This is a genomic window from Desulfitobacterium sp. PCE1, from assembly GCF_000384015.1.
In the GTDB taxonomy this organism is placed as follows: domain Bacteria; phylum Bacillota; class Desulfitobacteriia; order Desulfitobacteriales; family Desulfitobacteriaceae; genus Desulfitobacterium; species Desulfitobacterium dehalogenans.
Genome location: NZ_KB913023.1, coordinates 4,124,159 through 4,181,107, shown reverse-complemented (window position 1 = coordinate 4,181,107; position 56,949 = coordinate 4,124,159). Strand labels below are relative to the sequence as shown.

The 56,949-nt window shown below is 46.0% G+C and carries 57 protein-coding genes, 1 pseudogene and 2 riboswitches (1 of these 60 running past the window's edge); of the genes and pseudogenes, 47 read left to right on the top strand and 11 right to left on the bottom strand.

Features of this window, described 5'->3' with window-relative positions; all coding sequences use genetic code 11:
* Positions 1-516 precede the first annotated feature (516 nt).
* Complete coding sequence (locus DESPCE1_RS0120655) at positions 517-1,707, bottom strand: coenzyme F420-0:L-glutamate ligase (RefSeq protein WP_019851577.1); 1,191 nt, start codon at positions 1,705-1,707, stop codon at positions 517-519.
* A gap of 131 nt (positions 1,708-1,838) precedes the next feature.
* Between DESPCE1_RS0120655 and DESPCE1_RS0120650 the strand changes: the two genes are divergently transcribed.
* Positions 1,839-2,729, top strand: a complete 891-nt coding sequence (locus DESPCE1_RS0120650) for a LysR family transcriptional regulator (protein WP_014795937.1) — start codon at positions 1,839-1,841, stop codon at positions 2,727-2,729.
* Between the two features lie 67 nt (positions 2,730-2,796).
* On the opposite strand, the gene DESPCE1_RS0120645 is transcribed toward DESPCE1_RS0120650, so the two are convergent.
* The 3 genes from DESPCE1_RS0120645 to DESPCE1_RS0120635 all read right to left on the bottom strand — a co-directional run bounded on the left by DESPCE1_RS0120645 (position 2,797) and on the right by DESPCE1_RS0120635 (position 5,172).
* Positions 2,797-3,063 carry a hypothetical protein gene (locus tag DESPCE1_RS0120645; RefSeq protein WP_014795936.1) on the bottom strand — a complete coding sequence of 89 codons (267 nt, stop codon included), beginning with the start codon at positions 3,061-3,063 and terminating at the stop codon, positions 2,797-2,799.
* Positions 3,064-3,073: 10 nt separating this feature from the next.
* Positions 3,074-4,069, bottom strand: a complete 996-nt coding sequence (locus DESPCE1_RS0120640; RefSeq protein ID WP_019851576.1) for a DMT family transporter — start codon at positions 4,067-4,069, stop codon at positions 3,074-3,076.
* Positions 4,070-4,260: 191 nt separating this feature from the next.
* The gene (locus DESPCE1_RS0120635; protein ID WP_019851575.1) at positions 4,261-5,172 is read right to left on the bottom strand and encodes a LysR family transcriptional regulator; all 912 of its coding nucleotides are present in this window, start codon (positions 5,170-5,172) and stop codon (positions 4,261-4,263) included.
* Between the two features lie 279 nt (positions 5,173-5,451).
* Here DESPCE1_RS0120635 and DESPCE1_RS0120630 point away from each other — a divergent pair, with 279 nt between their 5' ends.
* The 24 genes from DESPCE1_RS0120630 (at position 5,452) to DESPCE1_RS0120510 (ending at position 28,190) form a co-directional block, all read left to right on the top strand.
* Entirely contained in the window at positions 5,452-5,697 is a 246-nt protein-coding gene (locus tag DESPCE1_RS0120630; protein WP_019851574.1) for a hypothetical protein, read from the top strand.
* Between the two features lie 216 nt (positions 5,698-5,913).
* Positions 5,914-7,962: an alkaline phosphatase family protein gene (locus DESPCE1_RS0120625; RefSeq protein ID WP_014795932.1), complete on the top strand. Its 2,049-nt coding sequence runs from the start codon at positions 5,914-5,916 to the stop codon at positions 7,960-7,962.
* Between the two features lie 126 nt (positions 7,963-8,088).
* Entirely contained in the window at positions 8,089-9,474 is a 1,386-nt protein-coding gene (locus tag DESPCE1_RS0120620; protein ID WP_014795931.1) for an MFS transporter, read from the top strand.
* Positions 9,475-9,693: 219 nt separating this feature from the next.
* Positions 9,694-9,990 (top strand): BMC domain-containing protein, encoded by a 297-nt coding sequence (locus DESPCE1_RS0120615; protein WP_005815246.1) that lies wholly within the window; start codon positions 9,694-9,696, stop codon positions 9,988-9,990.
* A 26-nt stretch (positions 9,991-10,016) separates the two neighbouring features.
* Positions 10,017-10,307: a BMC domain-containing protein gene (locus DESPCE1_RS0120610; RefSeq protein WP_014795930.1), complete on the top strand. Its 291-nt coding sequence runs from the start codon at positions 10,017-10,019 to the stop codon at positions 10,305-10,307.
* Between the two features lie 51 nt (positions 10,308-10,358).
* Complete coding sequence (locus DESPCE1_RS0120605) at positions 10,359-11,891, top strand: acetaldehyde dehydrogenase (acetylating) (protein ID WP_019851573.1); 1,533 nt, start codon at positions 10,359-10,361, stop codon at positions 11,889-11,891.
* 29 nt (positions 11,892-11,920) lie between these two features.
* Positions 11,921-14,467, top strand: coding sequence for a choline trimethylamine-lyase (cutC, locus tag DESPCE1_RS0120600; RefSeq protein WP_019851572.1), 2,547 nt, complete (start codon positions 11,921-11,923; stop codon positions 14,465-14,467).
* Positions 14,468-14,512: 45 nt separating this feature from the next.
* Complete coding sequence (gene cutD / locus DESPCE1_RS0120595; protein ID WP_019851571.1) at positions 14,513-15,496, top strand: choline TMA-lyase-activating enzyme; 984 nt, start codon at positions 14,513-14,515, stop codon at positions 15,494-15,496.
* 540 nt (positions 15,497-16,036) lie between these two features.
* Positions 16,037-16,390 (top strand): ethanolamine utilization microcompartment protein EutS, encoded by a 354-nt coding sequence (gene eutS / locus DESPCE1_RS0120585; RefSeq protein ID WP_014795926.1) that lies wholly within the window; start codon positions 16,037-16,039, stop codon positions 16,388-16,390.
* A complete protein-coding gene (locus DESPCE1_RS0120580) occupies positions 16,387-16,857 on the top strand; it encodes a EutP/PduV family microcompartment system protein (RefSeq protein ID WP_019851569.1) in 471 nt (156 codons plus the stop codon). The genes eutS and DESPCE1_RS0120580 overlap by 4 nt, the downstream gene beginning before the upstream one ends.
* Before the next feature lie 42 nt (positions 16,858-16,899).
* Positions 16,900-17,571 (top strand): ethanolamine utilization cobalamin adenosyltransferase, encoded by a 672-nt coding sequence (locus tag DESPCE1_RS0120575; RefSeq protein ID WP_019851568.1) that lies wholly within the window; start codon positions 16,900-16,902, stop codon positions 17,569-17,571.
* Positions 17,559-18,401, top strand: a complete 843-nt coding sequence (gene eutJ / locus DESPCE1_RS0120570; RefSeq protein WP_019851567.1) for an ethanolamine utilization protein EutJ — start codon at positions 17,559-17,561, stop codon at positions 18,399-18,401. The genes DESPCE1_RS0120575 and eutJ overlap by 13 nt, the downstream gene beginning before the upstream one ends.
* A gap of 19 nt (positions 18,402-18,420) precedes the next feature.
* A complete protein-coding gene (locus tag DESPCE1_RS0120565) occupies positions 18,421-18,732 on the top strand; it encodes a BMC domain-containing protein (RefSeq protein ID WP_019851566.1) in 312 nt (103 codons plus the stop codon).
* On the top strand, positions 18,729-18,989 hold the full coding sequence (locus DESPCE1_RS0120560) for a EutN/CcmL family microcompartment protein (protein ID WP_014795921.1): 261 nt from the start codon (positions 18,729-18,731) through the stop codon (positions 18,987-18,989). Before DESPCE1_RS0120565 ends, DESPCE1_RS0120560 begins: the two co-directional genes overlap by 4 nt.
* Positions 18,990-19,009: 20 nt before the next feature.
* Positions 19,010-20,338, top strand: a complete 1,329-nt coding sequence (locus DESPCE1_RS0120555) for a 4Fe-4S dicluster domain-containing protein (RefSeq protein WP_019851565.1) — start codon at positions 19,010-19,012, stop codon at positions 20,336-20,338.
* Between the two features lies 1 nt (position 20,339).
* Entirely contained in the window at positions 20,340-20,888 is a 549-nt protein-coding gene (locus DESPCE1_RS0120550) for a BMC domain-containing protein (protein ID WP_014795919.1), read from the top strand.
* 51 nt (positions 20,889-20,939) lie between these two features.
* Positions 20,940-21,602, top strand: a complete 663-nt coding sequence (locus tag DESPCE1_RS0120545; RefSeq protein ID WP_019851564.1) for a cupin domain-containing protein — start codon at positions 20,940-20,942, stop codon at positions 21,600-21,602.
* Positions 21,603-21,631: 29 nt separating this feature from the next.
* Positions 21,632-22,183 carry a BMC domain-containing protein gene (locus tag DESPCE1_RS0120540; RefSeq protein ID WP_019851563.1) on the top strand — a complete coding sequence of 184 codons (552 nt, stop codon included), beginning with the start codon at positions 21,632-21,634 and terminating at the stop codon, positions 22,181-22,183.
* Positions 22,184-22,204: 21 nt separating this feature from the next.
* Entirely contained in the window at positions 22,205-23,692 is a 1,488-nt protein-coding gene (locus DESPCE1_RS0120535) for an acetaldehyde dehydrogenase (acetylating) (RefSeq protein WP_019851562.1), read from the top strand.
* Between the two features lies 1 nt (position 23,693).
* Positions 23,694-24,335: a phosphate propanoyltransferase gene (locus DESPCE1_RS0120530; protein WP_019851561.1), complete on the top strand. Its 642-nt coding sequence runs from the start codon at positions 23,694-23,696 to the stop codon at positions 24,333-24,335.
* A 20-nt stretch (positions 24,336-24,355) separates the two neighbouring features.
* Entirely contained in the window at positions 24,356-24,643 is a 288-nt protein-coding gene (gene eutM / locus DESPCE1_RS0120525) for an ethanolamine utilization microcompartment protein EutM (protein WP_014795914.1), read from the top strand.
* 112 nt (positions 24,644-24,755) lie between these two features.
* Positions 24,756-25,082: a co-chaperone YbbN gene (locus tag DESPCE1_RS0120520; protein ID WP_014795913.1), complete on the top strand. Its 327-nt coding sequence runs from the start codon at positions 24,756-24,758 to the stop codon at positions 25,080-25,082.
* Between the two features lie 317 nt (positions 25,083-25,399).
* Positions 25,400-27,466 carry a methyl-accepting chemotaxis protein gene (locus tag DESPCE1_RS0120515; RefSeq protein ID WP_019851560.1) on the top strand — a complete coding sequence of 689 codons (2,067 nt, stop codon included), beginning with the start codon at positions 25,400-25,402 and terminating at the stop codon, positions 27,464-27,466.
* Between the two features lie 178 nt (positions 27,467-27,644).
* Complete coding sequence (locus DESPCE1_RS0120510) at positions 27,645-28,190, top strand: 2'-5' RNA ligase family protein (protein ID WP_019851559.1); 546 nt, start codon at positions 27,645-27,647, stop codon at positions 28,188-28,190.
* Between the two features lie 47 nt (positions 28,191-28,237).
* Here the strand turns inward: DESPCE1_RS0120510 and DESPCE1_RS0120505 are convergent, their stop codons facing one another.
* Positions 28,238-28,960 carry an MBL fold metallo-hydrolase gene (locus DESPCE1_RS0120505; protein WP_014795910.1) on the bottom strand — a complete coding sequence of 241 codons (723 nt, stop codon included), beginning with the start codon at positions 28,958-28,960 and terminating at the stop codon, positions 28,238-28,240.
* A gap of 131 nt (positions 28,961-29,091) precedes the next feature.
* On the opposite strand from DESPCE1_RS0120505, the gene DESPCE1_RS0120500 reads away from it, so the two are divergent.
* The gene (locus tag DESPCE1_RS0120500) at positions 29,092-29,475 is read left to right on the top strand and encodes a VOC family protein (RefSeq protein WP_028305651.1); all 384 of its coding nucleotides are present in this window, start codon (positions 29,092-29,094) and stop codon (positions 29,473-29,475) included.
* A gap of 56 nt (positions 29,476-29,531) precedes the next feature.
* On the opposite strand, the gene DESPCE1_RS0120495 is transcribed toward DESPCE1_RS0120500, so the two are convergent.
* Positions 29,532-30,914, bottom strand: coding sequence for a sodium:alanine symporter family protein (locus DESPCE1_RS0120495; protein WP_014795908.1), 1,383 nt, complete (start codon positions 30,912-30,914; stop codon positions 29,532-29,534).
* A gap of 152 nt (positions 30,915-31,066) precedes the next feature.
* Positions 31,067-31,162, bottom strand: a riboswitch (glycine riboswitch).
* 504 nt (positions 31,163-31,666) lie between these two features.
* On the opposite strand from DESPCE1_RS0120495, the gene rnk reads away from it, so the two are divergent.
* Both rnk and DESPCE1_RS0120485 read left to right on the top strand, forming a co-directional pair.
* Positions 31,667-32,083 (top strand): nucleoside diphosphate kinase regulator, encoded by a 417-nt coding sequence (rnk, locus tag DESPCE1_RS0120490; RefSeq protein WP_019851557.1) that lies wholly within the window; start codon positions 31,667-31,669, stop codon positions 32,081-32,083.
* A 144-nt stretch (positions 32,084-32,227) separates the two neighbouring features.
* Positions 32,228-33,886, top strand: coding sequence for a glutamine--tRNA ligase/YqeY domain fusion protein (locus tag DESPCE1_RS0120485; protein ID WP_019851556.1), 1,659 nt, complete (start codon positions 32,228-32,230; stop codon positions 33,884-33,886).
* A 60-nt stretch (positions 33,887-33,946) separates the two neighbouring features.
* On the opposite strand, the gene DESPCE1_RS23460 is transcribed toward DESPCE1_RS0120485, so the two are convergent.
* The 3 genes from DESPCE1_RS23460 to ybaK form a co-directional block, all read right to left on the bottom strand.
* Complete coding sequence (locus tag DESPCE1_RS23460) at positions 33,947-34,105, bottom strand: hypothetical protein (RefSeq protein WP_014795905.1); 159 nt, start codon at positions 34,103-34,105, stop codon at positions 33,947-33,949.
* 38 nt (positions 34,106-34,143) lie between these two features.
* Positions 34,144-35,229 (bottom strand): hypothetical protein, encoded by a 1,086-nt coding sequence (locus DESPCE1_RS0120475; RefSeq protein WP_019851555.1) that lies wholly within the window; start codon positions 35,227-35,229, stop codon positions 34,144-34,146.
* A gap of 116 nt (positions 35,230-35,345) precedes the next feature.
* The gene (ybaK, locus tag DESPCE1_RS0120470; protein WP_014795903.1) at positions 35,346-35,825 is read right to left on the bottom strand and encodes a Cys-tRNA(Pro) deacylase; all 480 of its coding nucleotides are present in this window, start codon (positions 35,823-35,825) and stop codon (positions 35,346-35,348) included.
* Positions 35,826-36,023: 198 nt separating this feature from the next.
* On the opposite strand from ybaK, the gene DESPCE1_RS0120465 reads away from it, so the two are divergent.
* The 3 genes from DESPCE1_RS0120465 to lysA all read left to right on the top strand — a co-directional run bounded on the left by DESPCE1_RS0120465 (position 36,024) and on the right by lysA (position 38,756).
* Positions 36,024-36,833, top strand: a complete 810-nt coding sequence (locus DESPCE1_RS0120465) for a sulfite exporter TauE/SafE family protein (protein WP_014795902.1) — start codon at positions 36,024-36,026, stop codon at positions 36,831-36,833.
* An 81-nt stretch (positions 36,834-36,914) separates the two neighbouring features.
* Complete coding sequence (locus DESPCE1_RS0120460; protein ID WP_019851554.1) at positions 36,915-37,127, top strand: hypothetical protein; 213 nt, start codon at positions 36,915-36,917, stop codon at positions 37,125-37,127.
* A 78-nt stretch (positions 37,128-37,205) separates the two neighbouring features.
* Positions 37,206-37,380: riboswitch (Lysine riboswitch) on the top strand.
* A gap of 125 nt (positions 37,381-37,505) precedes the next feature.
* Positions 37,506-38,756: a diaminopimelate decarboxylase gene (gene lysA / locus DESPCE1_RS0120455; RefSeq protein ID WP_019851553.1), complete on the top strand. Its 1,251-nt coding sequence runs from the start codon at positions 37,506-37,508 to the stop codon at positions 38,754-38,756.
* Positions 38,757-38,869: 113 nt separating this feature from the next.
* Here lysA and DESPCE1_RS0120450 read toward each other — a convergent pair whose 3' ends face one another.
* Positions 38,870-39,508: a hypothetical protein gene (locus tag DESPCE1_RS0120450; protein ID WP_019851552.1), complete on the bottom strand. Its 639-nt coding sequence runs from the start codon at positions 39,506-39,508 to the stop codon at positions 38,870-38,872.
* 318 nt (positions 39,509-39,826) lie between these two features.
* Between DESPCE1_RS0120450 and DESPCE1_RS0120440 the strand changes: the two are divergent.
* Positions 39,827-40,076 (top strand): annotated as a pseudogene (locus DESPCE1_RS0120440) (hypothetical protein); the annotation flags it as partial.
* An 86-nt stretch (positions 40,077-40,162) separates the two neighbouring features.
* Here the strand turns inward: DESPCE1_RS0120440 and gdhA are convergent.
* Entirely contained in the window at positions 40,163-41,497 is a 1,335-nt protein-coding gene (gene gdhA, locus DESPCE1_RS0120435) for an NADP-specific glutamate dehydrogenase (RefSeq protein WP_019851550.1), read from the bottom strand.
* A gap of 257 nt (positions 41,498-41,754) precedes the next feature.
* On the opposite strand from gdhA, the gene asnS reads away from it, so the two are divergent.
* The 15 genes from asnS to DESPCE1_RS0120365 all read left to right on the top strand — a co-directional run.
* Positions 41,755-43,146 carry an asparagine--tRNA ligase gene (gene asnS, locus DESPCE1_RS0120430; RefSeq protein WP_019851549.1) on the top strand — a complete coding sequence of 464 codons (1,392 nt, stop codon included), beginning with the start codon at positions 41,755-41,757 and terminating at the stop codon, positions 43,144-43,146.
* A gap of 102 nt (positions 43,147-43,248) precedes the next feature.
* A complete protein-coding gene (locus DESPCE1_RS0120425) occupies positions 43,249-43,536 on the top strand; it encodes a hypothetical protein (RefSeq protein ID WP_014795895.1) in 288 nt (95 codons plus the stop codon).
* Positions 43,537-43,853: 317 nt separating this feature from the next.
* On the top strand, positions 43,854-45,026 hold the full coding sequence (locus DESPCE1_RS0120420) for an alanine--glyoxylate aminotransferase family protein (protein WP_019851547.1): 1,173 nt from the start codon (positions 43,854-43,856) through the stop codon (positions 45,024-45,026).
* A gap of 186 nt (positions 45,027-45,212) precedes the next feature.
* Positions 45,213-45,899, top strand: coding sequence for a spore cortex-lytic enzyme (sleB, locus tag DESPCE1_RS0120415; protein WP_028305649.1), 687 nt, complete (start codon positions 45,213-45,215; stop codon positions 45,897-45,899).
* Between the two features lie 11 nt (positions 45,900-45,910).
* The gene (locus DESPCE1_RS0120410; protein ID WP_014795892.1) at positions 45,911-47,275 is read left to right on the top strand and encodes a PepSY1/2 domain-containing protein; all 1,365 of its coding nucleotides are present in this window, start codon (positions 45,911-45,913) and stop codon (positions 47,273-47,275) included.
* A gap of 649 nt (positions 47,276-47,924) precedes the next feature.
* Positions 47,925-48,170, top strand: a complete 246-nt coding sequence (locus tag DESPCE1_RS24230; RefSeq protein WP_014795891.1) for a hypothetical protein — start codon at positions 47,925-47,927, stop codon at positions 48,168-48,170.
* A gap of 34 nt (positions 48,171-48,204) precedes the next feature.
* Positions 48,205-48,636: a DUF1934 domain-containing protein gene (locus tag DESPCE1_RS0120405; protein ID WP_019851545.1), complete on the top strand. Its 432-nt coding sequence runs from the start codon at positions 48,205-48,207 to the stop codon at positions 48,634-48,636.
* Positions 48,633-50,318, top strand: a complete 1,686-nt coding sequence (argS, locus tag DESPCE1_RS0120400; protein ID WP_019851544.1) for an arginine--tRNA ligase — start codon at positions 48,633-48,635, stop codon at positions 50,316-50,318. Before DESPCE1_RS0120405 ends, argS begins: the two co-directional genes overlap by 4 nt.
* 94 nt (positions 50,319-50,412) lie before the next feature.
* Positions 50,413-50,853 (top strand): DNA-directed RNA polymerase subunit delta, encoded by a 441-nt coding sequence (gene rpoE / locus DESPCE1_RS0120395; RefSeq protein WP_014795888.1) that lies wholly within the window; start codon positions 50,413-50,415, stop codon positions 50,851-50,853.
* 260 nt (positions 50,854-51,113) lie between these two features.
* Positions 51,114-52,712 carry a CTP synthase gene (locus DESPCE1_RS0120390; RefSeq protein WP_014795887.1) on the top strand — a complete coding sequence of 533 codons (1,599 nt, stop codon included), beginning with the start codon at positions 51,114-51,116 and terminating at the stop codon, positions 52,710-52,712.
* 120 nt (positions 52,713-52,832) lie between these two features.
* Entirely contained in the window at positions 52,833-53,915 is a 1,083-nt protein-coding gene (locus DESPCE1_RS0120385) for a peptidoglycan bridge formation glycyltransferase FemA/FemB family protein (RefSeq protein WP_014795886.1), read from the top strand.
* A gap of 33 nt (positions 53,916-53,948) precedes the next feature.
* Entirely contained in the window at positions 53,949-55,133 is a 1,185-nt protein-coding gene (gene alr, locus DESPCE1_RS0120380; protein WP_019851543.1) for an alanine racemase, read from the top strand.
* A 41-nt stretch (positions 55,134-55,174) separates the two neighbouring features.
* The gene (locus DESPCE1_RS0120375) at positions 55,175-55,531 is read left to right on the top strand and encodes a response regulator (protein WP_014795884.1); all 357 of its coding nucleotides are present in this window, start codon (positions 55,175-55,177) and stop codon (positions 55,529-55,531) included.
* Between the two features lie 166 nt (positions 55,532-55,697).
* Positions 55,698-56,369: a hypothetical protein gene (locus tag DESPCE1_RS0120370; protein ID WP_014795883.1), complete on the top strand. Its 672-nt coding sequence runs from the start codon at positions 55,698-55,700 to the stop codon at positions 56,367-56,369.
* Between the two features lie 2 nt (positions 56,370-56,371).
* Positions 56,372-56,949, top strand: partial view of a class II fructose-1,6-bisphosphate aldolase gene (locus tag DESPCE1_RS0120365; RefSeq protein ID WP_014795882.1) — the 5' portion only. It continues 277 nt past the right edge of the window; 578 of the gene's 855 nt are visible here — the first part of the coding sequence; the start codon lies at positions 56,372-56,374; its stop codon lies beyond the right edge, outside the window.

Genomic DNA, 56,949 nt, shown 5'->3' with positions numbered 1-56,949 from the left:
AGTTTGGACGAGTCTTGAAAGGGCTTGCAATCTGAATCTCCAGGATTTTGCTTTCGGCGTTCACTCCATAAGCTGCGCGGAGCAATCTAATCGTTCAAGACCTCCGCTGCGTCGGGTCCACCTGCGCCGCTAAGCAGTCTCTGTGGCATGGCGGCTTGGGCGAAACCCTCGCCCGGGTTTCGTGCCCAAATCGCTCCTCGAAAGCACTGCTTTCGCACTTGTTCTCAATGGGTGGTTGGAAACGTCCTGTTTCCAGCCCGACTCCGCTGCAGTCTTTCGCGAAGATTGCTTACCTGCTCGCTTAGAATTCGTTCTCTGCCTTAAAGCAAAATCCTTGGGCTGTCTTTCGGGCTTGAGCGTGCGGATGTAGGAGGAACTAGCTGACCGGCCCCGGAGCTATGGAGTGAGCGATGTGCGTAAAGCTACCTGACCCGGACACATGAAAAAACGAGACTCACCAACACGAAAAACCCTGGCCACGCTAATAAGCGGCCAGGGTTCCTCTAATTGTTCTATTTATTTGGTATAATTATCAAAATAGCCTTTGATATAGACGATTGGTGTCCCTTTATCTCCGCTGCCGGAGGTTAAATCAGATAAAGAACCGATGAGATCCGTCAGCCTGCGAGGGGTGGTTCCTTGGGCTTCCATCGACCCGACCAGGTCTTCACATTTATTTTGAATATACTCTGAAATGGCTTGCTTCTGGGCTTCTCCGCAAAGATGGGAGAAATTATTGTCTGCCAAGTATTTTAATTTCACTTCGTTTGGCGTACCTTCAAGCCCTGCAGTATAAGCGGGAGATACGACCGGGTCTGCCAGTTCCCAGATCTTCCCCACGGGGTCTTTGAATGCCCCGTCGCCATAGACCATGACTTCCACTGTTTTACCCGTTTTATCTTTGATTTCCGCTTGAATACCATCAACGATGGACTGGCAGGTATTCGGAAATAGTTTCACACGATCTTCGGTTGCTTTATTCGAACCGAGGAGACCGTACTTTTCGTTAAACCCGCTGCCATTGATGGATTCTGTAAGAAAATCATCAAGGCCATAGACTTTTTCAGCGCCGCTATTTTTTAAGATGCGTTTAGTCCGGAAGCGGGAATGAATATCACAAGTCAATACCTGCTTAGTATAATTTAAGATGGTTTTCGGGTTATTGGAAAAGATGATTTGGCAAGTGGCGCCTTCCGCTTCAATTAAATTTCTGTAGTATTCGATGTAATCAACACCGGTGAATGGATGTTTGATATAACCGAAATGCTGGCGGAATTCAGCTTCTGTTAAGACATCTGTCCAGGGATTGATACCTTTTTCATCCAATTTATCCAGGTCTACAAGGTGGTTACCCACTTCATCTGAGGGATAGTTTAACATCAGGACAACATGTTTTATACCCTTTGCGATTCCTCGTAAGCAGATGGCAAATCGGTTGCGGCTGAGGATCGGAAAAATGACCCCCACTGTTTCCTCACCGAATTTAGCTTTTATATCTGCGGCAATATCGTCAATTGTGGCATAGTTTCCTTGGGCACGAGCGACAATGGATTCTGTAATAGTAACAATATCACGATCCTCGATCATAAAACCTTCAACTTTTGCTGCATTTAATACAGCATCCACTACGATCTGTTGAATATTGCACCCTTGGTTAATAATAGGTCCACGAAGTCCACGTACTACGGTTCCAACGACTCTTTCCAATGTGATCTCTCCTCTAGCAAGAGTATATTCTACATAAACTAAGTAGAAATTTTCAATCAACTCTACTATACTCTTTTATAGTGGTATAAGTAAAATTAATATTTATAATATCTGATACAAGGAGAGCTAATATGGTTGGAAAATTAGATTTATATCGCATATTTAACGCAGTGAGCAGAAATAAAAGCTTTTCCAAAGCGGCCCAGGAACTCTATATGACACAATCAGCTGTCAGCCAAGCCATTGCAAAGCTGGAGAGTGAATTGGAAATACAACTTTTCCACAGGACATCAAGAGGAGTTATATTGACCAATGAAGGAAATCTATTAAATGAGCATGTGAACTCCGCCTTAGGAATGATTAACGCTGCAGAAGATAAAATCCTGGAATTTAAAGAGCTGAAAACCGGACAATTGCGGATTGGAGTCGGAGATACAATTACCCGTTATTTTTTATTGCCTTATTTAGAGGAATTCCACATCGCCTACCATGGAATCAAACTCAATATATTAAATGGAACGACAACAGAGATCCAAGACTTTATCAAGTCAGGAAAAGCGGATGTGGGGATCTGCAATTTGCCGATTCAGGATGAAAACCTTCAGGTCATACCTTGTAGGGAGATTCAAGATATTTTTGTATGCGGGGAAAAATATAAAGAAATAACGGAAAAACCTATTAGCTTAGAGCATCTAATGGAATTACCGTTAATCTTTTTAGAGAAGAAATCAAATTCCCGAAAATATGTGGAGAGTTACCTAAAGAAGAAGGGTTTCCCTATTTCACCTGTATTTGAACTTGGGTCCTATGATCTTGTTCTGGAGTTTTCCAAAATAAACTTAGGTATTGCCTGTGTAATTAAAGAGTTTTCTAAGGACTACTTAGAAAGTGGAAGCTTGTATGAGATAAGGTTAGAAGAGGAAGTTCCCAAAAGGAGCATTGGCATATGTTATTTAAAAAATGTCCCACTGACATCTGCAGCTAAGAAGTTTGTTGAGAGTATCCATAACGGGCAATCTTAAAAGATGCTTTCCTTTGTTCCCTAAGAAAAGGTGGTTCGCAGATTTTTAATAATCTCTATAATGTGGTTTAGCTAATATATTTCATACGTTTTCTACCATATTCAGTGATGTTATAGCATTGCTGAAGTTTTCCGTCTTTATCCACAGCAACACGGGTTGGGTCAATCAGGCCAACAGCTTTTAGAGAAAGCAGGTAGCTATCAACGTTATTTTCGTTAACCCCTCTATCGAGAGGATAGTCCTCTTTGAGCATTTTTAGTATTTCTTGATCCGATATTCCTGCATTATGGAGAATAATTTCTACCACTCTGAACTTTATGGGAATTAAGCTCATGTTGAACCTCCTATCGTCTTCTTAAGTTAACAAAATCTTTTGGAGTCCCAATCGTAAGTATTGTGCCAAGGGTGATAATAATAACACCGATGATCAGGTTGGGGGTGATCTGTACAATGTTTAATAACCACCCGAAGAAGACGGACCATAAGGCAAAGGTTACATTGAGGCCCATAGCCCGGGTTACTCCGGTCATATTCATAGCGCGATACCAGGCAAATGTAGCGGATCCGCCAATTAAAGCGATACCGGCAATATACCATGCGGTATGTGAGGTAAAGCACGAGTAGAGGATGCCGTAAGCAACACTTCCAAACACCGGAAGAATTACGAAGAAATTGACCAAGAAAGATGTAAGATCTCGAATACCAATTGCAATATCCGAATCCACTAAATCCATGCCATAGGTCGACATGACTCCCTCCAGTGCCCACACAATGGCAGCAACAGCGGCCAGTCCTATGCCGAGATAAAAGTGGGGGAAAGCAGACCCTTCTGGTGGGACAAACCCAACAATAAACGCGCCGATTATGGCCAGCACTATGCCGGCTCCTACCCGTGGAGGCACCTTCTCCTTAAGAAAAATTGCTCCAAGAACAGCACCGATAGCCGGATAGGCTGCAGTAATGGCTGCAGTATATGAGGGACCGGCAAAAAATATCCCTAACATGTTACAAGACATTCCAATGGGTCCACCCAGGATAGCCGCCAAGATGATCATTTTACCCGGACGGGTTTTCAAGGTGCGTACATAATCACGCCATTTGCCTTGGACGACATTATAAATAAATACCCATAATGCCGCGAAGCCATCATGCAAGCAAGCTCCCACTAAAGGAGCAGCAAAGATGCTCATACTGTTTGTGAAGGGGGCTAAAGCAAGTACGATCCCCATTAATACTCCGTCTAAGCCCCAAGCGGCACCAGCATATAAGCCACTGCCAATCCCCTTTTGGGCAAAGCTTAGGTCCTGCTTTTGCATAAGCAATTGTGTATTCTGATCCATTTGTGCTACTCCTAGTTGACGAATTATAAAGTGTAACTCTATGGGAAATATTTAACATGATCCGGCGAGAAAGTAAAATACATTGTAAATATACCCCCTATAAGTGTAGCTTTTGATCCTATTAATTTTATAGGGGCATAAAGAAGCCAAGATAATTAATTTTATCTCAGCAGTATGAATCGCGGGCTCATTTATGGTCTGACTTCTGTTTTCCGGGAACAGGTAGCTCTAATGATTTTGATGAATTCCTTTTCGATCATGCAAAGATGGTGGCGATCCGACCAAATTAAGACAACGGATACATCCAAATGAGCATTATTGATGTATAGCTTGTTTATTCTACTGGTCTTCATATACTCATCAGCCATAAATTGAGGGACAAAAGCGATGACTTCTCCCTGAGTTAGGATTTTTTCCATCATCTCTAAATTATCAACTCGATAAGATACATTGAAAGAACCATATTTTTGCAGCAAACTGGATACACCGCACTCAGTAATATACTCTGTGTTGTACAAAAGAATGGGTAAAGATAGGGCTCTTTCCAGGGTAATAGCTGATTCTGAGGTTAATTTACGATTAATCCCCGTAATCACGACAAATTCATCGGAAAAGAGTTCTTTGTATTGAATATCCTTTGATTTACGAAACGCATCAGTACTCAAAATAATCCCAAAATCAGCCTTGCCTTTCTCAATATCTTGTAATATATTATTTGACTCGCCAACTTTAAGCAAGACATTGACTTTAGGGTGATTATGCTTGAAAGTAGTTAATATGTCCGGCATGATCGTAATATTAACGCTAGGCTCTACGGCGATGGATATATTTCCATTGAGTACAAGCGAGTTACCGTGGGCAATGGATTTAATATCATCAATCCCATTCAGCACTTCCTTGGCCTTAACGATAATGAGTTCTCCCGTTTCAGTTAAATAAGCGCCAGAATTTGTCCTTTTCAGCAGAACGACACCAAGCTCATCTTCGAGCTTACTGATAGCAGAGCTTAGAGCAGGCTGCGAAATGTGGGAACGTTCTGCGGCAAGGGAAATGGACTTAGATTCGTTGACAGCAACTAAATACATTAATTGTTCCAGACGCATTTCAATTACCCTCTTCTAATATTTACTTCTTGTGGTATATATATCCATGAATTGGATTGGGAGTTGAACACGACTAAATTATACGAATTTGTGCTTCAAATAACAATACTCGATAAGCGGTATTAACAAAATTTATGATCACTTAATTGTGTTGGTTATAGGGGGCATAATCATTAAGTATTTTACAGAAAAAATGGGATTGCTTATAATGTGGGCAAGTACAAGATATCACAAGAACAATCCGAAGATCCAATTCTTAGAACAAGGAGGGATTAAATAGTGAGGTATCAGAACCTTTTTTATTGCGGGAAGGTTCTGAATTGTAAAACTACAGAAACGCATATCTATAGTATGTTTTGTGGCGACTCTGGCGCTGAACTTGTCTATAGGGCATTGATTGGGCCCATTTTTTACCCCAGGGGCCTCTATTTTGGATTGAACCCTACTCAGCACAAGCTATGTCAGAAAAAAGTCTACCTCTATTCCAGCTATGCCTGCCGCGGTGTCATGGGGAAAGCCCTTTAAAACCAGCAAATATAATGGTGACGAAGACCTTGTTACAAGCACAGTTCAAGTGGACGGACCTCTCAGACAACAAGTATTCAAGTCGTTTTGAAATCTAACGTTCTTCACACCCATAGTGAACGATACCGCGTTCACTATGGGATGAGGAGATACCTTGCCGAAGATTCTTCAGATAGTTGGAAACGAAGCAAAATTTATAAAAGGAGGATGAAATTTATGAAGAGAACAGCACTAACCAATAAACTATTAGTGCTAGGGGTCGACGGTATGGACCCAAGGATTAGTCGCAAATTCTTGGCCGAAGGAAAAATGCCTAATTTAGAAAAATTTATTGAAAAGGGATCAGCCAGAAAGGATCTGCAGCTTCTGGGGGCTATTCCAACCATTACACCACCTTGTTGGACGACCCTTGCTACGGGCGCTTATCCAGGAACTCACGGCATCACCTGCTATTGGAGACAATCGCCGGAAAGTCTGGATGCGGTGGTTTATAATATGGACTCCCGTAATTGTACTGCGGAACAAATCTGGAATATTACATCTGAAGCCGGCATGAAGACTCTTGTTTGGCATTGGCCGGGGAGCTCCTGGCCCCCAACCTCCCACAGTGAAAATTTAAGTGTGGTCGATGGTACGCAGCCAGGTTCTGTCAACATGGGCGTTGCTCAGCTTGACTGGGAAAAAGTTATTGTCGCCTCACCGGAAATTAAAGAAGTCCGTTATGCCCCAAGAGTGGAGAAACCAGCTGGCGTGGGTTGCATTATTACTGATTTGGAAGATACTTTGGACGATGAAGTCGATGATGAAATGATGGAACTTTGGTGGGGTGACACAGCCCGCCAAGGCGGCGAAATCCGTACCTATGTCATGGATGATGAAGATACAGAAGTTGTGATCGGCAGCAAGGTAGCCTATGATATTATCAACTCTCCCCTCAAAGAGGCTACAGGTTGGAGCAATGCCCCGGAAGGAGCCAAGGAATTCACGATCCTAACCTCCGGCGGCCTGGTGAGACGTCCTGCTTTGCTTCTCAAAAATGAAACCGGCGAATATGATCGAGTGGCTATTTACAAGAATAAGAAAGCAGAAAAGCCAATCGTTACCTTGGAAAGGGATAAAATGGTAACGGGCATTATTGATGATGTGACCAAAAAAGAAGTCACTAAGCCTGCCTGCCGTTCCATGAAGATATTAGAACTTGATCCGGCTGGTAATGCAGTGAGACTTTGGATCAGCAATGCTCTTGATATCAGCAATGATCAATTATGGCATCCCAAAACCCTCTATCAGGATATCGTCAGTAAGGTTGGCGAGGTGCCGCCGGTCAGCTTAATCGGCGGAGAAGATGATGAATTGGTTCGTGAAATCTTTGAGCCTTCCTGGGCAATTTACGATAAGTGGCAAGCGGATTGTCTGAATCATTGCATTAAAGAAGAAGGGTATGAAGTCGTATTCTCTCATCTTCATAATATCGATTGTGCAGGTCACCAGTTATGGCATCTTGGCAAGACCTTGCCGCCATGGGATCATACAGATGAAGAAGTTTACAAAGGGTTCATTGAAAAATTCTATACCCAAACCGACGACTACCTGGGAGAATTCCTCTATCTCTTAGACGAGGGGTGGACGGTATTGATCGTCAGCGACCATGGCCTGATTGTCGGGGAAAACGTACCTCCTATTTTAGGGGAATACGGCGGCCTTAATACAAAGGTCATGGAAGAACTGGGTTATACAGTTCTGAAGAAAGACGAAAACGGCAATTCCCTCCGAGAAGTCGATTGGGAAAAAACAAGGGCAGTCCAGATTCGCAGCAACTACATTTATATTAATCTTAAGGGCCGGGACAAATACGGTATTGTGGATCCGAAAGATAAATATGATTTAGAGGAACAGCTCATCTCCGATTTGTATAACTACCGGGATGAGAGAACCGGCAAGCGTGTGGTCGGCATCTGCCTGAGGAACAAGGATGCTGTGTTAATCGGCACCAATGGCCCGGAGTGCGGTGATATTTTCTTCTCCATCGAAGAAGGATACAATAGATTGCACGGGGATAGTATTTCCACTTCAGAAGGATATTTTGAAACCTCCGTTTCACCAATTTTCGTGGCAGCCGGCAGTGGTATTAAATCAGGATTTACCACGGAGCGGGTCATCCGCCAAGTTGATGTAGCACCGTCAGTTTCTATGCTGCTCGGATTGCGGTACCCTGCCCAATGCGAGGGAGCCCCAATTTATCAGATTTTCTCCGAAGAGATTTAAGACTTATAAATTAACTAAGTGGCTATCAGGACTCCGCCTTGTGTAAGGTTACACGGGCGGAGGCTATTTTTGGTACAGTAAGCGCAGGGAAATGCGCACCATCCTTAAAGAAAAGGAGAGAAGGTTATGGTAGATAATAAACCAATGACGAGTACCCGATACATGGACGAAGCCACCATGAACAAATCCCACTATAAGTTTCTGATTTTATTGGCGTTCGGCTATACCTTTGAGCAAATAGACGTTTTTTCTTTTTCCTTCGTTGCACCTGCCCTCACAAAGTATTGGGGTGTATCAATGGAATGGATTGGCCTAGTCAACTCTTGCACTTTTGTTGGTATGCTTTTAGGTTGCTGGCTGGGTGGTTGGTTTGCAGACCGCATCGGCCGTAGAAAAACCTTCCTCGGCTCGATTCTTTTGTTCTCTTTATGTTCTTTGGTGAACGGTGGGGCACCCAACCAAGAAATCTTCCTAGTTGCAAGAACCCTAACGGGTATTGGTATGATGGGCATGGTGGTAGTAGCTATGGTATATATTGCCGAATTGCTGCCCGCTGCCTCCCGGGGTAAGTGGCAGGCCATCGCTCTAGCCACTGCACTTTTAAGTATCCCCCTTATTGGTCAGTTGGCCTCTCATATTATTCCTAACAACCCGGAAGGTTGGCGCTGGATTTTATACATCGGCGGTTTAGGCTTTATCGTGTTAGCATTTGGTAATAACTGGCTAAAAGAATCTCCCCGTTGGCTCATTAGCAAGGGTCGTTTTAAAGAAGCAGAAGCAGTCATTCAGTTCTACAGACCCGATGTTAAAGTGGATCTTAGTGCCGAGGCCTCTGGTAAAGTTAAGGAGGAAAAGGCTCAGGAAACAACCAAAACCCTCGAAGTGTTACGACTCTTATTTAGTAAGGAATATAGAAAAAAGACCCTTGTTCTTATCAACTTAGTTGTCTGGAACACCGTCGGTTACTTTATGTTCTTCGCTTGGATGCCGACCCTGTTGAACGAGTACGGCTTTTCCCTGGAAGACTCCCTGTGGATGGTAGCCCTAGTATCCTTCGGTAGCCCCATTGGTAACTACTTAGCGGCCTTCTTTACCGATAAAGGCGGTAGAAAAGTTCCCATCGTTATCTATGGTGCCATCATCGGGGTTCTAACCGTTATCTTTGGTACCATCAAGGCTCCTATGCTGATCGTCGGAATTGGTTTTATCATTCGAATTTTGATGGACGGTGTGTTCGTTCTAATGTGGTCTTACTTGGCCGAAGCGTACCCCACCCAATTTAGAAGCAGTGGTACCGGTATTATCTTCAGCACCGGTAGAATTCTAAACGTTGGTGCCATGGCCATGGTTCCTCTAATTTATAAGCAGTTTGGTTACAGTGTCCTGTTCGCCATTATCGGTGCCATGTACATCATGATCGCCGTCGTTACCGGTATATGGGGCGAGAGAACCGCTGGGCGTTCCTTGGAAGAAATTGCAGAGACGGACTCGAATAAAACCGTTTCTGCTTAAAAACGAATCGAGTACAATATTAAAACCTCCTGGCTTGCCAGGAGGTTTGGTCTTATGTCAGTCTCTGATTATATCCCGTATAAGTGTTTAGTATATTACAGTTATCCCAGTAGGCACTATAATAAAAGTAACATGTGCAATCATACACAACTACAAAATTCGATGAAATATGCTAAGAGATGCTATTGGGTTTGATGTTATATAAAGAGGAGTAATTCTATGGAATACTTTGGCGAAGAAGCCTTAGGACTTATTGAAACCAGGGGAATGGTTCCGGCCATCGAAGCGGCGGATGTCATGTGCAAAACTGCAGATGTGGTGCTTGTTTCCTATGAAAATATTGGCTCAGGGCTGGTCACCGTTATGGTGAAAGGGGATGTCGCCGCAGTAAGATCGGCAGTAGAAAAAGGAGCAGCAGCTGCAGCAGCGATTGGAGAACTAACGGCCGCCCACGTTATGCCGCGCCCCGTCAGCCGGGTGGGCAAGATTGTTTCAAGACATGATATCGATGCTTAACACTGAAGGTTTTGGAGGAGTATCCCGTGGAGAAAAATGATGCTTTAGGGTTTATAGAAACTTATGGACTGGTTTCGGTGCTGGAAGCTGCGGATGCTATGTGCAAGGCAGCAGAAGTGGAATTGGTGGGTTATGAGAATGTTGCTTCAGGTCTGATCTCCGTGGTGGTCCGGGGGGATGTGGGAGCAGTAAAAACAGCGGTAGAGGCCGGCATCGAAGCGGCCGGCAAGGTGGGTAAAATTTATAGCACCAATGTAATTGCCAGGCCCCATCCCGATGTAGAGAAGATTGTAGCCAAGCACCTTATTGATTGGTAAACAGTGCAGTTTTGAGCTTGTTCAATCCTCAAGTGGAAAGGGGGATAAAGAATGAATCGCATGGACAATGATTTGCTTTCAATTCAAGAAGCACGGATTCTGATCGAAAACGCCCGGGAGGCTCAAAAGACTTTGGCGGCCTTTCCCCAGGAAAAGCTGGACCGGATTGTGGAGCGTATAGCTGCCGAAGTGGCGAAATACGCCCGGGAACTGGCGATTATGTCCTATGAAGAAACGGGATTCGGAAAATGGCAGGACAAATATATAAAGAATATTTTTGCCAGTAATTTTCTCTACAAGAAAATCAGTAAGATGAAAGTCGTCGGCATTATCGCTGAAGATAAAGAGAATCAAACCATAGATGTCGGCGTACCTGTGGGAGTCATTGTCGCTTTGCTGCCATCCACCAACCCCGTATCCACTACCATCTATAAAACCTTAATCGCCATAAAATCAGGCAATGCCATTGTTTTTTCCCCTCACCCCAAGGCGAAGAAAACTATCAGAAAAGTGCTGGAGATACTGGTGCGGACCGCTGAAGCCAGCGGGCTGCCCTGCGGGGCCATCGGCTATCAGAGGACCCAGGCTGTTGAAGGGACACTGGGGCTGATGAACCACAAGGATACAGCCCTGATCATGGTGACAGGAGTGCCCAAGATGGTCAAGGCCGCCTATGCCTCCGGGAAACCGACGATCTATGGCGGACCCGGGAATGGCCCGGCTTTTACAGAGCGTTCGGCCGACATAAAACAGGCAGTAGCGGATATCATTACCAGCAGAACCTTTGACAATGGCATAGTGTCCGCCTCAGAGCAATCCATTGTGGCTGAGGAATGCATTGCCGACGAGGTAAGGGAAGAGCTGAAAAGAAATGGTGCATACTTCCTCTCGGCAGAAGAATCAGCACAACTTGGTCAACTCTTTCTGCGGTCTGACGGCAGCGCCAATCCGGACATCGTCGGTAACACGGCTGTAGAGCTGGCACGGAAAACTGGCGTCTCTGTCCTGGAAAATACTAAAGTCCTCATTTCTGAACAAAGATTTGTTGCTCCGACCAACCCCTATGCTAAAGAAAAGCTCTGTCCGGTGTTGGCCTTTTATGTGGAAAAGGACTGGCTCAACGCCTGTGAAAAATGTATCGAGCTGCTGCTCAACGATGGCCGGGGGCATACCCTCGTCATTCATTCCCGGAATGAGCAGGTGATCAGGGAGTTTGCCCTGAAAAAGCCCGTCTCAAGAGTACTCGTGAATACGCCCGCCACTCTGGGGGGAATTGGAGGAACAACCAATCTCTTCCCGGCCTTAACTCTCGGTTGCGGTGCCGCCGGCGGCGGGTTCACTTCAGATAATATTTCACCACTGAATTTAATCAATATCCGCAAGGTAGGCTATGGGGTACGAAAACTGGAGGACATAACCTGTGGTCTGCAGGCAGAATCGGTAGAATCGGCAGGATTAACGGAGCTAACAGGACTAAACGGAAGTTTTTGCTCCGGCACAGGTTACCCTAAGGAAAGAACCCAGGACCTCAACGAGCTGTTGGAAACATTGCTGGAACAGCTTTTACCTTATAGAAATGCTTAAAAGTCAATGAATAAAAGGGAGGGCAAAGGATGGATAGCAAAGAATTTTCGGCAAAATTTGCCGATGTAACTAAGAACTTATCCCCAGAGGAAACAGCTATTGTTATGAAACTATTTCAGGAGATCTCCAAGGAACTGGCGGCACATTCCCCATCCCCGGCGTACCAAGAGAGAAAGTCCCCTGTGTACGAAGGGGAAATCACCGGTCTTACGCCGCGTTTAAACAATCTGCGCACAGTCTATTTACAAGCCAAACCCAGTGTCAGCATCGATCGGGCCAGAGCATTCACCCAAGTAACCAGGGAAAATCCCGGCTTACCTAGGATTCTGCTCCGGGCCAAGTGTTTCAGAAGGGCCTGTGAGACGGCGCCTCTCTTCATTCAAAAAGACGAACTCATTGTGGGACATCCTTGCGGAAAACCGCGGGCCGGTGCCTTTTCACCGGATATTGCCTGGAGATGGGTTCGGGATGAACTGGATACTATGGCCACCAGAGCACAGGATCCCTTCCAAATCAGTGAAGAAGATAAGCGCATCCTCCGGGAAGAAATCTTCCCTTTCTGGGAAGGGAAAAGCGTGGACGAGATTTGTCAGAAACAATACGAAGATGCCGGGATCTGGTCCTTTTCCGGTGAGTCCTTTGTGAGTGACCTTTCCTACCATCAAATCAACGGCGGCGGCGATACCGCCCCCGGATATGATGTAATCCTGATTAAAAAAGGAATTAAAGGGGTAAGGCAGGAAGCTGAGGACAGATTGAGCAAATTGTCCATGGAGAACCCGGAAGACCTCGACAAGATCTACTTCTATAAAGCAGAGATTGAGACTTGTGACGGCATTTTGGCTTATGCCCAACGGCTTTCCAATTATGCCCGAGAATTAGCCGACCGGGAGGTGGATTCCGTACGGAAACAGGAACTGCACAAGATCTCTGATATTTTGACCTGGGTTCCCGCCCATCCGCCCCGTACCTTCTATGAAGCCCTTCAATCGATTTGGACCCTTGAATCCCTGTTTGTCGTTGAAGAGAACCAGACAGGTATTTCCCTGGGACGTTTGGATCAATATATTTACCCCATGTTCAAGGCCGATATGGAAAGCGGCCGGCTCAACAAACTGGAAGCCTTCGAATTGTTGAGCTGTTTTCTGATCAAATGCTCGGAAGTAATGTGGCTGTCCAGTGAGCAGGGAGCTAAATATTTCGCCGGCTATCAACCCTTCATCAACTGTACTGTAGGCGGCCAGAAGCGCACCGGAGGGGATGCCACCAACGAGCTGACCTATCTGATCATGGATGCCGTTCGCTTTACCAAGATGTATCAACCTTCTCTGGCCTGCCGAATCCATAATCAATCCCCCCAAAACTATCTGAAAAAGATTGTCGAAGTGGTAAAAGCCGGGTTAGGTTTCCCTGCCTGTCACTTTGATGACAGTCATATCAAGATGATGCTGGCGAAAGGCTTCAGCATTGAAGATTCCCGGGACTATTGCCTTATGGGCTGTGTTGAACCTCAGAAATCCGGCGGTATCTATCAGTGGACATCCACCGGCTATACCCAATGGCCCATCGCCATCGAATTTGTTCTGAACCGCGGCGTTATGAAATGGCGGGGCACGATGGAAGGTCTTGATACCGGCGATCTTGACGACTTCAGGACTTATGAAGAATTTGATGCCGCTTGTAAGCAACAAATTGAGCATATCATTCGTTTATCAGCGATTGGCACCATTGTGAGTCAGCGTGTCCATCAAGAACTCGTTCCTAAACCCCTGATGTCTCTGCTGGTCGAAGGCTGTATGGAAAAAGGGACGGATGTTACCAGCGGTGGAGCGCGGATCAATTTTGGTCCTGGATTGATCTTCTCCGGCCTGGGAACTTATGCAGACTCTATGGCGGCGATCAAAAAGCTGGTATTTGAAGAGAAGAAGGTCACCCTGAAACAAATCAGGGATGCCCTGAATGCCAATTTTGAGGGCTACGAAGCTTTGCGCACCGATTGCCTTAATGCGCCGAAATACGGAAATGATGATGATTATGCTGATTTAATTGCCTCCGATATCATTGTTTGGACCGAACGGGTTCACAATTCCTTTAAAATGCTCTTTTCCCATTTTACTCATGGCACCCTTTCCATTTCCAACAACACACCCATCGGTGAAATAACCGGGGCGACACCGAACGGACGGCTGGCCTGGACACCGCTGTCGGACGGAATCAGTCCGACCCAAGGTGCGGATAAATTCGGACCCACAGCCATCATCAAATCCGTCAGCAAGCTGAGCGTTGAATCCATGAATATTGGCATGGTGCATAACTTCAAACTACTGCGCGGTATTCTCGAAACTCCGGAAGGGGAAAACGGCCTGATCACCTTGCTCAGAACAGCATCCATCCTCGGCAACGGCCAGATGCAATTCAGCTATGTGGATAATGAAGTTCTGAAACGGGCTCAACTCGAACCGGATAAGTATAGGGACCTAATTATTCGCGTCGCCGGATACAGCGCCTACTTCGTGGAATTGTGCAAAGAGGTTCAGGACGAAATCATCAGCCGCACCGTTTTGGATCACTTTTAAGTTTTTAATCACCTTTAATAGGTAGTTTCTAGAGATGGAGACATTATGAGTACTGAAATTTGCAGCATTTTAGAACGGCAGGCGAGGATCTTCAATGTTCAGAAGTATTCTCTCTATGACGGGCCGGGCATAAGAACCCTGATTTTCTTTAAAGGATGTCCCCTGAGATGCCGATGGTGTTCCAACCCGGAGGGACTGGAGCGAAAATACCAGGTCATGTATATGGAAGACTCATGTATTCACTGTGGCAATTGTAGTCCGGTTTGCCCTGTCAATATCCACTTTTTTGCCAATCAGGACGTCAAACCGGCACGCACCTACTATGAACCGACTAAGCACACCATCAACTGGAGCATCGACTGTGTAGGCTGCCGCAAGTGTGAAGCAATCTGTCCGAAAAAAGCCCTCTCCATTGCCGGTACGGATCTGAAAATCTCTGATGTGCTGGAAATCATCCAACAAGACGCACTCTTCTACCTGAGCTCAGGTGGAGGAGTCACCCTTGGCGGAGGGGAAGTAACGGCCCAACCTGAATTTGCCACCAATCTACTCATGGAATGTCAACGGATGGGAATCAATACCGCCATTGAAACCTGTGGGTATGCCAAGCTGGATACTTTGCTCATGATCGCTCAGTTTACCGATTTGTTTTTGTATGATCTTAAGCACATCGACTCGGATCGGCACTACGAACTGACAGGGGTACGGAATGAACGCATTCTCGATAATCTGACCGAGCTGATTCACCGCGGATTCAATGTCAAGATCAGAATGCCCCTTATTCGAGGGATGAATGACAGCAAAGACACGATCTGCCGCACCATGGAATTCCTTCAACCCTTCAACAGCTGCAAGAACTTTCAGGGAATCGACTTGCTGCCTTATCACAAATTAGGGATCAACAAATATAAGCAGTTGGATATGAGCTACACCATTACCGAGGATTTGAGTTTTAAGGCCGAAGAGTTGGATGAGATCGCTCGAATCATTGGGGGTTACGAGCTGCAGGCCAGTATCATCAGGCATTGACTTGGCGAAGTAACCGGCTATCCGCAGTCGGTACTGGCAGGGGTGTCCGAGCGGGTCGCGTAGCTTTACGCACAACGTACCTTCGGGCGTGAGCTCCTGAAACCCTCCACTGGAGGCTTTCTTCATCGGATCTCACGTACTCCATAGCTCCAGGGCTGGTTCACTCGCTTTCTTAACTGTTACGCCAAACCCCGCTGCTTTCTGCATGTGAACCAGTGGCTCCACAGTGTTAAGAAAGCGACCTTCACCTGACCGCCCCTCTGCTAAATTCGTTCTCTTTTGTACGTAAAGCTACGCTTGCGGGTCTCTTTTCAGCACTGCTTTCAGGACTTTTACGGGACTTTGCAGGAGTCATCTTAGCAGTCGATCTGGGCAGCCGACCATGCCGCCAGCGGCCCGGCAAAAACGAAAAAGGCGACCCGAGGCAGAAAGCTCATCCTGCAACGCCCCACCCAATTCACCCTCGCAAAGCAAAATCCTGGAGACTTCCGGAGCCCCCGGAGCACCCTTTTCCAAACAGCATCCGAACGGAGGGATTTTATGAGTGTTACCGATGACTTTGACAGAAAACGAATAATTCAAGAATACGTTCCCGGCAAGCAGGTCACGCTGGCTCATGTTATCGCTTCACCGGTACAGGACTTATACGAACGTCTCGGCATTGAAGAACGGGGAGCCATTGGAATCTTAACCCTCACACCCAGTGAGACGGCGATCATCGCCGCGGATATAGCCACCAAGGCCTCCGATGTGGAGATAGGTTTTTTGGACCGCTTTACAGGTTCTTTGGTACTATCCGGTGATGTGGCAAGTGTTCAGGCAGCCATCATGGCCATCAATGACACCCTGGAAAAGCTGTTGAGCTTTACCACGGCCAGGATAACCAGTACATGAAAAAACGCATCATGATCGTCGGACCCACTCAAGCCGGTAAATCCTCTTTGGCTAATATCCTCAATGATACCTCCAGACCCTTAAAGAAAACCCAGGATGTCATTTATGGGAGGAATACCATTGACACTCCCGGCTCATATATTGAAAATCCTTCGATGTATAAATACCTGATCGCTACAGCTCAAACTGCATCCCATGTGCTTCTGCTTATCGATTCATCCAGGCCCGTCGCGGTCTATCCCCCCGGCTTTGCCAAAACCTTTACCTGTCCGGTGATCGGTGTGATGACGAAGACTGACCTGGAGCAGGAGAATGCCTTCTTGTGCAGCCAACAAATGCAGAGCATCGGGGTTTCTGAACCCTATTTCCGGATCTCATTAACAGACAACACAGGGGTAGAGGAGCTGAAGGAGTATCTCTTAGGCCCAGCCAATTGCCAGGACATTAAATTAGAAGATACTAATTAAAGGATATAATTAAGGAAGATTTCAGGAAGCGGAGGTGAAACCATGAGGTTTATTACCGAGACGGAATTGCGCGATTTATATAAAGCTGAGCCCTTTACAGCTTATACTTTGGAACCCCAGACAAAAATCACACCGGAGGCCCGTCAATTTCTCGTCGATAGGGGAGTCAAGCTGGTCGCGGCCCCAGACAACAAAAAGATAAGCATCCCCAATGGCAAGTCAGAGTCGGATCAGGAACGGGAAAGCAGGAATGTCCTGAGATTAAGGCGCCGAATGGAGAGTTTAGAATCCCTGTTCCTGATGGTGGGAGCGAACCTTCTGAGCAGTGGTGACGCTGTTCTGGCCGAAGAAGTATTCGCGCTGGGAAGATGCTTTGGCGAGGTGAAACAATCGGCATGGGAACAGAGGTTGCCGGTTAACCTGCAATTTCAGAATTGGTCTGAAGCAGAGATCAAAAACTGCTCAACCTATCTGGGCAAGCACTTTGATATCAACGAGTTTCACGTGCGGGCGGAAAATGGAGCAGCCATTGCTTCCTTAAACCACTTACGGGCAACTCTTCGTGAACTGGAATCTTCAATCCTTGAAGCCTATTGGCATGAGGAGGGTAGAGTTTGCTCACGAGAGGATCTTATTGAGAAAATTAATCTGATCATGAACATACTCTGCGTCATGATGTGGAAGTGTCTGGGAGGGCAATCATGCAAAGCGTAAATTCTGCTTTTCAATACTGCGATCAACTGGTTCAGGAGTTTGAAAAAGTTATCGATCATCCTATCGTGAGCAAATCCTCCGTCTACTACACAGGGATTGACCTGGGGACCGCCTATATTGTTCTGGCCGTCCTTGACGAGAATTATCAGCCGGTGGCCGGTGCCTATCGCTTTGCCAATGTAGTCAAAGATGGGATGGTCGTGGACTATATCGGTGCCATTCGCATCGTCAAAGAATTAAAGCAGGAGCTGGAAGAAAAACTGGGCACGGAATTGCTCTATGCCGCAGCAGCCCTGCCGCCGGGAACGATGACCCTGGATTCAGGTGTGATCAAACATGTCGTTCAGGGAGCGGGGTTTGAAATTACCACCCTCTTGGATGAGCCTACGGCAGCCAATGCCGTACTGAAAATCCAAGAGGGTGCCATCGTCGATATTGGCGGAGGAACCACTGGGATTACGATACTAAAGGACGGCGAGGTCATTTATGTGGCTGATGAACCGACCGGAGGCACCCACTTTTCGCTGGTTATAGCAGGGGCTTATAAGATGAGTTTTGATGAAGCGGAGCGCTATAAACAGAATCCCCAAAATCATCGGGAGCTGACGCCTGTGGTGGGACCGGTGATCGAAAAGGTTTCTTCCATCCTTAACCACCATTTGCGGGATTATCAAGTTGAAACAATCTACCTGGTAGGCGGGACCTGCTGTCTGAAAGGAATCGAGGATAGCATCGCCAGGCAGACAAGGATTCCCACCTATAAACCGCTGAACCCCATGTTTGTGACACCCTTGGGTATCGCCTTGAGCTGTACGCAGGACATCCTTTAGAGAGGAGTGACCCTGATTTATGGAATATCGGATGATTAAATCTCCTTCTCAAGGGACGGTGGATCTCCTTTTCCGGCGCAAAGGTTCGGCGCCAAGTGTTCCACTGGAGAACTATGATGCAGTCGGTTTGGTTCAGGGACGGATGATTGATATGGTCGTGGCTGCTGATATTGCTGAGAAAGCGGCCGGAGTTTTTGTAGAGGATATTAAAGGTCATTGCCCGCAAAACCTGATTATGATCGCTATTTTTGGGGATACGGCCTCAGTGGAAGCTGCTATAAAAGAAATTCAATATAAGATGAAAGAAATCAAAGTAGGTGAGAACCCATGATAGCGGCAAAAGTAATCGATAATATCTGGGCAACACGCAAGGCTGATTCACTCAGAGGACTGAAATTCATGCTGGTAGAGGTCCTCGGTGGCATAGATAAAGGCCGTCTCATCATTGCCGCTGATACCATCAGTGCCGGTATTGGTGAACGGGTACTTGTCTGTACCGGCAGCTCTGCCCGCAGAATGCTGGGCCAGGACGATATACCCATTGATGCTGTCATTGTAGGAATCATCGATGAAGACTGTACGTTTTGAGAAGCTGGAGGTGAGGGAAGTTGGATCTGCTGAATAGGGTTAAGGATGCCGGGGTTATTGGCGCAGGAGGAGCCGGGTTTCCGACTCATGCCAAATTATCTGCCAAGGCAGAATATATCCTGCTGAATGGGGCTGAATGCGAACCGCTGCTGCGGGTGGATCAGCAATTGATGGAACAGTTTCCTGAAGAAATCATTAAAGGACTGGAAGCGGCAGGACGTCATATAGAAGCTCGTAAAGCCGTTATCGGCATCAAAGGGAAGCATCAAGAGGTTATCAGGATACTGCGTGAAAAAATCACGGCTTTAGGGCTGGAAAATTATATGGAAGTCATGGAATTGCGGGATGTCTATCCGGCCGGAGATGAGCAGGTTCTGGTCTATGAGCTGACCAAAAGAGTTGTTCCGGAAGCCTCCATTCCCCTCAAAGTGGGTTGTGTGGTGATCAATTCGGAAACGGCTTTAAATGTTTTCCATGCTTTATCAGGAAAGCCGGTTACAGAAACCTATATCACCCTTGCCGGTGATATTCCCCACCGCTTAACGGTCAAGGTACCAGTGGGCATGGCCATCCGGGATCTGCTCCGACAATGCGGCCTGCAAAATGGGGATGACTATGCGGTGATCGACGGAGGTCCCATGATGGGTTCCCTCATGGACGGGATCGACGGCTATGTCACTAAGAAAAGCAAGGGCTTTATATTGCTTAAAAAGGATCATTTTCTCATCCGCAAAAAATCAGTCAATCTGAACCAAGGACGGGTCATCAGCAAAACAGCCTGTGAACAATGTCGGATGTGTACCGATCTATGCCCCCGCTATCTTTTGGGGCATGATATGCAGCCTCATAAGGTTATGCGGGCTTTAAGCTATGATCTCAAGGATGTGAAGGAACTGCAGATTGCTCAGTTATGCTGTGAATGCAATGCCTGCGAGCTCTTCTCCTGTCCGGCGAATCTCCATCCGAAAACGGTGAATATTTTTTATAAACAAAAACTGGCGGAACAAGGGATTCGCTACCAGCCCACCCAAGTGGAATTCCAACCCCGAGCGGCGAGAAACTATCGTCTGATCCCAAGTAAGCGCCTGGTGGCTAAAATCGGGTTAACCCCTTTTGATCTACCAGCACCTATGGCCCGGATTGAGTTTAAGCCCGCAACGATAGAAATTGGGCTGCGCCAACATATCGGGGCGCCATCCCTTCCCATCGTCAACCTGGGTCAACATGTAGAAGCAGGGCAGATGATCGGCAAAATACCGGAAAACAGTCTCGGAGCCCCGGTCCATGCCAGCCTGGCCGGCACCGTTACTGAGATTAAAGACAATTCTATTGTGATAAAGGTGGGTTAGTATGTATAGAGCAATAGGTATGATTGAGCTTACCAGTGTGGCCAGAGGAATCTATGCGACGGATCAGATGCTCAAAACAGCTTACGTTGATGTGGTCAGTGCAACCCCCGTCTGCCCAGGCAAATACATTGCCATCGTTCAAGGAGATGTGGCGGCCGTCGAGAGTTCGATCAGCACAGGAATAGCTATTTCCGGGGAATATTTAGTGGACAGCTTTGTGCTGCCCAATGTCCATGAAGGAATTTTCCCGGCCATCACGGCTACCACCATGCCGGACGGGACCGGGGCATTGGGAATTATGGAGTCCTTTTCCATGGCCTCTATGATCACAGCCGCCGATGCGGCACTGAAGGCCGCCGATGTCCAGGCTCTGGAGCTGCGCTTAGGAAGCGGGCTGGGCGGCAAAGCCTACTTTACGTTTACTGGGGATGTAGCCGCTGTCGAAGCGGGTGTCGAAGCAGGGAAGGCTGTCGCCATGGAGAAAGGCCTGCTTGTCGATATCGAAGTTATTCCTTCCCCGTCGGATAGATTGTGGATGTCCCTCTACTAATAGTTCAGGGATGGGCTTTTAGCCCCAGCAAGATGGAAAGGAGGTGGGATTTTGAAGAAACTCATTTGTGCTGACGACATTAAGTCAGCAGCAGAAAAGGGGCAAAAAAGTTTCTACGTCGAAGGGGGAACGATTGTTACTCCTTCAGCCAGAGATCTGGCTAAAGAATTGGGTGTGGAATTGGCCTGCGCTGCAGCTGCTGCCGGGAATCAAGGGTGCCAACTTAGTGATCCGCAGAAAACAGGGCAGCGGGCAACCGAGTTTAACAGGGATATGATCTATCAAACCATAAAAATGGTCTTGACCAATCACCTTTTAACGGGAGCCGTTGCCCCCGCTGCTCAACCGCCATTTATGGCCGAGGGTGAACCACAAAGCGGATTGAAAATTGTCCGTGGCAGAACAGTGAATTATGTGGACTTTGACACCGGGAAACCGGGTGCTAATGCTGCCTATCGTGAGGTAGTCGACCAAGACGAGTCTCAAATGAGTGCAGGTTTTTTGACTATTGAAAAATCCAGCTTTGACCGTAAATTGAACTGCGAAGAAATTCAGATCGTTTTGGAAGGAAGCTTGGCAGTTACTATCAATGGTAAGACTTTTGAAGCCTGCCAGGGAGATGTGCTTCACGTACCGAAAGGCTCCCAAGTGACCTGGAGCTCTTCCGGGTATGTCAAAATCTTCTGCGTCACCTACCCAGCAAACCGGGCCTGAATTCAGGTTCAACAAGAGGAGGATAGACTATGCAAGCTCTTGGCCTTATTGAGACACGAGGACTCCTTCCTGCCATTGAATGTGCAGATGTCATGCTCAAAACGGCGCAAGTTGAACTTGTGAGTAGGGCTTTTGTCGGCGGCGGTCTGGTGACCCTATCTGTAACCGGTGATGTGGGAGCGGTGAAAGCTGCCGTAGAGGCGGGAGCCAGCGCGGTTGCCAAGCTGAACCCTTTGCTGCTGGTCTCACAGCATGTTATTCCCAGACCTCATCAGGAGATCGCAGGGATAATCGGCCCCAACCCCGCTGAAAAGCAGGCGCTTCCTGTGCTGCAACAAGAAAAAGTAAATTTGCTTCCGAGTTTTGATCAAACAACCACTAAAAAGGAAATTGATCAGGTTGTGCAAGAATTTGGCCTTGAACAATGCGTGGATGCCCTGAAATCTCTCCCCGTCTTAAAGCTCCGCAATCTGGCCAGAGAATACAAAGGACTTGCCATAGCAGGAAGAGCCATATCCAAAGCCAATAAAGATGACCTTATCCAGCAATTAAAAAGGTATTACGACCAAAAACAGGAATGACGGCGGAGGGAGGAAGAGTAAGTGCTTAACTTTGATTATGATTTACAATCTGTGCAAGAGACCAGACATCTTGCCCGTCAGGCCAAACAAGCCCAGACTGAACTGGCACAATTCAATAGCGAGCAGATTGATCAAATCATTCGTAATATGGTGAAAACAGCGGAGGAAAATGCAGTTTCTCTGGCCAAGTTAGCGGTGGAAGAAACAGGGTTTGGCAAAGTAGAGGATAAGATCTTTAAAAATCGCTTTGCCTCCACGGAACTCTATCAATTTATCAAGCCGATGCAAACCATCGGGGTCATTAAGGAAGACAAGATCAATAAAGTCCTGGAGATTGCTGAACCGGTGGGGCTGCTTATGGGGATCGTCCCCTCAACCAATCCCACCTCCACTACCATCTATAAATCGATTATTGCCATTAAATCCCGCAACGGAATTGTGTTCTCGCCCCATCCTTCGGCCTTGCAATGCACTCTGCAAGCCGCCAAATTGATGAATGATGCGGCAGTGGCGGCCGGAGCTCCGGCGAATATCATCGGCTGTATTGCCAAGCCGTCCATGAATGCAACCAATGAACTTATGAAATGCGATGAAGTCGCAATGATCATTGCCACAGGCGGTTCAGCTATGGTCAAGGCGGCCTATAGTGCGGGAAAACCGGCACTGGGTGTAGGCCCGGGAAATGTTCCCGCTTATATAGAAAGAACGGCCGATATTCCCAAAGCAGTCAGAAATATTATCGCCAGCAAAACCTTTGATAATGGTACTATCTGTGCTTCCGAGCAATCGGTAGTGGTTGAAGAATGCATTCGCAACCAGGTTATGGAAGAGTTCAGACGCCAAGGCGGCTACTTTATGAACCCTGAGGAAACAGAGAAAGTGGGCCGAAAACTGTTTACCAGAGGCCATGCTATGAACGCCAAAATGGTGGGGAGATCCGCCGCAGATATCGCAGCCGGTGCCGGAATTTCCATTCCCCCGGGTACAAAAGTGCTGCTGGGAGAGCAACAGGGAGTCGGTGAGGGATATCCACTCTCCTATGAAAAACTGACTACGGTGCTGGCCTTTTACACTGTCCAAGATTGGCATGAAGCATGTGATCTATGCATGAAATTACTCAATAATGGAGGGGTGGGCCACAGCCTTTCCATTCATACGGAAACCCCGGAAATGGCCATCAAATTTGCAGAAAAGCCCGTCTTCAGGATTTTGGTCAATACCTCATCCAGCCAAGGTGGTGTAGGAGCAAGCACAGGGCTGGCACCCTCCTTTACTTTAGGCTGCGGTACTTGGGGAGGAAGTGCAACCTCAGATAATGTAACTCCTATGCACTTGATTAATATTAAACGTGTAGCCTATGGAATCAAAGACTTTACAGGCAACGCAGGTGCTCCCCATTCAACCTGGGAGGCGCACCAGGGAGGTTCTGGCGGCACTGTCAGTGAAGAGCGGATTCAGGCTCTTGTCAATGAAGTCATGTCGCTGTTGAAACAAAGAGGTGATTGCTAAAGTGGGAAAGTATGACGCTTTAGTGGAACTTCTGCTGGAAGTGGTCAAAGAAGGGGGGGATATAAAACAGGAGGACTATTCCATACCTGTGGGAATATCTAACCGGCATATTCATCTATCCAGAAACGATGTGAACGCCCTGTTTGGCGAGGGATACCCATTGACAAAGATCAAGGATTTGTCCCAACCCGGGCAATATGCCTGCAAGGAAACTCTGACCATTTGCGGGCCCAAAGGGGCGATTGAAAATGTTCGTATTCTTGGACCGGAGCGCCAGGAGTCCCAGGTGGAGATACTCAAAACAGACTGTTTCAAGCTTGGTCTTAAGGCACCTGTAAAACTGTCCGGGGAGCTGCAGGGAACACCGGGAATCACTCTCGTAGGTCCTAAAGGAAGTATTCTTCTTGGCCAAGGTGTGATCATTGCCCAGCGGCATATTCATATGTCTCTGGAGGATGCCCAACATTTCGGCGTAAGGGATGGAGAACTGGTAACGATTCAAATAAGCGGGCTGCGTGGAGGAACTTACTCCAATGTAGCCGTAAGAGCCAACACTACCTCGCAGCTTGAATGTCATATCGACACAGATGAAGCCAATGCGATGGAGCTTGCCCCCACTTCAAAAATAACAATAGTAAAATGAAATTTTAGGAGGAAACAATCATGAGTAAAACAGAAGCTTTAGGATTAATTGAGACCAAAGGTTTAGTAGGAGCTATCGAAGCCGCCGATGCTATGGTTAAAGCCGCTAATGTCTATCTTATCGGCCGCGAATTTGTCGGCGGTGGTTTAGTAACCGTTATGGTAAGAGGGGATGTCGGTGCTGTCAAGGCAGCAACCGATGCCGGAGCTGCTGCTGCTCAGCGGGTTGGCGAGCTCATCTCCGTCCATGTCATCCCCCGTCCCCACAGTGACGTGGAAATGATTCTCCCTGCCAAAAAAGAAGGTTAAGACGTATTAGAAACTCAATAAGACGAAGGTCGGCTCTCTCTTGGGGAGACCTTGGCCTTCGTCTGTTTTGAATCAAGGTGACTGCAGAATTAAAGTATGAGGAGTGTAAAAAATGTCTTTAAAAAAACTGGATACCAATATGTTTGAGCAGCTTATTTACGATGAAGGAAGAGCTTGCTTGGTGATGTTTTCCAGGAAGAACTGTCATGTCTGTCAAAAAGTTATTCCGGTATTAGAAGAGTTGCGTCTAAATTATGAAGAAAGTTTTGGCTTTTATTATGTGGATGTGGAAGAGGACAAAGCATTATTCCAACGATTCTCATTAAAGGGCGTTCCCCAGATTCTTTACTTTAAAGATGGAGAATATAAAGGCAAAATGGCCGGCGATGTGGAAGATGACGAAGTCGAACAGATGATCGCCGATGTGCTTGAGGACTAATTAAAAATTCTTTAGGATTAGCTGAACATAGGCACTCAGTCCCGCGAATAGAGTCCGGTTATAACCAGATCTTGACCAATCAGTAGCGTGCCTCCCTTCCTTGAAGGATATTGAGGCACATTTTTACATATCTTCGTTTATTCCAGAGGCCTTAATTCAATCATTCTCAGGATAGGAAAATCCGTACCACAGCTACTGAAAGTGTTCACATGGACTTGCTCTATTAACCGACATAATGTCTAAGCTGTCAGAATAGTTCGCGTGTCGCCTTAACTTAGCCAACAACCAGTGGAATTTTTAATATGGAGGATTAGATGATGCAGTTCAAGAGTATTCGAACCCAATTTTTAACCATTTCGATCATGATTGTCTTAAGTGCCTTAGTTATTGTTGGTGGTATTACTTGTTATAAGGTAATTCAGCAATCGAAAGATGACTACCTTAATTACTCCAACGAACAAATGAAAATAGCTGAGCAATCTATTAAGATATTTTATGATCAGATTGATAAAAACATCAATATGATGGCCACCCATCCCCTGGTCATGGCAGCGGCAGAAAGCAATATTACGTCTTACACCAACAGTATGGAAAAGGTGCAAATGACGCCTTCCCAAAATGGCGGGGTGGAACAAGAAATTTACGAAATCTTCGAGCACTATGCCGCCAGCCATCCAGGGACAATGTATGTTTATTTCGGTACGGAAGAGGGCGCTTACCTGCAGTGGCCGGAAGCCCCCATACCTGTTGAGAAATTTTATCCTCCCGAGAAAGGCTGGTACAGAACCGGTCTAGGCGGCAATGGAGCCATTGTGAGAACTGAGCCCTATCTTGATCCTATGTCCAATACAATGATTACGAGCAATGTGCGCTCGTTTACGGATGCCAACGGTAAGCTGGTCGGAACTCTGGGAATTGATGTGCAACAGTCGGTCATAAGCGATATGCTAAATTCAATGAAGACTGGAAAAACCGGATATTCGATGATTGTTCACACCACGGGAGTTATTTTAGCCGATGGCAGTAACCCCGAAAATAACTTTAAAAAATTAGATGAGATTAACATCCCAGGACTGGAGAAGCTGGGATCTGATGATTTAGCTCCTTTTGATGTAACGATTGACGGAGTAAAATACATAGTTAATCCTCATAAAGTCGACGGAACAGATTGGATTTTAGCGTCCTTAATGTCCGAGAAAGAGTTGACCCAGGGGGCGAACGGGGTGGCCTTAATGATGCTGGGGGTCTCCGTACTTATGCTGTTCATCACTATTGCCTTGATTACCATAACAGCCAATAAAATCACGACTCCCATCAAAAAGTCGGCTCAGTATTTGGACCTTGTGGCAAGCGGGGACTTTTCCCAGGAAATCGACCCCCGATTTCTGGCCAGAAAAGATGAGGTGGGGTCAATTACCAACGCCATTAACGATATGAAGAATTCGATTAAACAGTTGGTCAACAGTATCAAGAATGAATCGGTTGCTATTGAAGAAGAAGTGTATGCTGTCATGGATAATGTGGTGGATCTCAGCAAGAGCCTGGAAGAGATTTCTTCTACTACCGGAGATGTGGCGGCAAGTACGGAAGAAACATCGGCAGCATCGGAAGAAATGTCGGCGACGACCCAGGAAATTGAAAAAGCAGTGCAGTTAATCGCCGGCAAATCTCAGCAAGGGGCAATCTCGTCCAAGGAAATCACCCAGAGAGCGGAAGATACTAAGAAAAATGTCAATGCGGCACAGAAGAAAGCCGCCGATATATTTGTTGATACCCAAGTAAAATTGGAAAAGGCAATTGTTGAATCCAAGGTTGTCAGTCAAATTGATTTATTGACGGATGCCATCATGCAGATCACCGAGCAAACCAACTTACTGGCCCTAAATGCCGCGATTGAAGCGGCAAGAGCCGGTGAAGCCGGAAGAGGATTCTCGGTTGTCTCAGAGGAAATCAGAAAACTTGCCGAACAATCAAAAGGAGCGGTTATGCAAATACAGGAAGTTACCACCAAGGTAACCAGTGCTGTCGATAATCTCTCACAAAGTTCGAACGGCCTGCTTTCTTTCATGTCTGTAGATGTCAATAATGACTATCAAGTTATGCTGAATGTAGCAGAGCAATACAGCCAAGATGCCAATTTCGTAGACGAGCTGGTAGCCGATTTTAGCGCTACCACGGAGCAGCTTCTGGTGTCTATCCAAAACATTTCCGATGCCATCGGCGGGGTAGCCCAAGCTGCCAACAGTGGTGCCATCGGCACGGCGGATATTGCCAATCAGTCGGCAGAAGTAAGCATCAAATCCAATGAAGTTGAAGATCAGATTCTCAGAGCTAAGGAAAGCGTCAATAAATTGCAAGAAGAAATCAAGCGGTTCAAAGTGTAGTTTACAGACTGCAAGAGATATACGTCCGTTACTCTTATACAGCAAGTTAAACTTAAATCTAAAAATTTTAAGCCAGATATTCATATAGGCTGTGAATGTCTGGCTTTTTGTTTGGGCTTGCAATTATTATTGGTGCGTTTTAAAGTAGAAGGAGCAATAATCTATGGAGAGGTATTGAATGAGCTATGCAATTAATCTCTACTTCAATGAAGAAGCAGAACAATCCATAATGAGAATATGGGAGTCATTAGCTCTCTTGAATATTGGCAAATGCATGTCCTGCACCAACGGCAGGCCCCATATCACCTTAGCTATATATAATGATCTGGACTTGACCAAGGCCAAAGAAATGATCAATGCTCTGGCTCAAGCAGTTCATTCCTTTAAGTTGGCATTTCTTCAAATCGGGATTTTTCCACTTCATAAGGGAACCATCTTTTTGACCCCTAACCTAACCGGCGATCTGTTTCAAGTTCATAGAATGCTCCATGATGCCTTCTCAGCTTGGGAAGAGGAAGGCTGGGACTATTACAAACCCCAGATTTGGCATCCCCATTGCACCCTTTCCATGGAGACTCCAGTGGAGGAGATACCCAAGATGCTGGAAGAGATCTTAAAGGATTTTCAATCCATCGAGGTGACTATTGAATCCATAGGGATGGCTTCGTTGGATCCAATTGAGTATTTATGTGAATTTCCCCTGAATAAACATGAGGAACAGTAAGAAATTCATAGATACTGTATAAACCTTAAACGGCCCTAATAGGGCGATCAGATGGCAAAGTGCTGATTGCTTTGGGTGATTCCTAAAATTTCAGTGGAGGAAGAGGCCATTTTTTCCACAAAGGATTGAATGGATTTATAATCCTCTCCGAAATGCATGGGAACAAGGACTTGAGGATTGATCTCCTGAATAAAATACTCCGCTCCTATAGAATAATACTGTTCAAGTCGGGGATCCACAGGGAAGAAGGCAATATCAATCCTTTCTTCTTTTATTTTGGCGATTTCTTCTTTGAACATTTTTTCTGCCCAAAGGATATCTTCTTGGGGTTCTCCCCACCAGTGCCACCAGTTGAGGTCTCCGGCATGGAAGAGATGAATCCCTTCCTTTACGTCCAGTTCCACAAGAAAAGAGATTCCCACATCGGTAGATCCATAGGTCCTAATCTTCAGGTCATCCCTATGAACTTCTTCATAAGGGGATAAGAAAATAAGATTCTCTTGGACTTGAGGCAGTTGAGGATGGCCTTGAATATCCGAGCTGAGAATATAATGAATGTCGGGGTATTGGCTTTGCCACTGGAAGATTTCAGGATTATAATGATCCGGGTGGACATGGGAGGAAAAAACAGTGATCCTTTTATTGCTTGGAAATTGGACTTGACCCTGATAATAGTCAAAGACCAGGAAGTCCCGATCGGTTTCCACTGTGAAACCGCTGTGATGGATATACTCAATACGAAGTTCTAGCTTTTCTAGCGGAGCGTTCATTAAATCACCTCATACTAAAATGATCTGCAGGTTTGTGTTCTCTATAAAAAATTACTATAATATGGATAGATATGCAAGACAAAGGGAAGAGTCTAGTCGTTAATTCTATGAAAAGTAAAGAAAAAAAGGGGATGATTCTGATGAAATTTATATTTACTCACAATAATATCAATGTGCTGAACCTGGAAAAAAGCCTTAAGTTTTATGATGAGGCATTGGGGTTAAAAGAAGTCAAACGTATAGCTCCGGAGAGCGGGGAATTTATTCTTGTCTATCTGGGTGATGGGGTAACCGCCCATACTTTAGAACTTACATGGTTAAGGGATCGAACGGAACCCTATAATCTGGGCGAGAATGAATTTCATCTGGCTTTAACGGTGGATGATTTCCAAGCAGCTCATGAACATCATAAAAAAATGGGATGCATCTGCTATGAAAATGAAGCTATGGGTATCTATTTTATCAATGATCCGGACAACTACTGGGTGGAGATTCTTCCTAGTTCAATGGGATAAAGTATGCAAAAGCACCTCTCCGTACCGGAGAGGTGTCTTGCAATCTGTTTATTGACTTACTTATTCTGAATCACAGGAATGGGCTCTTCAGAAGCTTCATCCAGACGATCTTCCCATAAGTACTTCTTGGTTTCGGAGACAATAACTCCGCTTAAGAGGAGGAGTGCCACCAGGTTTGGAATAGCCATCATAGCATTCATCGCGTCCGCTAAATCCCAGACGAATTGAAGGGTTACCAAAGAACCGGCTAAAACGGCGAGAACCCAGAGGAGGCGGTAAGGAAGGATTCCTTTTTTACCGAAGAGATATTCTACAGCTCTTTCACCATAATAAGACCAACCAAGGATAGTGGAGAAAACGAAAGTCAGAAGACCAAAAGTTAAAACGATGGGACCAATTACCGGAATTTGATTAAAAGCCATGGAAGTCAAATCGCCGCCTTTTAACCCTTCGGCAGCAGTCGGGTTGCTAATGACACTGCTAACGACGACAAGACCGGTCATTAAGCAGACAACAACGGTATCCCAGAAGGTTCCCGTAGCGGATACGAGAGCTTGACGGACAGGGTTCCTGGTTTGAGCAGCCGCAGCTACGATGGGAGCAGAACCTAAACCGGACTCATTGGAGAAAAGCCCTCGGGCAATCCCGTAACGGGCAGCCATGATAATGCTGGCACCGATGAATCCGCCGCCGGCAGCCGTTGGGGTGAAAGCTGATTTACAGATCAAGACAACGGCTGGCCAGACATATTGAGAATTCATAATCAGGATAATGATACAACCAAGGACATAAGCAATCGCCATAAAGGGAACAAATTTTTCACAGACCCGAGCGATCCATTTTACGCCGCCGATAATAACAACCCCTGTGAGGGCAGCTAAGATAACGCCTGTCAAGATAGGGTTGATATTGAATTGAGTATCCAGCATAACGGAAATAGAGTTAGCTTGAGTCATATTACCAATACCAAAGGCGGCAATGGAAGTAAAGATACAGAAGAGTACAGCCAGCCACTTCTGTCCCAGGCCTCTTTCCAAAGCATACATAGGACCACCCAGCATGGTGCCGTCAGCGGTTTTAACCCGATATTTCACCGCCAATAAGGCTTCGCCATATTTTGTGGCAATCCCGAAGACCCCGGTAAGCCAGCACCAAAGTACTGCACCGGGACCTCCCAAAGCCACGGCCGTAGCTACTCCGACGATATTACCGGTTCCGATGGTAGCGGCGAGAGCGGTAGTTAGAGCTCCGAATTGACTCACATCACCGGTAGCATCAGGATCCTTAGTAAGTGATAATTTAATCCCTTTAAAAATGTACCTTTGAATACCACGAGTACGGAAAGTAAGGAATAAGTGCGTACCAAAAAGTAAAACAAGAATAGGTGGACCCCAGAGATAGCCGTTCAACCAGACAATAAAACTGTGCAAGGCCTCCATTGTGTTTTTCCTCCTTTAATCTCTTTCTCTGTATACTGCAATCTCCAGAATAAAATTGCTTTATATATAAAAAGAGTCAATCCTTAAGATTGACTCTGAATATTCGGACAATTTCCACAAAAGCAAGAGATTGCTCCATAGCAGGCAGTCCCTATTGCTTCTCTGTCCTTTTGCCTGAGAGATTTAACAACACATCATTGTATTGCCCCTTCGGCGCCCTAAATTAGAGTCTCTCCAGAGTGCTGTCAATTAACGGTCCCTAACTCATTCTAGTCACCTGAAAGTTTCAACTTCTTCGGCGGGCCTAAGCCCTTCTCCCGTAAATTTCATCCAGCATTCCCTATGCAATTTTCATAGATTCGAAATATCTCACAGGAGATTCTCGAATTTATTTATAATTATAAGTATCGCTCCCATTTTATTCAAGAATTATTTTGGGAATAATACTCGAATAACAGGTGATTAATGTAGTATTTTTACAGAATTTTGGTTTGTAAATCAGGGAGCTTCAGACTTGGAACAGGCTAAGGCAGGTGATGTATAGGCATTCATATCCTATCGACTAACATTTACTTATTATAGAAAATAGGTTATAATTAAAATGATTTAGCGATTTCTCCCTTATTGAATTACATAAATTTTTAAAAGCGGCTATCTGGCGATAGTCGCTCTATGTTTAGCATGTCAAAAGGTGTGTATTTGCTGGGGCCAGCACAATTTGTTCATCATTAGAAAAGGAAGGTTCAGGAGAAATGAGTAGAAAGATCAGTATTACAGCTGTGGATCGTGAGCGTCTGCTAAAACTTATCAATAAAGAAAGAGAGTTTGGCACCGCCAAAAACAAGGATTACTTAAAAGATCTTGAGCATGAGTTAAATGGGGCAGATGTGGTGCCCTCGGAAGGAATTCCTTCGAATGCCATAACTATGAATTCGAAGATATTACTGAAGGATCTGGAGACGGGTGAAGAAACCATCTATACCTTAGTATATCCTGAAGATGCGGATCTTTTAGAGGATAAGATTTCGATTCTTGCCCCTGTGGGGACGGCTATTCTTGGCTATCGGGAAGGAGATATCATCGACTGGAAAGTTCCCGGCGGTGTTGTCCGGCTTAAGGTGGAAAAGCTCCTTTATCAGCCTGAGGCTGCAGGAGACTACGATCTCTAAGAATGAAGTGGGTGAAGGACAGAGATTCGGGTAACACTACTGGAGAGGTCTTTACCTTGCGGTGCTCCTTCATGGACATCTGATTATAGAATAGTGGTATAGATTAATATAGGATAAGACATTCCGTAGGAAAGGTTGATATTCGTGGATAATGAGAATAAGTCTTCCAATTTTTTACGCAGCATTATCCTTGAGGATTTACGAGAGGGAAAAGTAGAAGGAGTCACTACACGGTTTCCCCCCGAGCCCAATGGTTATTTGCATATTGGACATGCCAAATCTATTTGTTTGAACTTTAGCTTAGCTGGTGAATTCAAAGGAAAAACCAATTTAAGGTTTGACGATACGAACCCGGTCAAGGAAGATACAGAATATGTAGAGTCTATCAAAGAAGATGTCAAGTGGCTGGGGTTTGAATGGGATAACCTCTTTTTTGCCTCGGATTATTTTGATGAGATGCACAAGCGAGCCCTTCTTCTCATTAAAAAAGGCAAAGCTTATGTCTGTGACTTATCTGCCGAGGAGATTAGAAAAAGCCGCGGCACTCTGACAGAGGCCGGTAAGGAAAGTCCTTATCGCGATCGCAGCGCGGAAGAGAACCTGGAGCTCTTTGAGAGAATGCGTCAAGGTGAATTTAAGGACGGAGAGAAGGTTCTCCGGGCTAAAATTGACATGTCCTCTCCCAACATCAATATGCGGGATCCCGTTCTCTATCGGATCGCTCATGCCACTCATCATAATACAGGGGATACATGGTGCATCTACCCTATGTATGATTATGCCCACCCTTTAGAGGATGCTATAGAGGGTATAACCCACTCTATATGTACTTTAGAATTCGAAGATCATCGCCCTTTATATGATTGGGTCGTTCGGGAATGCGAGATGGAGCATGTCCCGCATCAATATGAATTTGCCCGCCTGAATATGACTAATACGGTAATGAGCAAGCGTAAACTAAAGCAGCTGGTGGATGAAAAGGTGGTGGACGGCTGGGATGATCCCAGAATGCCGACCATTTCCGGGCTGCGCCGTCGGGGCTATACTCCTGAGGCCATCCGCAATTTTGCCCAAGCTATTGGTGTGGCCAGAGCGGACAGTGTGGTGGATTCCAAAATGCTGGAGCACTTTATTCGGGAAGATCTGAAGCTCAAAGTGCCCCGGCCCATGGCTGTCATCCGTCCCTTGAAAGTGGTCATTACCAACTACCCTGAAGGCCAAGTGGAAATCCTGGATGCAGATAATAATAAAGAGAATCCTGAGATGGGAAAACGCAAAATCCCTTTCTCCCGGGAAATTTATATCGAGCAGGAGGATTTCATGGAAGTCCCTCCGCCGAAGTACCACCGGCTTTACCCAGGTAATGAAGTCCGCTTGATAGATGCCTATTTTATTAAATGTAAAGAGGTCATTAAGGACGATGAGGGCAATATCTTGGAAATTCATTGCACCTATGATCCGGAAACAAAAAGTGGTACAGGATTTGCCGGCCGCAAGGTTAAGGGGACCATTCATTGGGTAGAAGCCACCCAGGCAGTGCCGGCAGAATTTCGCCTCTATGATGTGTTAATTCAGGATGATGTGGTGGAGGAAGAAGGCAAGACCTTTCTGGATTATATTAATCCCAACTCTTTGGAAGTATGGCAAGGGTTTGTGGAGCCCCATATGAAAGAGGCCAAACCTCAAGATAAATTCCAGTTCCCCCGTCACGGATACTTTAATGTGGATCCGAAATATACTACCCCGGAAAACTTAGTTTTTAACTTGATTGTTTCCTTAAAGAGCTCCTTTGTCATAAAATAACTGTGAATAGAAAAATAGTCACGATTCAGTGTTCGTGACTATTTTTTATTCACTATCAGGTTATTTTTTCTCTTTGTAAAGGATCATCACATAATGCTCTAAAAAAGCTTTCCATTGGATTTCGATGATTTCGATTTTACCTTCATTCTCTTGCAAGAAGGCATTCATTTTTTTCTCCAGCCCTTCTTGCCGAAAGGACTGGATGATTTTTACTCTCATTCTATTCTCCCCATAGGCCGTTGGCCTTATTGCCTTATTTATATAAGATTATTATTCACATTGACAAGAAAGTCCTGTACATTGGCCACGATGGTGGTTACTTCGAGTGAACCCCGATCTCTTAGCTTATTTAAGGCGAACTCTGCTACATCTACGGCGTAGATGTAGATTGGACGCAGTTGTCCATTCCGCTCAGTATAGGCGGGTGTCATATTTCCGGAAGCGATGGTATGGAGCTGGGTGGCCAGGCAAATGAGGGTGGTTGCCTTTTTGGTTTGTTTGCGCATTTCATCTTGGGCTTCGTAGACATTAGCCCAAACAGTGGGAAGGGGTCCGTCATCACGGATGGATCCTGCCAGAACCAAGGGGATATTCTTTTTTAAAGCAGCATACACTACACCCTCTGTCAGGTTCTGAGTTTTGATAAGCTTTTCCAGTGACCCGGCTTTTCGTGCCATATTGATCACATCCAAATGATTATAATGGCCATTGGGCTGAGACTCTTGGGTATATGTATTTTGACCCAAAGCAGTACCCAGGATACCGGCTTCAAGATCATGGGTGGCCATGGCATTACCGGCCAGAATAGCATGAACATAGCCTTTTTCAATCAAGGCGGCAAGAGCTATCCGGGAGTCGTAATCAAAAACCGTCGCCGGTCCTAACACCCAGACCACGTAGCCTTGATCTTTTTCGTGGCGCAGCACATCATAAAGATGATTATAATCCTTTGAATAAGCAGTCTCCCTGGAACGGCCGGATCGGAAGGCGAAAATATCTTCGTTGCTATCCTTGGAAGCAAAGCCCTCGGCATAGACATAAATGCCTTCACTAGCATCTTCTGTCCGCCCTACCACCACCTTATGGCCTTTCTTAAGATTGCGGAATTCAAGGATTTGGATCGTTCCGTCCTCCATAAGCACAGGGACACCGTCCATACGACTTTGGGAAGCAAGGACCCATTGACCATTGACTTTAAAGTACTCAGGATAAATGGACATACCATGGAAATGGTCGGGTGCGACACCATCCTGAAGGACTTCAACAAGGGTTGCATTGGGAGCGCCTGTAAAAGGCTCACCATCAAAATTAGGTGGGTTGAACTGAGGAAGCCGGAAACTCATAGAATCTCTCCTTTACCCTAATTCAAAGCGACATAAGATTAGTATTTACCTCTTGCCCATCTTCATACAAGGAAAGAGAGAGTTCATAGATTTCGAGGAGAAGATTGATCGGAGTTTTAGGAAGGATTAGCGATAGAGCCAACCTTTCCCTGGGTGATATTAAGCAGATCCTGAGGTAGAATAACGATCTGTAATCCTCGTGTTCCGGCGCTGATGGCAATTTTTCTGTGATGGAGCATATCCTCTTGAAAATAGACAGGGTATCTTTTTTTCGTTCCCAAAGGAGAGACGCCCCCCCGTATATAACCGGTTAAGGGCTGAATTTCTTTGAGAGGAACGACTTCCATTTTTTTATTGCCGCTCGTTTGAGCGAGAGCCTTAAGGTTCAGCTCATAATGGGCGGGGATGCAGGCAATGAGAACGCCTGTTTTATCTCCCCGGGTTACCAGGGTTTTATAGATAAGTTCGGGAGGCATCCCCACCTTTTGGGCGACGGTGGTGGCGGAAAGATCTGATTCATCCACCTCATAGGAGATCAATTCGTAGGATATACCGGCTTGGTCAAGGATTCGGGCGGCGTTGGTTTTTTGAGCCATAAGAATCACCTTTCTCTGGGTTCACCTGAGTATCACAGTGGCGCTTAAAAATTACTTCCTCATCCACTATAGGAAATGCAAGGGATGGCTGTCAAGCTTATAAACTTCTTAACCAGGGAAAGATTGGTGCAAAAAAAGGGAAAAGTTATGAGACCGAGAATAATACTAGATTGAATCTGGATTAAAGAGGGTGTTTGTGTGGAGATGTTATCAGGGGAATTATGGCTTGTCATGAGCGGAATCACTTTCTTTGCTACGTTTATTCAAGTCTTAACGGGTTTTGGATTCGGACTTGTGGCGGTACCCCTTCTCTTATTTGTTTTACCCAGTCAACAAGCTCTTTTGGCGGGAATGATTTTATCCATGATGGGCTCCGCCCTGCAGGGATTTAAAATGCGGCAGTTAGCCCGCTGGGATTTAATCCTCCGACTCTTGCTCTTAAGTATTCCCGGATTGGTTATGGGTGTTGCTTTAAGTGGATATATGAATGAAGTGTATATCAAAGGGGTTGTAGGAATTATTCTCATTGGTTATGTTTTCTATCAGTGGTTACAACTCAAAGGCAGCGCCTCTGAGAAGAAAATCCCTGTAGCCACAGCCCCGGTGGAAGAGGAAGGAAGCATCAATGTATCTTCAAAGGGCTTCACCTTAGTGGCCTTTTCTTCAGGTCTGCTCAATGGCTTAGCGGCCATCCCCGGTCCACCCGTCGTCGCGTTGCTTATTAAGCATCTATCCAAAGACGCCTTCCAAGCTACTACGGTCAACTTTTTCTTTTTCCAATACGCCATGACCACCGCTTCCAAAATTCTTGTATTCCGGGAGAGCTTTACTCTTTCCTTTGGAATAGTGCTTGTCAGCATGATTTTGGCCGTTATTCTTGGCTATGTGGCCGGTCAGCCCCTTAGGAAAAAAATTAATGAAGCTCAATTTAAGAAGCTGGTCTATGGATTGCTTTTGGTCATCGGTCTGACATCCATTGCTGAGCCTCTGAAGGTATTGTTTCTTTAACATGTTTTGGGCGTTTTCGGGTACTCTAAAGACAGAACCAGCAAGCAATTGATTTTGTCAGGATAAAAGGAGGAATCCCGCATGGACGACCGGAAGAATACCGCTAAAGAGATGAAACGCCAATTATGGGAACCGGCAGGTGTGATCAGTCAGACTCAAGAGTCCGGATCAAATACAATGGATTATGGCGAGAAGCCCAAAGAAAGCACAAAGGGTGGCCAGCTTAACTTAGAGGTGGAGGATGTTTTTCACAATCGGGGGATCATGGAAATTCTGCAGAATGCGAAAGAATAAAGGCAGGGGCAATGTATACGGAAGCAATGTATTGACAAGGGTAACATCTTGTTCCATAATGTATAGATAATTCATAGAGTGAATGATAGAGGCGCAGTGCATTAAGAGTAATTATCCCGAGCGCGTCAGGCTATGACGGATAAGGAAAGGAATCACTGCCGAAGCAAAGGCCAAAGACAAAGGGTCTTAGCTGGTCTTCCATTGAAAAAATGCAAGACTGTCACCGGATTTTCGGTGGAGTGCTATCTCGTGAAGTTTTGGGGCTTAGACTATATTTTCGCCTTAGAGAAACGGTTACGGGGAGACTCGTAGCCTTTTTTTGCACTATCAGACTCTAACAATTTCTATCGATTGATAGTATTAGGAGAGGAGAAGAATATGGCAGCAAAAAATTTACCCTTTAATCAAGAGCAATTGCGGAAAATTATCGCGGACTATGGCACCCCTTTTCATATTTATGATGAGGTAGCCATTCGAAAAAATGCCCAAAGACTTCAGGCGGCATTTGCCTGGGCACCGGAGTTTAAGGAGTATTTTGCCGTCAAAGCTCTCCCCAATCCCCATATTCTGAAGATCCTTCGGGAAGAAGGCTTTGGAGCAGATTGCAGCTCTTTGGCTGAGCTGATTTTGGCAGAAAAGGCGGGAATCACAGAGGAGAACATTATACTGACCTCCAACAATACCCCTGCTGACGAATTTCAAAAAGCTAAGGATTTATGGGCGATCATCAATTTAGACGATATTACCCATATTGATTATCTGGAAAAGCATGCCGGCCTGCCGGAGGTGATCTCCTTCCGTTATAATCCCGGTTTCCTGCGGGAGGGAAATGCCATTATCGGCAGCCCTGAAGAATCCAAATATGGCTTAACTAAGGAACAATTATTCCAGGCTTACGAGATCGTTCGTGATAAAGGAGTGAAACGTTTCGGGCTTCATACTATGATTATCTCCAATGAGCTGAACCCTGATTTCTTCATTGAGACAGCAGAGATGATGTTTGAGCTGGCCATAGAGCTGAAAGAAAGGCTGGGAATCCGCCTGGAATTTGTGAATTTTGGCGGAGGAATCGGCATCCCCTACCGTCCGGAACAAGAGCCGGTCAATCTGGAGACTATCGGTGAAGGAGTCCGTAAAGTTTACGAAGAGAAGATCCTTCCCAACGGCTTGGATCCTTTGCGCATTTGCTTGGAATGCGGGCGCATGGTAACGGGACCTTTTGGCTATTTGGTGACCCAGGTTATTCATCGTAAGGATATTTATAAACACTATATCGGTGTCGACGCCAGCATGGCGGATCTGATGCGCCCGGGAATATACGGAGCCTACCACCATGTGACCGTCTTGGGTAAGGAAAACCTGCCTAAGGACCATATCTATGATGTGACCGGGAGCTTATGTGAGAATAACGATAAATTTGCCGTAGACCGGGAACTGCCCCGGATCGATATCGGGGATATCCTGGTGATTCATGACACCGGGGCTCATGGGCATGCTATGGGCTTCAACTACAATGGCAAGCTGCGTCATGCTGAGTTATTGCTGCAAGGGGACGGCAGTGTGAAGCTGATCCGCCGGGCGGAAACCCTAGAGGATTATTTCGCCACCTTGGATTTCAGTGAACTATAGTTCTTAAGAGAGAAGGCAGGTCCTTCTCTCGTTTAAAAAGACTAAAGACCGAGGCTGCATGTGCCCCGGTCTTTTTAACATATGAGAAGGTATAAGTGCGTAGCAAAGAGATCCTACTCCGCTTTTTGGATAGACAAATACTGAGAACCTTCCTCGGTAAAACGAATAGTATACACTTTAGTATAGAAAACCTCTGTATAATCGAAATCGTAATAATCTACGGTCAGCTTCAGGGTATCGTCACTCAGCTGTTCTTTGGAAACTAATTTCGGGAAACGGCCTCCACCAAATCCCCCCAGACCGCCGATGACAATTTCCTTGGTCTGCGGCTGGTAACCGTCGATTTGAGCGGGGTCGAAATGGTAGCCGTCAAAATAGCGGTTTAATACGTTTTCGATGTCGGCTATCGGCACATGGTATTTGTCATCGGTTTTATTATACCATTGTTCCTGAATGTTCTCCGAACCTTCTGACGGACTGGTTATGTAGCAAAAAAATATGTACAGGGTTTCCGTCGGAATATCTTTGGCCTGAGTGAACAGCAAATTATCGGCTAGGGCGAGGTCGATGCCGCTGCAGTATTCGTAAACCAGTTCTTCATCGGATAGTTTTAAAGCCTGTGCTAAGGGTTGGGCCATGGCCGGAGCGCTGGGGATATTGGCCTCGGATACGGGTAGATCTTCTTTGGCGCATCCTGACAAGAGACTGGCTGTAACCAGCATGATTAAGAAAAGATAGCTCACTTTTCTCATTCTTTTATCCCTCCAAAAGTTTAATGGGGTGAGGTCATCATTATGCCTATCCACTCAGTAGACGAAGTTGAGGGCATGCTGTTTATATCCATTATATTCCGATTGGTCAACAAATAGCAAAGAATAGAGCAGGTCATATGCCCATTTGTATCTGTCGGAAGGGTTCCTCCCTTTAAATTGCGAAATCCCCATAGGCTTCACTCTCCCTTGCCCGTCGGCATAGTGTGTCATGAGACACTATGACGAAAGGGCGGGCATTAGAGTGAATGATTGTGTGACCGAACGGACGCCGCCGCTTCCCCAACAAACACTACTCCCTTACCGACCCACAACCTCCCAACGGAAATTGATCCCAACGCCGCTGCCAAGTATGTGGAACGCTGCGATACCTGCTGCAAGACCATCAGCGCGACCTTTTTCGAGCTGACAACAGCCCTTACCAATTTGACTCATCTTGATGGGAAGCTAAAAGAGGAAAAAAGAAAAGAGGCCCAGAAGCTGCTTGAAACCATAGCAGAGACGATTAAGGAGGCCTCCTGCCAAAAAGCCCCTTAAAGTGATTCGTTGATTGCCGGCGGAAGGAAACACCCCCAGACGGGACAGTGTTTTTACCTCACTGTCCTATCTGGGGGTAGCATATCAATCCGTGAACGATTAAACCGTTCCCTGAGCCTTCATAGCTTCGGCTACCTTAAGGAAGCCGGCGATATTAGCCCCTGCCACCAAATTTCCTTCGAAACCAAATTCTTTAGCGGCTTTGCTGGCATTGTGGTAGATATTAACCATAATTGTTTTGAGCTTGGCATCCACTTCATCAAAGGTCCATGAATAGCGCATACTGTTTTGGGACATCTCCAGAGCGGATACAGCTACACCTCCGGCGTTGGCTGCTTTTCCCGGTCCGTAGATGATTTTGTTCTGGAGGAACACATCCACAGCTTCCGGAGTAGAAGGCATATTGGCTCCTTCGCCCACAGCATAGCATCCGTTTTGAACGAGAGCCTTGGCCGCTTCCCCGTCCAATTCGTTTTGAGTAGCACAGGGGAGAGCGATATCACAGGGAATCGTCCAGATGCCTGCACAGCCTTCATGGTATTCGGCAGTGGGATGAGTCATGACATAGTCTTTAAGACGTTTCCGTTCAACTTCTTTGAGCTGACGGACCGTATCCAGCTTAATACCCTCTTTATCATAAATATAGCCGCTGGAATCGCTCATGGCCACGACTTTAGCCCCCAATTGGGTTGCTTTTTGGGTAGCGTAGATGGCGACATTGCCCGAGCCGGAAATGATGACCGTCGCTCCGGCAAAGGATTTATCAATAGCTTTAAGAGCCTCGTCGATAAAATAGACCAATCCATATCCCGTTGCTTCGGTACGTGCTAAGCTGCCACCATAGGTCAGGCCTTTTCCGGTAAAAACGCTTTCATATTTGTTGGTAATCCGCTTATATTGACCGAACATATAGCCCACTTCCCGTGCGCCAACACCGATATCCCCCGCCGGGACGTCTGTATCGGCACCAAGGTAGCGATATAGTTCTGTAATGAAGCTTTGACAGAACCTCATGATTTCCCCTTCGGATTTTCCTTTAGGATCAAAATCACTGCCCCCTTTACCACCGCCAATCGGCAAGCCTGTCAGGGAGTTTTTAAAGATCTGCTCAAAACCTAGGAACTTTATGATACCCAAATACACTGAAGGATGGAAACGTATCCCCCCTTTATAAGGTCCAATAGCGCTGTTGTATTCCACGCGGAAACCACGATTCACTTGAACCTTGCCTTGATCGTCAACCCAGGGAACCCGGAATAGGATCTGCCGCTCAGGCTCGACGATTCGCTCGAGAATTCCTGCTTCCTTAAGATCGGGACGTTTGTCCAGAACGGGTTGGAGAGATTCCAATACCTCCCTCAATGCTTGGTGAAACTCAGTTTCACCGGGATTGCGCTTAATCGCTTGCTCCAGAACTTCTTGAACGTACGTCATGTCCAATTTTCCCCCTAAACGCCTTTGTTTAAGTTTTTCAGCTTCTGTCATGGTTAATGTAACAGAAGTAACGTTGAAATATTCTCTGTTATAGGTCAAATACCTTTTTGTTTTGTGAGTGTGTATTGTATTCATGAAGATAGAGGATTATTTAACAAAAATGTAGAATTAAATTGGGTATGAGGAAGACTATACTGGTCAAAGACAGATGAAAACTACAAGCAACAAGCTAGAATATGAAGGGAGATTGTCCAGTAATGGAAAACACCTTGATCAAGTCGATTTATCGTGATACTCAGGCATACCTTAATCAAGAGATTCAGATTTCCGGATGGGTTCGTACACTGAGAGTGTCTAAAGCCTTCGGTTTTATCGAAATCAACGATGGCACCTTTTTTAAGAGCATTCAGGTGGTTTTTGAAGAAAGTTTAAACAACTTCGAAGAGATTTCCAAGGTTGCCACAGGAAGCTCATTAATCATAAAAGGCCTGCTGGTAGAGTCTCCCGGAGCAAAACAACCCTTTGAGTTAAAGGCTCAGTCCATCGTGATAGAGGGATCCTGCAGCATGGATTATCCTCTGCAGAAAAAACGTCACTCCTTTGAATATCTGCGGACCATCGCTCACCTTAGACCCCGGACCAACACCTTTTCTGCCGTGTTCCGTGTTCGCTCCCTGGTGGCCTATGCCATTCATAAGTTCTTCCAGGATAAAGGCTTTGTCTATGTTCATACCCCTATTATTACCGGAAGTGATGCTGAAGGAGCCGGGGAGATGTTTCAAGTCACCACCTTGGATTTGGATGCTCTGCCCAGGACTGAAGAAGGACAGATTGACTTTGCCAAAGATTTCTTTGGCAAAGAAACCAACCTGACGGTAAGCGGCCAGCTCAATGCAGAAACGTATTGCATGGCTTTCCGCAATGTCTATACTTTTGGTCCCACCTTCCGCGCTGAGAATTCCAATACAGCCCGCCATGCTGCAGAATTCTGGATGATTGAACCGGAGATTGCTTTTGCAGATTTACAAGATGATATGGAACTTGCCGAAGAAATGATGAAATACTTGATCACCTATGTCTTGGAACATGCTCCGGAAGAAATGGCCTTCTTCAATGAATTCGTGGATAAAACCTTATTTAGCCGCTTAGAGAATATCGTCAATTCAGACTTTGGCCGACTTACCTATACGGAAGCCATTGAAATTCTTCAAAAAGAAAAGGATCGCTTTGAATTTCCCGTGGAATGGGGAACGGATCTCCAGACTGAGCACGAGCGCTTCCTAACGGAACAGATCTTTAAGAAGCCTGTGTTTGTTATCGATTATCCCAAGGATATCAAAGCTTTCTACATGCGTTTAAATGATGACGAAAAAACTGTGGCGGCGATGGATCTTCTCGTTCCCGGAGTGGGGGAAATCATCGGTGGAAGTCAGCGGGAAGAACGTTTAGATTATTTGGAGAAGAGAATGGATGAGATGGGGCTGCATAAGGAGGATTACGGCTGGTATTTGGATCTCCGTAAATACGGAGGCACTCGTCATGCAGGCTACGGATTAGGCTTTGAGCGGGTGATTATGTATTTAACCGGAATATCCAATATTCGCGATGTAGTAGCTTTCCCGCGCACCGTTAAAAATGCGGACTTTTAATATTTGCTGAAATATATTGAATGTTTAGGCGAAATCAGTTAAATTATATTATAAAGTAGAATTTGCTCTAACGATTAAAAAGCGCAACTGAAGTAGGAGGGAATGGGCTTGAAGCTCTTAGTAACAACCGCTGCCAAGAAGTTTATCCTGGACAACGGAATGACGGCTATAGCTAAAAATGTGGGATGGCCAACTGTAGAGCTAGGTGAACCTAAAGAAGAGGAACTAGGCGAATATCAGGCGATTGACTTGGGGGAAGATATTAAGCTCTATACCCATATTAGTATATTAAGCCTGGACGATTTTAATCATTTTCGAATTGACTATGGGTGGAAACTGACCGGTAAAGGATTAACGATTAAAAGTCGTTGGTTCAAAGATAAAAAGTAGTTGGATTAAAAGTTAAAGATGTTCAATACTTCGTGGCGCTTATTGGTTTAACCTATAAGCGCTTTATCTATCTCAATAAGTTATATCCCTCGATAAGCGGAATAAGATAGTCAGTAAATAAAAACCTAAATTCCCCTAAATTGCATCTCAATTTGGGAAATAGCATTATTTTTCACCATGTATACAATGTTTTTAATGGAAGAGGCAGGAAAAATAAATCTGCTATAGAACACTTATTGATTCCTGTAAATATCATAAGATGATAATTTTCTATGGATTAGGAATAATACAGACGTAAATAAAAGGAGGATGACCCCATGCCTAATCAAGAAATGCTTCTCATACCTGGACCTACACCGGTTGTGGATGAAATATATGAAGCATTAGCTCAGGAGACCCATTCCCACACGGACCCCAGACTGGTTAAGAAATTCAAGAACAGCCTGGATATGACCAAGCGTATGTTCAATACCGATGGCGAAGTCTTTGTCGTCGCCGGTTCAGGAACTTTATCCATGGAGATGGCCATCGTCAACACAGTGGCACCTGGAGAAAAGATTTTGGTTATTAGTCATGGCTATTTTGGCGACCGTTTTATCCCTTTGGCCCAAACCCATGGTATTCAGGTTGAAGTGCTCCAGTCCGAGTGGGGCAAACATGTTGAAATCTCTGCTGTTGAGGAAAAGCTTGCCGAAGGAGGCTTCAAAGCTGTAACGGTGACCCATGCGGATACCTCAACCGGGGTAATGTCCAATCTGGAAGAGCTGGTTCCAGCAGTGAAGAAATACGGTCCTCTCTTTATCCTGGATGGAGTCTGTGCAACAGCCGCTATTGAAGAAGATATGCAAAAAGAATACGGACATCCCGACTACAGAATCGACCTCGTTCTCACCGGCTCCCAAAAAGCTATTGGAGTTCCTCCGGGCTTAGCCATCGTTGCTTTTGGACCGAAAGCTTTAAAGGCAAGAGAAGCCATGGATAAGGTAGCCGCGTACTATATGGATATCCTGCGCTGGCTGCCTACTATGCAGGATCCTGGTAAGTATTACGCCACCCATCCCGTCAATATGATTTATGCCTATGAAAAAGGAATGGAAATCGTCATGGCCGAAGGCCTGGAAGCTCGCTATAAGCGCCATGCTGCTTTAGGGAAGGCCGTTAGGGCGGGGCTCGCTCAGTACGGTATGAAGGCCTTGGCTTCTGAAGAGATCGCTGCTCCCACTCTGAGCTGCATCCTTTATCCGGAAGGAGTAAATGATGCCGAGTTCCGCTCCAAGCTGGCGGAAAAAGGTATGATCATCGCCGGTTCTCTGGCTAATCTAGCCGGGAAGGCTTTCCGTATCGGTCATATGGGTAATGCTACTGAAGAAATGTTTATTAGGGCTATGGAGCTTGTGGGCGAGACCCTTAACGAGATGGGCTTCAAGGCTGACGCGGCCAAGGCTGTGGAAACGTTTAAAGCCGTTTATCATGAAGGGTTAGGGAAGTAGTCAGGCTGCTCTCTGAACCGGTAAAAATACAATTTGGATAATTCGTTTGATCTACGCTAAGACAGTTCTCAAAGGACTGTCTTTTTACTTATTTGCCTGGCTATAAAAATTCCTTGGATTTCTGGATAATAATTCATTTCCTCAGCCACACTAAGAAAGATTAAATCTAGGTGTGAGGTGAGTATGATGATCACAAAAAAGAGAGTGTGGGTAGGGGTAATAGCTATAGGTATTGCTCTAATACTTGCCAGTGGTGCTTATGGAGCTTTAGGTGATCGAACCCTAAGCCAAGGTTCAAGAGGCCCGGAGGTCACTGAACTCCAGAAAAAGCTTGTCTCTTTGGGCTATGTGGTCGGAAAGGTTGATGGCATTTACGGCTCGAAGACCAAGGCTGCCGTGACCCGTTTTCAGAAGGAGCGGGGCTTAAAGGTTGATGGAATAGCCGGAGCTCAGACCATTAAAGAGCTCAAGCTTATGACTGGGGGCAGCACCAATGCCTCAGGAAAATCCGTCGGACCGAAAAATGTGGATGTTAACCTATTAGCACGTTGTGTCAGTGCCGAGGCCCGGGGAGAACCCTATGTAGGACAGGTAGCTGTAGCTGCTGTGCTTCTCAATCGCATAGCGGATCCGGCCTTTCCTAATACTCTAGCAGACATAATCTATCAGCCTCTCGCTTTTTCCAGTGTGGCGGATGGGCAGATCAATATGGCCCCTACAGCTTCGGCACTTAAAGCAGCCCGAGAAGCGGTAACGGGAGTGGATCCTACAGGAGGAGCCATTTATTTCTTCAACCCGGCCAAGACCAAGAATAAATTCATCTGGTCCAGGCCGCAAATAATGCAAATCGGCAATCATATTTTTACTCGTTAGGAGGGGATTGCATGAGCAGAAACTTTTGGATTGGGATTTTAGGAACCGCTTTAATCCTCTCCCTGGCTTGGGGATTTACTGAGTATCGTCAGGCGGAACAACTGGAAAAAGTCAGCACAAACCAATATCAACGTTCCTTACGGGATTTTGCCAGCCATCTGGACCAATTGGAGACAGATTTGGCTAAAGGTCGTGTAGCTTCTACTTCCAGCCAAAAAGTACTTTATTTAAGCCAGGCAGGAAGCATCAGTGAATCTGCGGTTAAAGATTTGGCACAGCTTCCGGCCGAAGAAAATGGTCTAAGTTATATTAGTGAGTTTTTAAATCGTACAGGAGATCTCACAAGAAGTCTAGCGTATCAAATCTCAGTGGGTCATACACCCACTACAGAAGATGATAAAAATCTCACTGATGTTCACGCACGTCTTTTGTCCGTTAATGAAAAGGTACAGAATCTGGTCCAAAGAGTGGATACCGAGGGGCTGGCGTGGCTGGATAATCGGACTCTGTGGAATCGTATGGTTGGCCTTCTGAAGACAGGAACAGCGGAAGCCGCGGCGGAATCGGCAGATGGCCCTTCCAGTTCAGTGCGCTCCGGACTGGACCAATTGAATGCCAGTCTGCAAAAGCTCCCACCTTTCTCCTATGTGGGAGAATACGAATCCCGTTCTGTAAAGGAACCCCTCGGTCTGCCCCGTGATGAGGTGGATAAAGAGACTGCCATGAAGGCAGCCAAGGATTTCCTTAGCAAGGTAGGATATCCAGGAAGCAATCCGGAGTTTTCCGGCGTCAGTCAGGGTGCTTTAGGAGTTTACATCTTTAAGCAGGGAGATATCTTCCTGACTGTCAGCAAACGGGGCGGCAAAGTGTTGATTTATCGTGATCAGCGGGAGTTTAACGAGCGAACCATGAGTGCTGAGCAAGCTAAGGAAAAGGTAGCCCAGACCCTTAAGTCCTTAGAATGGAATCTGGTTTTGACCTCCACTGAGGATTTTGGTGGATATCTGCAGCTGGAGTACGTCCGGGATGAAAGCGGTACACGTTATTACCCTGATAAACTCCGAGTCACGGTGGCTTTAGATAATGGACAGATTATCGGTTACGATTCGACTCCTTACTATGCCTATCACCAAAAACGCAACTTCACCAAAAAGCTGACTCTTGAGCAAGCAAGAACCAAGCTCAGACAGGGCTTCCAAATCAAAGAGACCCGGACGGCTGTGATTCCGGTCAAGGGCAACCGGGAGGTTATGGCTTACGAATTCCGTGGACTCTATCAGGATGAGGAATACCTTGTTTACATCAATGCGGAGACTGGAATTGAGGAGAAGATCCAGCGTATCATCAAAACTCCCCGAGGGGAATATCTGCAATAAGTAGGAAGAAGTAACCCTTAAATAGGGTATACTAAAGAGCAAGGTGGTAATGTATGAAGCATTGCCATCTTGCTTTTCTGTATGGTTTTGTCAGGATAGAGCTTCATGTTGGCTTCGTGCTGCATAGGCGGCACGAAAAATAGTGTCCGGGTCGTGTAGCTTTACGCACAACGCTCACTCCATAGCTCCGGGGCTGGTTCACTCGCTTTCTTAACAGCCGGGCCAAACCCCGCTACTTTCTGCATGTAAACCAGTGGCCCGTCTAAGTTAAGAAAGCCTCGTTCACCTGGCCGCCCCTCCGCTAAATCCGTTCGCTTTTGTGCGTAAAGCTACACTTGCAGGTCTTTTTTAGTTTTTTCTTGGGGGCCTGAGATTGTTTGTAAGCGAGGGCCTTTTGTGAACCGTTTATGGGGCCGTCTTTAGAGTTGTTCTTTTCTTCGGAGCCCTTCCAGGAGTAGCCGACCATGCCGCTCAAGCGGCGTCGGTAAAGACGGAAAAAGCGGCTCGGATCATGCGACTTGCACCGCATTTCCCACAACGCCCCGCTCGCTCAAACCCGAAAAGCAGCCCAAGGATTTTGCTTTACAAAAGTGAGCGAATTTAAGCGAGCGGAAACAAAACTTCGCGAAAAGCGCGCAGCGGAGTCGGGTTGGAAACAGGACGTTTCCAACCGGCCATTGAGCAGGAGCGATTTGGCCGGGTACCCGACGGAGCGGAGGGCTTGAGCGTTAGTTTTGTCCGCGCAGCTTATGGAGCGACCGGTGTAAAGCAAAATCCTGGAGATCGATTTCCAGAGACTTCACCCATAGACAACCCGCTCACAGCTCCTCTCCGGAACAGAAGCGCGCGTTTCTTTTCACTTTCCCTCACACAGAACGGAAAGGTTGATATATAATAGTACCTGCAGACAAGAGAGAAAGGAGACTCCCGTGGTCAAAGAAGTGTTAATTCAGGTCGTAAGTACCCAAAGCTATGAAGAAGGGTCTGAGGAACGCATAGAGTTCTCCACAGTGGGAAACTTACATAAACGCCAGGGCAGCTATTATATTATTTACCGTGATTCGGAAACCGCCGGGGGAGCTGGGGTAACCACCAGTCTGAAGGTGGAACCTGCTAAGGTAACCCTAAATCGTATGGGGGCCATAGATCAAAAACAGGTTTTCGAACGGGGGATTCTCCACGGTTCAGCCTATTCTACACCTCAAGGGTCACTGTTTCTTCAGGTTTTTACTGAGGATATGAAGATTGACTTGACAGAGCAGGGTGGAAATATTACTCTAAAATATAATCTTTTTATTGACGATCAATGGGTCAGTCATAATTCTCTGTGGATTAATATAAAGGAGGACGCTCCTCGATGAGTTTGTACATTAATATTAAAGACATGATTTATGCCAATCTGGCAAAGGCTGCGGCGGAGGCCCAAAAAGCAGGTGAGCTTACCTTTGAAAGTTTACCCAATTATGTATTGGAAGAGCCCCGGGAAAAGCAGCATGGGGATTGGGCAACCAACCTGGCCATGGTCCTAACCAAGCAAGCTCGCAAAGCCCCCAGGGATATTGCCAATATCCTGATTAAGTATTTGGATACTGAAGGAACGTTTATTACCTCCAGTGAAATTGCCGGCCCCGGATTCATTAATTTTCGTTTGGATCCCAGCTGGCTCACGGGGGTCATTCCGGAAGTTTTAAATCTTGAGGCAGATTACGGAAAAGTAAACCTGGGTCAGGGAAAGAGGGTCCAGGTGGAGTTTGTCAGTGCCAATCCCACAGGACTGCTCCATATGGGCAATGCCCGGGGCGCGGCTTTAGGGGATAGCTTAGCCTCCTTGCTTGCCATGGCAGGCTACGAAGTCAGCCGGGAATTCTACATCAATGATGCAGGAAACCAAATCCATAATTTTGCCCTCTCCCTGGAAGCCCGTTATCTTCAGCTCATGGGTCAGGATGTTCCTTTCCCCGAGGGAGGATATCATGGTGAAGACCTTATCGACACCGTTAAAGGGTTGATAGAAAAGGTAGGGAATAAATACCTCAATGTGGAGGAGGATCTACGCCGGGAGTTTCTCGTCCGTTATGCCTTGGAAGAGAAGCTGACCAGTATCCGTGAGACCCTTACCGATATGGGTGTCCACTATGATTGTTGGTTTAGTGAGCAATCCTTGCATGACTCCGGATTTGTTAAGGACACCATGGAAAAACTGGAGCAGCAGGGATATATCTATGAAAAAGAAGGGGCTCAATGGCTGAAATCCACCTTATTCGGGGATGAAAAGGACGAAGTTGTGGTACGCGGTAATGGGACGCCCACTTATTTTGCAGCAGACATTGCCTACCATCGGAACAAATTTGACCGGGGATTTGACCGGGTCATTAATATTTGGGGTGCTGATCACCATGGTCATGTAGCTCGCATGAAAGGGGCTATGTCCGCCTTGGGATACGATCCCGAGAATCTCCAAATCATTTTGATGCAGCTGGTTCGCCTCATTCAAAATGGCGAAGTGGTCCGCATGTCCAAGCGTTCCGGACAGTATATTACCTTAAGAGAATTGATGGATGAAGTAGGCAAGGACGCCGCTCGCTTCTTCTTTATCATGCGTGATCCTGATTCCACGGTAGAATTCGATTTGGATTTGGCTAAAGCGGAGTCTTCAGATAATCCCGTGTACTATGTCCAATATGCTCATGCACGGCTGTGCAGCATTCTGCGCCAAGCTGCCGAGCAGGGCTACAACACGGCTGGAATACCTCAAGAAGGGGACCTGAAGAGACTCCAGAGCAACGAGGAGCGGGAGCTTCTGAAGAAAATCGCCGAATTGCCTAATGAGATTGAAGTAGCTGCACGTTTAACAGAGCCTCATCGCTTGGCACGCTATGTATTGGATTTGGCAGGGCTCTTCCACTCCTTCTATAACAGCCAAAGAGTTTTGGTAGATGAGGAAGGATTACGGGAAGCACGTTTAGGCCTGGTTCGTTCCACCAAGCAGGTTCTGGCTAATGTTTTGGGCATCCTCGGTGTTACTGCTCCGGAGAGAATGTAGTAAGAAATTAATGTAAGTTTTAAGTGTTACAGAATACTAGCAGGAAATAATTAGGGGTGAGTCGAATATACTGTCTAAATATTCGGAGATGAACATGAAGGGCGGTGTAATATTGACCCATTCCTTAACACAGAAAGTAAAGCTCTCTGATGAAGATATGGCTTATGAGATTCTTGCATCCCAAGGACGTGCTATGCATTACCAGGATTTAATCATGGAAGTGCTCACACGGCAAGAACGTGCGCAAGATCCGGCTGCTATCTCGGGCGTATTGACTCACATCAATTTAGATGCCCGTTTTGCCTATGCAGGCAACGGAGAGTGGGGACTTAAAGTTTGGGTCCCCAGCAAAAGTTCGCGGAAAATACCAACCATCACCTTATTGAATAAAGGATTAGCCTATGATGATAGTAATGAAGAACTCGAATTAGATTTAGAGGGCAAGGATATTCTTTTTGATGACGGGGAAGATGGTGGGGATGAATCGGATTCGGAGCTTGAAGAGGGTTCCTTTAACAACGAAGAATCCTGGTAGGTTTGATGAATTTGAGCTTGATGAAGAATCTTGGCGAAAGAAAATAAACTAAGAGGTATTCTCTTGAATCGCCTTGACAGCCAATCGAAATCTGGCTAGAATAAGTATAAATGGTGAAAATAAAGCTAGTGCGTCTTGCGGACTAGCTTTTTTTATGTGCATGCGTTCGGCTTTTCAATGATTAATTATCATTTTACTGCTGTGCGGAAATCCTAAATACAAAGAGACGTTAGAAATTGGTCGAGAAAGGATAGGGAAAGATGACGAAGTTTATTTTTGTCACAGGTGGTGTAGTATCCTCCTTGGGAAAGGGGATCACGGCATCCGCTCTGGGGTGCTTGCTCAAAAATAGGGGATTAAGTGTGGCCATACAAAAATTTGATCCTTATATTAACATTGACCCAGGGACTATGAGTCCTTACCAACATGGTGAAGTTTTTGTTACCGATGATGGAGCGGAGACGGATTTAGATCTTGGGCATTATGAGCGTTTTATTGATGTACCTGTGTCTAAAAATAGCAATGTAACCACAGGAAAAATCTATTGGTCCGTCCTCAACAAAGAAAGACGAGGAGATTACTTAGGCGGAACAGTACAGGTCATTCCCCATATTACTAACGAAATTAAGGAACGCATTTACCGAGTAGCTCGGGAAAACCACCCGGATATTGTGATTACGGAAATCGGTGGTACCGTTGGAGATATTGAATCCCTGCCCTATTTAGAAGCTATTCGTCAAATGCGCAGTGATATCGGCAGAGACAATGTCCTTTATCTTCATGTGACCCTCATTCCCTATCTGAATGCCTCAGGTGAGCTCAAGACAAAACCCACTCAGCATTCCGTTAAAGAGCTTCGGGGAATCGGCATTCAGCCCAATATTCTGGTTTGCCGCACAGAACATGCTATTTCCAACGATATGAAAGAAAAACTAGCCCTCTTCTGTGATATCGATCGTGAAGCCATTATCCAAATGGTGGATGCTAAGAGTATTTATGAAGTTCCTTTAAATATCTTAGAAGAAGGCATGGATGATATCGTTCTTAAGATTCTGGGTATTGAAGCACCTCCTGCTGATATGACAGAGTGGAGTGCTATGGTTGATCGCATTAATAATCCTCTGAGTGAAACGGAAATTGCCATTGTCGGAAAATATGTGGAGCTTCCCGATGCCTATTTGAGTGTAGCCGAAGCCTTGCGTCATGCCGGAATTGAACATCTGGCGAAAGTTAAAATACGCTGGGTCAACTCGGAAGAGATTGAAGGGTCTTCGGCCGAGGCGCTGCTCAGGGGCGTATCCGGAGTTCTTGTACCCGGCGGATTCGGCAACCGGGGAATTGAAGGTAAGATTGAAGCGATTCGCTATGCGCGGGAAAATAAAATACCCTTCTTAGGAATTTGCTTAGGCATGCAGACTGCAGTCATTGAATTTGCGCGGAATGTATGCGGCATGAAAAATGCCAACAGCTCTGAATTTGATATAGACACACCTTACCCTGTCATTGATATCCTGCCTGAACAGAAAGAGATCGAAGACAAGGGAGGAACCATGCGCTTGGGAATATCTCCTGTCAAGCTTATCGAGGGCACTAAGGTCAGCTCCATTTATCAGGATGAAGTGATCTATGAGCGCCATCGCCATCGCTATGAAGTAAATAATCAATTCCGCGCGGAATTAGAAAAGGGCGGTCTGAAATTCTCAGGAACTTCCCCTGATGGACGCCTTGTAGAGATCACAGAGTATCCTGATCATCCATGGTTTGTGGCTTCTCAGTTCCATCCGGAATTCAAATCCCGTCCTTATCGTCCACATCCCCTCTTTAGAGAGTTTGTCCAAGCCACATTAACCAATAGATGATTTAAAGGCGATTCCATGGCTCCTAGGGGCCATGGAATAGTTTTAGGTAAAAGTCGTTTGGGCTTGCCTATTTGTGGCAAAAATTAACATAAGAAGTATGATATACGGGAGGCTGTTGGGATGCCATATACAGCAAGACTGATAGATAACGCTGAAAAAGAGCGTTTTGATGAATTTATGGCTCGCCACTCGAAGGGTCATGTACTGCAGACCTGGGGCTGGGGAGAACTTAAAAATAGAACCGGCTGGAAACCATGGCGTTTAGTCCTTGAAGACCATGGTGAAATTGTAGCCGCCATCTCTATTCTCGAACGGAAGATACCTGTCGTGGGAATTCCCATTTTTTATGCTTCCCGGGGACCCGTTCTCGATTGGACCAATCACGAATTATTTGATGCCCTTCTTCTCGAGGTTAAAAAATTAGCCCAAAAGCGGGGGGCTATTTTCCTGAAAATCGACCCGGATGTTCCCTCTTCAGACAAAGATTTAGAGAATTACTTGAAGAGCCGGGGGTTCCGAAGTGCAGAAACCGGCAAGGGCTTCGAAGGAGTTCAACCTAAATATGTCTTCCGTCTGGACATCGCCCCTGACGAAGAGACTCTATTGGCTCAAATGCACCAGAAGACCCGCTATAATATTAAATTAGCGACAAAAAAGGGAGTCACCATCCGCATTGGTACTAAAGGAGATTTGCCCGATTTTTATCGAGTGCTCAAGGAAACTACGGAGAGAGATAAATTCCTGGTCCGGGCCTACTCCTATTTCGAAGATATGTATGATGAACTTCATTCTGCCGGCATGGCGGAGCTATTCATTGCCGAATATGAAGGACAGATTATCGCAGGTACCTTGGCCCTGATTATCGGAGAAAAGGCCTGGTATCTCTATGGTGCCTCTTCTAACTCCCATAGAAATGTGATGCCCAATTATCTGATTCAATGGGAAATGATCCGCTGGGCTAAATCCAAAGGCTGCACCCTCTACGATTTCCGCGGGGTACCTGGCCATCTCACCGAGGACAATCCCCTCTATGGCCTTTACCGTTTCAAAAAAGGCTTCAACGGAGAGTACACCGAATTCATCGGCGAATGGGATTTGGTCTATCGTCCTGTGGTCTACTTCCTCTGGAACACCCTTGAGCCGGTATACTCCGATGTGGTCAAAGGAATTATCGGGAAGCTGCGGCAGAGAAATAAAGGGTAAAATGAACAAACTCACAAAAGGTGGCGATACTCTATGAGTGATGCATGGATCGATATTGATCTGGACGCCATAGCGAATAATTACCGAGAAATAACTCAGCATCTTAGCCCGGGTGCACGAGTCATGAGCGTAGTCAAAGCTGACGCCTATGGCTTGGGAGCGGTTCCTGTTGCCCGTACGCTCCAAAAACTTGGCTGCCAGGCTTTTGCGGTGACCACTGCGGAAGAAGGTCTTATTCTGCGTGAGCATGGAGTGGAAGGGATTATTTTGGTTTTGGGGCCGGTATCCTCGGAGCAAATGGCAGAGGCCCTTGAAGGAGACCTCCAGCTGACCCTATCGGATTTTTATATGCTAAGGAAATGGGAAGCTGTCGCTGCAGAATTGGGCAAAGAGGCTAAAGTCCACCTTAAGCTGGAGACGGGAATGGGGAGAACCGGCTTTTTCGAGAAGGATTGGGAACTACTTGCCGGGTTATTAAAGGAATCCCCCCACATCACCCCTGTAGGCGTCTATACCCATCTGGCTCGGGCTGCTCAACGGGATCAATCCTATACCCGGCAGCAAGTGGAATGTTTTCAGAGAGGGGTAAAAGTTCTCGAGGAACATGGGTTTACAGGCTTATGGAAGCATGTGTGCAATAGTGCTGCCTTTTTGGACTATCCTGAATGGCATTATGATTTTATTCGGACGGGAACCCTCTTGATCGGCCACTTCCCTGCCACGGCCTTTGCAGGCAAGCTTAAACTGCAGGATCCATGGGTTGCCAAGGCCCGTATTGTTAGCCTGCGCCGGGTACCCAAAGGAACCTTTGTCGGCTACCAAAGTATTTATCGAACTAAGGCCGAGACTCAATTAGCTGTGATTCCTGTGGGTTATGCCGATGGATTTGGTGTTCAGCCTCATTTTGTTCCCCAAGGAGTTTGGGATTTTATTAAGATTGTCATCAAGAACTTTTTAGCCCTTTGCGGAATTTATAGGGGACAAGAGACTGTGACCTTACAAGGGCATAAGATTCCTGTTGCCGGAAAGATTGGTATGCAGTTAACGGTTCTTGACGTAGGAGATCTTTCTTGCGAGACGGGGGACGAGGTGGTTCTGCCTCTGAGACGGACCCAAGCCAATCCGCGATTATTAAGACAATATTGGTCTGAAAAAAGATTAATCGCGAAACGCAATATAAAAGAAGGATTTTTACAATCTTATCCAGAATATCCATAAATAATAGTAGTGAGGAATCACTAGAGGAGAGGGGGCAATTTATGGCTAATATTTTGGTTGTAGATGACCAAATGGGGGTGCGAAGGCTCCTCTTTGAAGCCTTTAAAGAGGAGGGCCATCTGGTAAAAATGGCGGAGAACGGTAATGAAGCCCTGCGTGTACTCGAAGATTACAAGCCGGACTTAATTATTATGGATATGAAAATGCCGGAAATGAATGGGATTGATACCCTCAAGGAGATTCGTACCTTTAACCAGGATGTCCAGGTCATCATGATGACTGCTTATGGGGATGCACAAAATATGGAGAGAGCACAAGAGCAAGGAGTAAGGCATTATATCAGCAAACCTTTCGACCTTTTTGAGCTGCGGGATGTGGTTCGCGATTTGCTCAAATAAATTATATAGTATAGATTTTTAGTCAAAAATTGATTTTGTTTCGGAATTTTTGAGGTACCATGGCATTAATTGTTGTGAGGTTACCTCTTATTTTTTTAGATAAAAGATGGAGGAAAAACCCCCCCACTTGCCGAAGTATAGTTTCGAGTAGAAAGAGGTGGGAAAATTGATCCTGACAACCCATACATCCGTTGCTATGCAGTGTCCCAAATGTGGAGAATTAGAGTTTCACGCCCTTTCACTTTTTGCGTTTTCAGGCAAGGGACGTGAAAGTTTATATTGCCGTTGCGGCGAATCCTTAATGTCTGTGGCGAGCAGAGACCACAAGAATTTCAATGTTTCCTTTAATTGTGCTTTTTGTGGTAAAGTACATTATCTGCGCTTAAAGAGAAGAGCCTTTTGGGGCAAGAACGCCATCCCTTTGCTATGCCCGGAAGTAGAGGCTTCCACAGGCTTTGTCGGTCCCAAACAAAAGGTAGCCCAAGCTTGTCAGGAGCGGGAGAAATCCATCGCTGAACTGGCTTCGGAACTGGGCTATGAGGATGAATTTGAGAATCCGGAGGTTATGCTAAAACTCCTGGACCATCTTCATAATTTAGCCAGGGACGGAGCTTTAGGTTGTAAATGCGGCAACCATAATCTAACCTTTGAGCTCTTGCCGGACCGCATCGAGCTCTATTGTGAGATTTGCGATGCGGTAGGTGTGATTTACGGAGAAAACACGGAAAACATTCGGATCTTCGAGGGAATGACATCCGTGAATTTGGATGAGAATAAGACCGTACTGTTAAATTGTACACAGCACGGACATTTTTGTAAGGTAATTGAGGAGGAATAAGAATGAGTTTGGTACCAATGGCTCAGCTTTTACTTGACGCCCAGAAAGGGCACTACGCAGTGGGAGCATTTAATTGCAATAATATGGAGATTGTTCAAGCCATTGTGAGTGCGGCAGAAGCAGAAAAATCCCCGGTTATCGTTCAGGCAAGCCAAGGAGCGATTAAATATGCGGGAATTGAATATATAGCTACCATGACCCGTTTGGCAGCTGAGAAAGCCAGCGTGCCTGTGGCCCTCCATCTTGATCATGGAACCAGTTTTGCTCAAATTATGAGTTGTGTAAGAAATTCCTTTACTTCCGTTATGATTGACGGATCGAAGCTTCCCTTGGAGGAGAATATTGGGTTGACCAATAAAGTCATCGAAGCAGTCCGTCCTCTCGGAGTCTCCGTAGAGGCAGAGCTGGGTAAGATCGGTGGAACGGAAGACGATATTACCGTCAGTGAGAAAGAAGTTCTCTTTACTGATCCCGCAGAGGCTGAGCGTTTTGTCAGTGAGACGAAAGTGGATGCCTTAGCCATTGCCATCGGTACTGCCCATGGTCAATATAAAGGAGTGCCTAAGCTTGATTTCCAACG

What these genes read in the sequence shown, in the direction of transcription:
- DESPCE1_RS0120410 (WP_014795892.1), top strand. Translation starts at nt 45,911, where the DNA reads ATGAGCAGAAACTTTTGGATTGGGATTTTAGGAACCGCTTTAATCCTC.
- DESPCE1_RS0120495 (WP_014795908.1), bottom strand. Translation starts at nt 30,914, where the DNA reads ATGGAGGCCTTGCACAGTTTTATTGTCTGGTTGAACGGCTATCTCTGG.
- DESPCE1_RS0120385 (WP_014795886.1), top strand. Translation starts at nt 52,833, where the DNA reads ATGCCATATACAGCAAGACTGATAGATAACGCTGAAAAAGAGCGTTTT.
- cutC (WP_019851572.1), top strand. Translation starts at nt 11,921, where the DNA reads ATGGATAGCAAAGAATTTTCGGCAAAATTTGCCGATGTAACTAAGAAC.
- DESPCE1_RS0120580 (WP_019851569.1), top strand. Translation starts at nt 16,387, where the DNA reads ATGAAAAAACGCATCATGATCGTCGGACCCACTCAAGCCGGTAAATCC.
- DESPCE1_RS0120450 (WP_019851552.1), bottom strand. Translation starts at nt 39,508, where the DNA reads ATGAGAAAAGTGAGCTATCTTTTCTTAATCATGCTGGTTACAGCCAGT.
- DESPCE1_RS0120565 (WP_019851566.1), top strand. Translation starts at nt 18,421, where the DNA reads ATGGAATATCGGATGATTAAATCTCCTTCTCAAGGGACGGTGGATCTC.
- lysA (WP_019851553.1), top strand. Translation starts at nt 37,506, where the DNA reads ATGGCAGCAAAAAATTTACCCTTTAATCAAGAGCAATTGCGGAAAATT.
- eutJ (WP_019851567.1), top strand. Translation starts at nt 17,559, where the DNA reads ATGCAAAGCGTAAATTCTGCTTTTCAATACTGCGATCAACTGGTTCAG.
- DESPCE1_RS0120620 (WP_014795931.1), top strand. Translation starts at nt 8,089, where the DNA reads ATGGTAGATAATAAACCAATGACGAGTACCCGATACATGGACGAAGCC.
- DESPCE1_RS0120640 (WP_019851576.1), bottom strand. Translation starts at nt 4,069, where the DNA reads ATGGATCAGAATACACAATTGCTTATGCAAAAGCAGGACCTAAGCTTT.
- DESPCE1_RS0120575 (WP_019851568.1), top strand. Translation starts at nt 16,900, where the DNA reads ATGAGGTTTATTACCGAGACGGAATTGCGCGATTTATATAAAGCTGAG.
- DESPCE1_RS0120615 (WP_005815246.1), top strand. Translation starts at nt 9,694, where the DNA reads ATGGAATACTTTGGCGAAGAAGCCTTAGGACTTATTGAAACCAGGGGA.
- eutM (WP_014795914.1), top strand. Translation starts at nt 24,356, where the DNA reads ATGAGTAAAACAGAAGCTTTAGGATTAATTGAGACCAAAGGTTTAGTA.
- DESPCE1_RS0120510 (WP_019851559.1), top strand. Translation starts at nt 27,645, where the DNA reads ATGAGCTATGCAATTAATCTCTACTTCAATGAAGAAGCAGAACAATCC.
- DESPCE1_RS0120650 (WP_014795937.1), top strand. Translation starts at nt 1,839, where the DNA reads ATGGTTGGAAAATTAGATTTATATCGCATATTTAACGCAGTGAGCAGA.
- cutD (WP_019851571.1), top strand. Translation starts at nt 14,513, where the DNA reads ATGAGTACTGAAATTTGCAGCATTTTAGAACGGCAGGCGAGGATCTTC.
- eutS (WP_014795926.1), top strand. Translation starts at nt 16,037, where the DNA reads ATGAGTGTTACCGATGACTTTGACAGAAAACGAATAATTCAAGAATAC.
- DESPCE1_RS0120475 (WP_019851555.1), bottom strand. Translation starts at nt 35,229, where the DNA reads ATGAGTTTCCGGCTTCCTCAGTTCAACCCACCTAATTTTGATGGTGAG.
- DESPCE1_RS0120515 (WP_019851560.1), top strand. Translation starts at nt 25,400, where the DNA reads ATGCAGTTCAAGAGTATTCGAACCCAATTTTTAACCATTTCGATCATG.
- DESPCE1_RS0120540 (WP_019851563.1), top strand. Translation starts at nt 21,632, where the DNA reads ATGCAAGCTCTTGGCCTTATTGAGACACGAGGACTCCTTCCTGCCATT.
- argS (WP_019851544.1), top strand. Translation starts at nt 48,633, where the DNA reads ATGAGTTTGTACATTAATATTAAAGACATGATTTATGCCAATCTGGCA.
- DESPCE1_RS0120605 (WP_019851573.1), top strand. Translation starts at nt 10,359, where the DNA reads ATGAATCGCATGGACAATGATTTGCTTTCAATTCAAGAAGCACGGATT.
- DESPCE1_RS0120625 (WP_014795932.1), top strand. Translation starts at nt 5,914, where the DNA reads ATGAAGAGAACAGCACTAACCAATAAACTATTAGTGCTAGGGGTCGAC.
- DESPCE1_RS0120375 (WP_014795884.1), top strand. Translation starts at nt 55,175, where the DNA reads ATGGCTAATATTTTGGTTGTAGATGACCAAATGGGGGTGCGAAGGCTC.
- ybaK (WP_014795903.1), bottom strand. Translation starts at nt 35,825, where the DNA reads ATGGCTCAAAAAACCAACGCCGCCCGAATCCTTGACCAAGCCGGTATA.
- rnk (WP_019851557.1), top strand. Translation starts at nt 31,667, where the DNA reads ATGAGTAGAAAGATCAGTATTACAGCTGTGGATCGTGAGCGTCTGCTA.
- rpoE (WP_014795888.1), top strand. Translation starts at nt 50,413, where the DNA reads ATGAAGGGCGGTGTAATATTGACCCATTCCTTAACACAGAAAGTAAAG.
- DESPCE1_RS0120460 (WP_019851554.1), top strand. Translation starts at nt 36,915, where the DNA reads ATGGACGACCGGAAGAATACCGCTAAAGAGATGAAACGCCAATTATGG.
- sleB (WP_028305649.1), top strand. Translation starts at nt 45,213, where the DNA reads ATGATCACAAAAAAGAGAGTGTGGGTAGGGGTAATAGCTATAGGTATT.
- DESPCE1_RS23460 (WP_014795905.1), bottom strand. Translation starts at nt 34,105, where the DNA reads ATGAGAGTAAAAATCATCCAGTCCTTTCGGCAAGAAGGGCTGGAGAAA.
- DESPCE1_RS0120420 (WP_019851547.1), top strand. Translation starts at nt 43,854, where the DNA reads ATGCCTAATCAAGAAATGCTTCTCATACCTGGACCTACACCGGTTGTG.
- DESPCE1_RS0120505 (WP_014795910.1), bottom strand. Translation starts at nt 28,960, where the DNA reads ATGAACGCTCCGCTAGAAAAGCTAGAACTTCGTATTGAGTATATCCAT.
- DESPCE1_RS0120520 (WP_014795913.1), top strand. Translation starts at nt 24,756, where the DNA reads ATGTCTTTAAAAAAACTGGATACCAATATGTTTGAGCAGCTTATTTAC.
- DESPCE1_RS0120390 (WP_014795887.1), top strand. Translation starts at nt 51,114, where the DNA reads ATGACGAAGTTTATTTTTGTCACAGGTGGTGTAGTATCCTCCTTGGGA.
- DESPCE1_RS0120500 (WP_028305651.1), top strand. Translation starts at nt 29,092, where the DNA reads ATGATTCTGATGAAATTTATATTTACTCACAATAATATCAATGTGCTG.
- asnS (WP_019851549.1), top strand. Translation starts at nt 41,755, where the DNA reads ATGGAAAACACCTTGATCAAGTCGATTTATCGTGATACTCAGGCATAC.
- DESPCE1_RS0120645 (WP_014795936.1), bottom strand. Translation starts at nt 3,063, where the DNA reads ATGAGCTTAATTCCCATAAAGTTCAGAGTGGTAGAAATTATTCTCCAT.
- gdhA (WP_019851550.1), bottom strand. Translation starts at nt 41,497, where the DNA reads ATGACGTACGTTCAAGAAGTTCTGGAGCAAGCGATTAAGCGCAATCCC.
- DESPCE1_RS0120425 (WP_014795895.1), top strand. Translation starts at nt 43,249, where the DNA reads ATGGGCTTGAAGCTCTTAGTAACAACCGCTGCCAAGAAGTTTATCCTG.
- DESPCE1_RS0120550 (WP_014795919.1), top strand. Translation starts at nt 20,340, where the DNA reads ATGTATAGAGCAATAGGTATGATTGAGCTTACCAGTGTGGCCAGAGGA.
- DESPCE1_RS0120560 (WP_014795921.1), top strand. Translation starts at nt 18,729, where the DNA reads ATGATAGCGGCAAAAGTAATCGATAATATCTGGGCAACACGCAAGGCT.
- DESPCE1_RS0120635 (WP_019851575.1), bottom strand. Translation starts at nt 5,172, where the DNA reads ATGCGTCTGGAACAATTAATGTATTTAGTTGCTGTCAACGAATCTAAG.
- alr (WP_019851543.1), top strand. Translation starts at nt 53,949, where the DNA reads ATGAGTGATGCATGGATCGATATTGATCTGGACGCCATAGCGAATAAT.